Here is a 55,445-nt window from a genome sequence, read left to right on the forward strand (position 1 = left end):
TGCAGATGTCGCAATCCACACCGAGCCAGAAGGCCCTCACCTCGTTCAAGCACCCAGCACGCGTGTCACCAACGTCCCGGGACAACACACCTAGGCGCTGGCGACGAACTGCGGGGCAGCCGCGTCCTTCTCCAGGGTGATCACCGACAGCTTCGGGCCGGCCGCCTCCGTGGCGACCGGCGCGTAGCCGTGCTTGCGGTAGAGCCGCAGGTTGGACTCGCTGCGGTGGCCGGTGAAGAGCTGGAACCGCTTGGCCGACAGCCGGCCCGCGAAGTGCTCCTCTATGGCGCTCAGCAGCCGGCTGCCCAGACCGTGGCCCTGCATCCTGGGGTGCACGATCAGCTTGCCGATCCGGCCGGTACCCGAGGCGTCCACGCTGCCCCGGACCGACGCGACCACCTCGTCGCCGAGCCGCGCCACCAGCGCGTAGCCGCCGCCGAGCTCGCTGCGCAGGCCGTCGAGCGTCTGGGTGAGCGGTTCGATGGAGTAGTCGCCGTAGAGCTCCGCCTCGCTCTGGTAGCAGAGGTACTGAAGCTTGAGGATCTGCTCGCAGTCACCCTCACGCGCCGCAGAGATGGTCACACTCATGCCCATGTGTGCATGCCTTCCGCTCACCCGTCCACCGGTTGTCTAACGCTCCATTCCCCGCGGGTCAGGAGCCGCAACCTCCGCCGCGAGCATTCTGCGCAGGCATCCCAGGCAACGGGAACGCATCGGCCCCAGACTCCCCTGTGAGATATCCAACTCCCCTGCGATTTCTCGGTAAGTGGGGTCGCTGGGCGAGAGAAGTGCGGTCAGCAGCCGGGGGCAGTTTCCCGGCGTCCTGGCCACGGCCGTACGCAGCGCACGGCTCAGCTCCTCGCTCAGAACCGTGCGTTCCGGGCCCGATTCCGGGTCGGCGGCCGGTTCGGCGGCGAACGGCAGCTCGCGCCGTGCCCGGCGGCGGGCTCGTCTGACTTCCGCCCGGACGGCCCAGCGCACCCAGGGCAGCGGGTCCGCCGGACGGCTTTCGAGGAGCCGCACCCAGACGTCCTGTTCGAGGTCGGCGGGGTCGACTCCGGCTCCCGGCGCCTCCGCGGCGGCCTCGGCGGCCACCAGCGGGCTCAGCTCTTTGACGAGGTCCATGCCGGGCGGGACGCGGCCACGGTCGGGGGCGGTTTCGACGGCGGCCGTACGTCACCCGTACGTGAAGGCCCGTACGCCCGTGCTAACCGCGGGGCGGGTGCCCCGCCCGGAAGTCCGCGGCGGCGAGCAGTGCGGTGTCCGCGTTGTCGGAGAACACGGCGTCGATCCCGGTGGCAAAGTACGTCCGGAACGCGCCGAACGCGTCCCCGTAGGCGTTGGGGTCGGTGCCGCGCCGGAAGTCGGCGGGCAGGAAGGTGTTCTCGTCGCGCATCGTGTACGGGTGCAGGATCAGCCCGTGCGCGTGGGCGTCCCGGACCAGGGTGGTCGACGTGGTCAGCCGGCCCGCCGCGTCCTTGGGGATGATCAGGTCCAGGGTCGGGCCGATGCCCTGCGCGAACGAGGCGATCCACCTCAGGCCCTCGGGCTCGACCAGGTCGTCCGTGGTGCGCGGGTCGCCGCTCACCACGAAGTCCCACGGCTTGGTGCCGGTGCCGGACAGCAGGACCACCGACGGGGTGTCCACCAGACGGCTCAGCCGCTGGATGCTGCTCGGCTCGAACGACTGGAGGAACTGGGGGGAGTCGGCGCGGTGGCGCCCGTACCGGCGCAGCAGCTTGGCGACCCGGTCCTCCAGGGGCAGCCCGATGCCGCGGAAGTAGGTGGGGTGCTTGGTCTCGGTGTGCAGCCAGATCCGGCGGCCGAGGCGGCGCTCCTCGCGCTCGGCCCACTGGAGGACCTCCTCGAAGGTGGGAACCGACCAGCGGCCGTCGTAGAGCGTGTTGCGCTGCCGCACCGCGGGCAGGCGCTCCTTGGCCCGCAGCGTCTTCAGCTCCGCGAGCGTGAAGTCCTCGGTGAACCAGCCGGTGACGGTGGCGCCGTCCACCTTCTTGGTGGTCCTGCGGCCCGCGAACTCACGGCGGTCGGCGACATCGGTCGTAGCGGTGATGTCGTTCTCGTGACGGCAGACCAGATGCCCGTCGCTGGTGGGGACGAGGTCCTGTTCGATCACATGGGCGCCGAGGTCCAGGGCGTGCTGGTAGGAGCCGAGGGTGTGCTCGGGACGGTATCCGGCGGTGCCGCGGTGCCCTATCACGTACGGGACCGGCAGATCCCTGTACGTGCCGTGGCGGCGCGCCCCGCCGTTCTCCCGGGGCCGCGCGCTCGCGGTCGCGGCGGGCAGCCCGGTGGCCGCCGTGCCCAGAACCGCCGCGCCGAGCACGGTGCGCCGCCCGGGGCTCATCCGCTCACCCTGTGTCATGAACGCTCCTTGTGAAGTGGTGTGTGCCGTGCCTGATCGCCTGTCCCGCACCTGTCAACGGGAGGGGACGAGCGTAGGCGTATCCCCCTTAAGCGGGGGAGCCTTTTCGGCCAATCGGGGCGGAACGTGGCGCGAACACGTGTCAACATCGCGTATCCACCGTGTGAACCCGATGTGCGATCGGACGGCGCCCGCGAGTATCGTCCTCACCTGCGCGGACCTCACTCCGCGCGGACCCGTCAGCCCACGACACCGGAGGAAAGCGTTGTCCCGACTCGCGCTCATCAAGGCAGTGCTCGGACCGATCATGCGCCTGATGTTCCGTCCGCAGGTGGAGGGCGTCGAGAACATCCCGGGGACGGGTCCGGTCATCCTCGCGGGCAACCATCTGACCTTCATCGACTCGATGATCATGCCGGTGTGCCTGGACCGTCCGGTGTACTTCATCGGCAAGGACGAGTACGTCACGGGCAAGGGTCTCAAGGGCCGTCTGATGGCCTGGTTCTTCAGCGGCGTCGGCATGATCCCGGTCAACCGCGACGGCGGCCACGGCGGTGTCGCGGCGCTGATGACGGGACGTCAGGTGCTGGACGAGGGCAAGGTCTTCAGCATCTACCCGGAGGGCACCCGCTCCCCCGACGGCCGCCTCTACCGGGGCCGCACCGGCATCGCCCGGCTGACGCTGATGACCGGCGCGCCGGTCGTGCCGTTCGCGATGATCGGCACGGACAAGATCCAGCCCGGTGGGGCGGGGCTGCCGCGCCCCGGCAAGGTGACCGTCCGCTTCGGTGAGCCGATGGAGTTCTCGCGGTACGAGGGGATGGACCGGGACCGCTATGTGCTGCGGGCCGTCACGGACTCGGTGATGGCGGAGGTCATGCGACTGTCCGGGCAGGAGTACGTGGACATGTACGCCACAAAGGCGAAGGCGGCGTAGCGGCCGAGCCCTTCAGGGGCGCGGGGAACTGCGCGACCAGCCACAGGCGGCCCGCAGCCGGGACTCATGCAGTCCGTCGGCTGCGGGCCGTCCTGGGCTGAGCGCGCGGTTCCCCGCGCCCCTGGGAAACACGGGGTCGAGCCCGCACCTCCGCACCTCCCGCGCCCCTGGGAACCACCGGACCAAGACAAACGGACACCGCGCCCGCACATGCTAGGGGTGCTCCAACCCCTCCTCCAGACGCTGCCCCCGCAGCAGAAACCACGCCGCGACCGCCGTCGCGAACAGCACCCCGCTCCCCACCGCCGCCGCCGTCTGGAAGCCGTCCGTGAAGGCGTCCCGGGCGGCGCTCAGCATGGGGGCCGCCTGCTCGGCGGGGAGCCGGGCCGCCGCGTCCACCGCGCCGCCGAGCGAGTCGTGCGCCGCGTCGGACACCCCCGCGGGCAGGTCCGCCGGAGCGGTGAAGCCGCGGTAGATCCCCGTCACCACGGAGCCGAGCAGCGCGATGCCCAGGGCCGCGCCCAGCTCGTACGCCGTCTCGGAGACCGCGGAGGCCGCCCCCGCCTGCTCCTTCGGCACGCTGGAGAGGATGACGTCGGCGGTGACCGTGAAGGCGAGACCCGCGCCGAGGCCGCCCACGAACAGGGCGATGCCGAGCGCCACCACCCCGGTGTCGGCCGTGACCGCCATACAGGCGGCCAGCGCCGCGCCCACCGCCGCCAGTCCTCCGGCAACCGCACTGCGCACCGAGGCCCGGCGCGCCACGTAACCCGCCGCGAGACCGGCGCCCACCGCGCCGACGGCCGCGGGCAGTTCGATCAGACCGGCCTCCAGCGGCGAGCGGACCTGGACCAGTTGGAGGAACTGGGAGAGGAAGAACACCAGCCCGGACAGGCCCAGGATGGTCAGCAGGTCGGCCAGGACCGCGCCGGAGAAGCCCCGGTGGTGGAAGAGCCGCATGTCCAGCAGCGGCGACTCGAGGGTGAGCTGACGGCGTACGAACCAGACCAGGGCCAGTACCCCCACCGCGGCGACCCCCGCGATCCTCGGGCTGAAGCCGTGGACGGCGGCCTCCTTCACCGCGTACACCACCGCGACCATGCCCACCAGTGACAGCAGCACGCTCCCGAGGTCCCAGGGGCCGGGGCTCGGATCGCGCGACTCGGGCAGCAGCTTGATGCCGACGAGCACCAGCACGGCCATCACCGGCAGGTTGATCAGGAAGACCGAGCCCCACCAGAAGTTCTCCAGCAGGAAGCCGCCGACCACGGGCCCGACGGCGGCGCCCGCCGAGGCCGCCGCGCCCCAGATGCCCACGGCGAGGCTGCGCTCGCGCGGGTCGTGGAAGATGTTCCGGATCAGCGCCAGCGTGGACGGCATCAGGGTCGCGCCCGCGACACCGAGCAGCGCCCGCGCCACGATCATCATCTCGGGGCTGGAGGCGTACGCGTTGAGGACCGAGACCGCGCCGAAGGCCACCGCGCCGCACAGCAGCAGCCGCTTGCGGCCGATCCGGTCGCCGAGGCTGCCCATGGAGACGAGCAGGCCCGCGATGACGAACGAGTAGACGTCGCCGATCCAGAGCAGCTGCGTCCCCGACGGCTTGAGGTCCTCGCTGAGGAACGGGGTGGCCAGGCCCAGCACCGTGGCGTCGACGGCGACGAGGAGCACCGCCAGCACCAGCACGGCCAGGGCGAGCCAGCGGCCCGGCTGCCGCGTCTCGTGCGCGGACTCGGGCCGGGAAGTGGTACTGGTCATTTCTCCACGCTCCGTCGCGCTCCGCCGAGCAGCAACTCGACGATCATGTGCTGGAAGTCGTTCGCGGCGACCCGTCCGACCTGGACGGCCCAGGCGCAGGTGCCGATCAGGCCGTAGAGGGCCTCGGTGAGCCAAGCCGGGGTCAGATCGATCCGGAAGTCGCCCTGTTCCTGGCCGCGCCGGAAGAGCGCGCAGACGCGCGCGTCGAGCCGGGCCCAGCCCTCGTTCATCTGGTCGCCCTCGAAGAGCTGGTTCTCGGTGACGAGGAAGGCGAGCAGTCCGGCGGCGGGCTCCACCTCGGCGATCAGCCGGCGCAGCGCCTCCGGGGCGGTCCCCTCGTCCAGCCGGGCCGCGTCCAGGGCGTCCTCGAACTGCTCGATACCGAAGTTCTCCAGCGCCCGGACCAGCGCGTCCCGCCCGGCGAAGTGCCGGTGCAGGGTGGCGCGCCCGATGCCGGCGGCACGGGCCACCTCGTCCATCGTCGCGGTCGCCTTGCGGGAGAGCAGGGCGGCTGCCGTGCGCAGCACCTGGTCACGGTCCACAGTCATGAGACAACCATAGCCCGAATGAGACATAGATGTCTCATTCGGGGATTCGGCGGCCCGGCGGCTCGAATTCCCGTCGACTCACGGCTTCTGGATCACTAGCGTGGCGGGCGCCCCGCCCGCCCACCGGAAGGACCCGTAGTGACCGACGACCGCATACCGCCGCCCCTGCTCGCCGGGGAGCGCGAGACGTTGCGGGCCTTCCTCGACTACCACCGCGCCACGCTGGCCATGAAGTGCGAGGGCCTGTCCGACGAGGAGCTGCGCACCACGTCCATGCCGCCGTCGACGCTCTCGCTGCTCGGTCTGGTACGCCATATGGCCGAGGTGGAGCGCACCTGGTTCCGCAGGGTCGTGGGCGCCGAGGACATCACGCTGGTCTACTCGGACGTGAACGACTACCAGGTGGCCTACGACGCGAGCGGCGCCACCCGCGCGGACGCCTTCGCCCGCTGGCAGGCCGAGGTCGAGCACTCCCGCCGCATCGAGCGCGAGGCCGAGTCGCTGGACGTGGTCGCGCACAACCCCCGTTGGGACACGGATGTCTCGCTGCGGCTGGTGATGGTCCACGTACTGCTGGAGTACGCCCGCCACAACGGCCACGCCGACTTCCTGCGCGAGGGGATCGACGGGACGGTCGGGGCCTGACGCGAAGGGCCCGGACGGTCCGTGCGGACCGTCCGGGCCCCTGGCCCGCCGATGGCTCAGCGACCGGCGCGCCGGCGCCTGCGCAGCAGGACGACCGGGGCCGCACCCAGCAGGCCCAGCGCGGCGGGCGCCGCCGAGGCGACGGTGCCGATGCCCTGCTGGCCGAAGGTGCTCGGGACCGGCAGGGTGTTCCAGCGGTCGAGCGGCCAGGCGACGACGAGCGCGCGCCCCACCACCTTGTCGACCGGCACCGAGCCGCCGCCCGACTGGTCCCGGTGGTAGCGGGAGTCCGCCGAGTTCTGCCGGTGGTCGCCCATCACCCAGATCCGGCCCTTGGGCACGGTGATCTTGAACTGGCTCTCCGGGTCGGTGCTGCACGGGGTGTTCCCGGCGAAGACGTACGGCTCGTCCAGGGCCTTGCCGTTGACCTTGAGGGGGCCGGTGCCCTTGCACTCCACGGTGTCGCCACCGACCGCGACGACCCGCTTGATCAGGTCCTTCTCCTCCGCCGACGGCATCAGCCCGACGAAGCTCAGCACCTTCTGCACGGCGTTGGGCTGCGGGGTGGGCTCGCCTTCGAGCCAGTTGCCGGGGTCGTGGAAGACGACGACCTCGCCGCGCTCCGGCTCGGAGCCGAACCACGGGGTCAGCTTGTCCACCAGGACGCGGTCACCGCGCTGGAGCGTGTTCTGCATCGAGTCCGAGGGGATCGAGAAGGCCTGCACCAGGAACGTCTTGATCAGCAGGGCGAGGATCAGCGCGATACCGACCAGCAGCGGCAGCTCTTTCCAGAAGGAGCGCTGCCTGGGCTTCGGCCCGGTGGCCTCCCCGTCGGTCCCGGGCGTTCCGTCGGCCGTCCCGTCGGGTGCCGCATCGGGCGCCGGACCGGAATCTGCCGTCCCCCCGGGTCCCTGGGGCCGGTCGAGCCCCTCGGTTCCCGCCGGTCCCGGCTGGGGCCGCTCGGCGTCCCCGTGTCCTTCTTGCGCGCCGACCGCCACGTCCCCCACGTCCAACTCCCTCACCGCCGAAGGGACCATCGTCGCACGAAAAGGGCGCCGCTGATCGACATCGGCGGCGCACTCCATCCGTACGGGGCATGCGCGGCGCGCACACCCCGTACCGGTATGTCATTTCCGGGCGTCGGCCCAGGCGTGCTGGACGGCCAGGTCGGCCTTGACCTCGGCGAGTTGGACGGCGACGGCCGAGGGGGCGGTGCCGCCGCGGCCGTCCCGGGAGGCGAGGGCGCCGGGGACGTTCAGGACGGTCCGCACCTCGGGCGTCAGATGCTCGGAGATCTCGGCGAACTGCTCGTCGGTGAGCTCGTCGAGCTCGATGCCGTGCGCCTCGCAGACCTTGACGCACTCCCCCGCGACCTCGTGCGCCACCCGGAACGGCACGCCCTGCCTGACCAGCCACTCCGCGATGTCGGTGGCGAGCGAGAAGCCCGCGGGCGCCAGCTCCTCCATACGCTCCCGGTTGACCGTGAGCGTCGCCATCATCCCGGTGAACGCGGGCAGCAGCACCTCCAGTTGGTCACAGGAGTCGAAGACCGGCTCCTTGTCCTCCTGGAGGTCCCGGTTGTACGCGAGCGGCAGCGCCTTCAGGGTCGCCAGCAGACCGGTCAGATTGCCGATCAGGCGGCCGGACTTGCCGCGCGCCAGCTCCGCGATGTCCGGGTTCTTCTTCTGCGGCATGATCGAGGAGCCGGTGGAGAAGGCGTCGTGCAGGGTGACGAAGGAGAACTCCTTCGTGTTCCAGATGATGACCTCCTCGGCGATCCGGGAGAGGTTGACGCCGATCATCGCGGTGATGAAGGCGAACTCCGCCACGAAGTCGCGGGAGGCCGTGCCGTCGATGGAGTTGGCCACGCTGCCGCGCTCGAAGCCGAGGTCGGCGGCGACCGCCTCCGGGTCGAGGCCGAGGCTGCTGCCCGCGAGCGCGCCCGAGCCGTACGGGGAGACCGCCGTGCGCTCGTCCCACTGCCGCAGCCGCTCGGCGTCCCGGGACAGGGACTGGACGTGGGCCAGGACGTGGTGGGCGAAGAGCACCGGCTGGGCGTGCTGGAGGTGGGTGCGGCCGGGCATCGCCACGTCCGGGTGCGCCTCGGCGAGACCCACCAGCGCGTCCTGGAGCTCCGCGACCAGGCCGCCGATGATCCGGGCGTGGTCGCGCAGATACATCCGGAAGAGCGTGGCCACCTGGTCGTTGCGGGAGCGGCCGGCCCGCAGCTTGCCGCCGAGGTCGGGGCCGAGCCGCTCCAGCAGGCCCCGCTCCAGGGCGGTGTGAACGTCCTCGTCGGCGATGGTGCCGGTGAAGGAGCCGTCGGCGACGTCGGCCTCCAGCCGGTCCAGACCGGCGGTCATCCGCTGGAGCTCGTCGGCCGTGAGCAGGCCCGCCTTGTGCAGCACGCGCGCGTGGGCGCGGGAGCCGGCGATGTCGTACGGCGCGAGGCGCCAGTCGAAGTGGACCGACGCGGACAGCTTCGCCAGCGCCTCGGCGGGTCCGTCGGCGAACCGGCCGCCCCAGAGCCGGACGTCACCGTTGTTGCTGCTCACAGCTGCTGCTCCTCACAAGGGTGGATATGCCGCCGCCTCCCCGCCGCGAAGTCGGGGAGGCGGCCTGTACAACGCGTCGCCGTTACGCCAGATCGCGCTTGGCGGCGATCTTCGAGGAGAGGCCGAAGATCTCGATGAAGCCCTGCGCCTTGGACTGGTCGAAGGTGTCGCCGGAGTCGTAGGTGGCGAGGTTGAAGTCGTAGAGCGACTCCTCGGACTTCCGGCCGGTGACGACGGCGCGACCGCCGTGCAGGGTCATCCGGATGTCGCCGGTGACGTGCTGGTTGGCCTCGTTGATGAAGCCGTCCAGGGCGCGCTTGAGCGGGGAGAACCACAGGCCGTCGTAGACCATCTCGCCCCAGCGCTGCTCGACCTGCCGCTTGTAGCGGGCCAGCTCGCGCTCGACGGTGACGTTCTCCAGCTCCTGGTGGGCGGTGATCAGCGCGATCGCGCCGGGCGCCTCGTACACCTCACGGGACTTGATGCCCACGAGCCGGTCCTCGACCATGTCGATCCGGCCGATGCCCTGGGCTCCGGCCCGCTCGTTGAGCTGCTGGATCGCCTGGAGGACGGTGACGGGCCTGCCGTCGATGGCTACGGGGACGCCCTCCTTGAAGGAGATGACGACCTCGTCGGCCTCGCGGAGCTCGGCCGGGTTCGAGGTGTACTCGTAGATGTCCTCGATCGGCGCGTTCCAGATGTCCTCCAGGAAGCCGGTCTCGACGGCCCGTCCGAAGACGTTCTGGTCGATCGAGTACGGCGACTTCTTGGTGGTGGCGATGGGGAGGTTCTTGGCCTCGCAGAAGGCGATCGCCTTGTCCCGGGTCATCGCGTAGTCGCGGACGGGGGCGATGCACTTCAGGTCCGGGCCCAGGGCGGCGATGCCGGCCTCGAACCGCACCTGGTCGTTGCCCTTGCCGGTGCAGCCGTGGGCGACGGTGGTGGCGCCGTGCTTCCTGGCGGCGGCCACCAGGTGCTTGACGATGGTCGGCCGGGAGAGCGCCGAGACCAGCGGGTAGCGGTCCATGTAGAGGGCGTTGGCCTTGATCGCCGGGAGGCAGTACTCGTCGGCGAATTCGTCCCGGGCGTCCGCGACCTCGGCCTCGACGGCACCGCAGGCGAGCGCGCGCTTGCGGATGACGTCCAGGTCCTCGCCGCCCTGGCCGACGTCCACGGCAACGGCGATGACCTCGGCGCCCGTCTCCTCGGCGATCCAGCCGATGGCGACGGAGGTGTCCAGACCGCCCGAGTAGGCGAGTACGACGCGCTCGGTCACGGGTTTCTCCTTACGGTGCATTCGGTGATGGGTATAACTATGCAGTGGTCCGTATGTTTTGTCAACGAGGGGGTGGGGAGGGACCGACGGGGGGCAGAAGGAGAACGCGCGCCACGCGACCGGGGTAACGGTTCGGTCCCCCGGCAGGACGTCAACGGGCGGGCCGCGTACGGTCACGGGCATGATGCGTACCGCTCTCGCACTCGGTGCGGCCCTGCTCGCGCTGGCGGCCCCGGCCGCGACGGCCGACTCCCGCCCCTTCCACCCGCCCCAGCTGCCCAACCGGATGGCCGACACCGGCGGCGGCACCCAGCTGATCACCGCCGAGGCCCCCGCGCCGGGCTCCACCACGGGCCGGGTGACCTGGTGGGACAGGCGCGGGCCGCTGTGGGTGGCGGTGGGCCGGGCGGACGCGAGGTTCGGCGCCCATGGCCTGGTCGAGGGAACGGCCCGCCGGCAGAACACCGGGACGACCCCGACCGGCCTGTACGACCTGCCGTACGCGTTCGGCACCACGGCCGCGCCCCGGGGGACGAAGTTCGACTACCGTCGCGCCACCACGAAGTCCTGGTGGTGCGAGGACACCGCCTCACAGGCGTACAACCGCTGGGTGGAGGGGCTGCCCGCCGACTGCCGGGCGAGCGAGTCCGAGCAGATCACCGCGTTCCCCACGCAGTACGCCCGCGCCCTGGTGGTCGGGTTCAACTACGACCGGCCGGTACGCGGGCGGGGTGCGGGGATCTTCCTGCACGTCAACGGGAAGGGGGCGACCGCCGGTTGCGTCTCGGTCCCGGCGGACGCGATGGCCGCCATCCTGGCCTGGGCGGACCCGGCCAGGCACCCCCACATCGCGATCGGCACGGCGTCCGGGCCGACCGCGATCACACGCTACTGACCGCTCCTCAGGCCGAGCGGTCGTTCTGTGCCAGCCGCAGCAGATGGTCCGCCAGGGCCTGGCCGCCGGCCGGGTCCCGGCTGATCAGCATCAGGGTGTCGTCGCCCGCGATCGTGCCGAGGATGTCGTGCAGCTCGGCCTGGTCGATGGCCGAGGCGAGGAACTGGGCGGCGCCCGGCGGCGTACGCAGGACCACCAGGTTGGCGGAGGCCTCCGCGGAGATCAGCAGCTCCGCGGAGAGCCGCCGCATCCGCTCCTCCTTGGCCGACTCGCCGAGCGGGGCCTTGGGTGTGCGGAAGCCGCCCTCGCTGGGCACCGCGTAGATCAGCTCGCCGCCGGTGTTGCGGATCTTCACCGCGCCCAGCTCGTCCAGGTCGCGCGAGAGCGTCGCCTGGGTGACGCTCAGCCCGTCGTCCGCGAGCAGCTTGGCGAGCTGGCTCTGGGACCGCACCGGCTGCCGGTTGAGGATGTCCACGATCCGGCGGTGCCGGGCGGTGCGGGTCTGCGGTACGGCGGGGCCGCCGAGCTCTTGGTCCTGCGCCTCGTCGGTCATCGTCGTCTCATTCTCCGGATCGTCCGTCCCCGTTGACACTCGCGTCGAGGACACCGGGCAGCGACTGGAGGAACGCGTCCACCTCCGCGTCACCGATGATCAGCGGCGGCATGAGCCGTACGACATCGGGGGCGGGCGCGTTGACCAGGAAGCCGGCATCCTGGGCCGCCCGCTGCACCTTGGCGGCGACGGCCTCGGTGAGCACGATACCCAGCAGCAGGCCCGCGCCACGGACATGGGAGACCAGCGGGTGTGCCAGCGCCTCGATTCCGCCCCGCAGCCGCTCGCCCAGCCGCTTCACCCGGTCGAGCGCTCCGTCGGCGGCGAGCGTGTCCAGAACGGCGAGTCCGGCCGCGCACGCCACCGGGTTCCCGCCGAAGGTGGTGCCGTGCTGACCGGGCGTCAGCAGCTCGGCGGCCGGGCCGAAGGCGACGGTGGCACCGATGGGCAGACCGCCGCCGAGCCCCTTGGCGAGGGTGACGAGGTCGGGCAGGACGCCCTCGTGCTGCTGGTGCTCGAACCAGGTGCCGGTGCGGCCGATGCCGGTCTGCACCTCGTCCAGGACCAGCAGTGTGCCGGTGGCCGCGGTGATCTCACGGGCCGCCCGCAGATAGCCCCTGGGCGGGACGACCACACCGTTCTCGCCCTGGATGGGCTCGATCACGACGAGCGCGGTCTCCTCGGTGACCGCGGCCCGCAGCGCCTCGGCGTCCCCGTACGGCACATGGGTGACATCGCCGGGCAGCGGACGGAAGGGCGCCTGCTTGCCGGGCTGACCGGTGAGGGCGAGCGCCCCCATCGTCCGGCCGTGGAAACCGCCCTCGGTGGCGACCATGTGGCCGCGGCCGGTCAGCCGCCCGATCTTGAAGGCGGCCTCGTTGGCCTCCGCGCCCGAGTTGCAGAAGAAGACCCGGCCCGGCCGTCCGAACAGCTCGATCAGCCGCTCGGCGAGCGCCACCGGCGGCTCGGCGACGAACAGGTTGGAGACATGGCCGAGTTCGGCGATCTGACGGGAGACCGCCTCGACGACGGCCGGGTGGCCGTGACCGAGGGCGTTGACCGCGATACCGCCGACGAAGTCGGTGTACTCGGTGCCGTCCGCGTCCCACACCTTGGCGCCCGCGCCGCGCACCAGCGCCAGCTTCGGAGTGCCGTAGTTGTCCGTCATGACCCGCTGCCAGCGCTGGGCCAGCTCCTGACCGGTCACTGTGCTTCCCCCTGCTGGTCGTCGGGCACGACCATGGTGCCGATGCCCTCGTCCGTGAAGATCTCAAGAAGGATGGAGTGCGGGACGCGACCGTCGATCACGCGCGCGGTGTTGACGCCGTTGCGCACGGCGAACAGACAGCCCTCCATCTTGGGGACCATGCCGCTGGAGAGGTCGGGCAGCAGTTTCTCCAGCTGGCGGGCGGTGAGTCGGCTGATGACCTCGTCGCTGTGCGGCCAGTCCTCGTACAGGCCCTCGACGTCGGTCAGGACCATCAGGGTCTCGGCGCCCAGCGCAGCCGCAAGAGCCGCAGCCGCCGTATCAGCATTGACGTTGTAGACATGTCCGTCGTCCTGGGAGCGGGCGATCGAGGAGATGACCGGGATCCGGCCGTCCTCCAGCAGCGCCTCGATGGCGCCGGTGTCGATCGCGGTGATCTCACCGACCCGTCCGATGTCGACGAGCTCGCCGTCGATCTCGGGCCGGTGCTGGGTGGCGGTGATGGTGTGGGCGTCCTCGCCGGTCATCCCGACGGCGAGCGGACCGTGCTGGTTGAGCAGCCCGACGAGCTCGCGCTGGACCTGCCCGGCGAGCACCATCCGTACGACGTCCATCGCCTCCGGCGTGGTGACGCGCAGGCCCGCCTTGAACTCGCTGACCAGGCCGTGCCGGTCGAGCTGGGCGCTGATCTGGGGGCCGCCGCCGTGCACCACGACGGGCTTGAGCCCGGCGTGCCGCAGGAAGACGACGTCCTGGGCGAAGGCGGCCTTGAGCGCCTCGTCGACCATGGCGTTGCCGCCGAACTTGATGACGACGGTCCGGCCGTGGTGGCGGGTCAGCCACGGCAGCGCCTCGATGAGGATGCGTGCCTTGGGGAGCGCGGTGTGCTTTCGCGTACTCATGGGCGCAGCCCATTCCTTGGAAGGGTGGTGGCGGGAGACGGGCGGGCGCTCATGAGCTGTACGCGCTGTTCTCGTGGACGTAGTCGGCGGTGAGGTCGTTGGCCCAGATGACGACGGGCCCGGCGGAGCCGGCGGCGAGGTCGGCGGTGATGCGGACCTCCCGGTAGCGCATGTCGACGAGGTCGCGGTCCTCGCCCACCGAGCCGTTCTTGCAGACCCAGACGCCGTTGATGGCGACGTTGAGGCGGTCCGGCTCGAAGGCGGCCTTCGTGGTGCCGATGGCGGAGAGCACCCGGCCCCAGTTGGGGTCCTCGCCGTGGATGGCGCACTTGAGGAGGTTGTTGCGGGCGATGGAGCGGCCGACCTCGACGGCGTCGTCCTCGCTGGCCGCGTTCACGACCTCGATGCGGATGTCCTTGCTGGCGCCCTCGGCGTCCCCGATGAGCTGGCGGGCGAGGTCGTCGCAGACGGTCGTGACGGCCTCGGCGAACTCCGCGTACTCCGGGGCGGTTCCGGAGGCGCCGGAGGCCAGCAGCAGCACGGTGTCGTTGGTGGACATGCAGCCGTCGGAGTCGACCCGGTCGAAGGTGGTACGGGTGGCGTCGCGCAGCGCGCGGTCCAGGACCGGGGCCTCCAGGTCGGCGTCGGTGGTGAGGACGACGAGCATGGTGGCCAGGCCAGGGGCGAGCATGCCGGCGCCCTTGGCCATGCCGCCCACCGTCCAGCCGTCCTTGGTCACGACGGACGTCTTGTGGACGGTGTCGGTGGTCTTGATGGCGATGGCGGCCTTCTCGCCGCCGTGCGCGGAGAGTTCGGCCGCGGCCTTCTCGATGCCCGGCAGGAGCCTGTCCATGGGCAGGGTCACACCGATGAGCCCGGTGGAGGCGACGGCGACCTCGCCCGCGCTGTGCCCGTCGAGGACCTCGGCGACCTTCTCGGCGGTCGCGTGGGTGTCCTGGAAGCCCTTCGGGCCCGTACAGGCGTTGGCGCCACCGGAGTTGAGGACCACGGCGGTGACCGCGCCGCCCTTGAGGACCTGCTCGGACCACAGGACGGGGGCGGCCTTGACGCGGTTGGAGGTGAAGACGCCCGCGGCGGCTCGGCGCGGCCCCTGGTTGACCACGAGGGCCAGGTCGGGGTTGCCGTTCTCCTTGATCCCGGCGGCGATGCCCGCCGCCGTGAACCCCTTGGCTGCCGTCACGCTCACGGCGCAACTCCTGTCATCGTCAGGCCCGTGGTCTCATCCAGCCCCAGGGCGATGTTCATGCTCTGCACCGCGGCGCCCGCGGTGCCCTTGGTCAGGTTGTCGATGGCGGTGACCACCACGATCCGGTGGGCGCCCCCGTCGTACGCCACCTGGATCTGCGCGGCGTTGGAGCCGTACACGGACGCGGTGGCGGGCCACTGCCCCTCGGGGAGCAGATGGACGAACGGCTCGTCGGCGAAGGCCTTCTGGTACGCCGTCCGTACCGCCTCCCCGGTGACCCCCGGCTTCGCCTTCGCGGAGCAGGTGGCGAGGATGCCGCGCGGCATGGGGGCGAGGGTCGGTGTGAAGGAGACGGTGACGCGCTCACCGGCCGCGGCGCTGAGGTTCTGGACCATCTCGGGGGTGTGGCGGTGTCCGCCGCCCACGCCGTACGGCGACATCGACCCCATGACCTCGCTGCCGAGCAGGTGCGGCTTGGCCGCCTTGCCCGCGCCGGAGGTGCCGGAGGCCGCGACGATCACGGCCTCGGGCTCGGCGAGGCCGCTCCCGTACGCGGGGAAGAGCGCCAGCGACACCGCGGTCGGATAGCAACCCGGGACCGCGATACGCCGGGCCCCCTCCAACGCGGCGCGGCCACCGGGGAGTTCGGGCAGCCCGTACGGCCAGGTCCCGGCGTGCGGCGAGCCGTAGAACGTCTCCCAGTCGGCGGCGTCCTTCAGCCGGAAGTCCGCGCCCATGTCCACGACCAGCACGTCCGCGCCGAGCTGTGCGGCGACGGCGGCGGACTGACCGTGTGGCAGGGCGAGGAAGACCACGTCGTGATCGCGCGCCAGCACGTCGACAGTGGTGGGCTCCAGGACGCGCCCGGCCAGCGGAAGCAGATGCGGCTGGAGCGCGCCGAGCCGCTGCCCGGCGTTGCTGTTCCCGGTCAGGGCGCCGATCTCGACGTCCGGGTGCGCGAGGAGCAGCCGCAGCAGTTCCCCGCCCGCGTACCCGCTCGCCCCGGCCACTGCCGCTCGTACCGCCATCGAAGCCTCCTCGTCGATGGCATGACTATACGCAGTCATGCAGTTTTATGCAAAGGTCGATGTGCCTGCCTCCGCGCGGCCGGCGCTCTTCCGGACACGGCGTCCCACGGGTAAGGGTGATCCCGGCCGCACGAGACGAGGAGGGCTCCCGTGGGTGAGAACAAACGGCGCATGCTGGCCGGTGAGTGGTATCTGCCCGACGACCCCGAGCTGGCCGCCGACACCGAGCGCCGGATCGCGCGGTGCGCCGCCTACGACGCGGCGGGCGGCTCCCCGCCCGCCGAACGGCACAGGCTGCTCGCGGAGTTGCTGGGCGAGGTCGGCGAGGACGTACGCGTACGGCCGCCGTTCTCCTGCGACTTCGGCTACAACATCACCATCGGCGCCGGTACGTTCGTGAACTTCGGCGCCGTCTTCCTGGACACCGGCCGGATCACCGTGGGCCGGGACGTCCAGATCGGGCCGAACGTCCAGCTCCTCACCCCCACGCACGAGCTGGACGCCGAGCGGCGCCGGCAGGGGTGGGAGAAGGCCGAGCCGGTGACGATCGGGGACAACGTGTGGCTCGGCGGCGGGGTGATCGTCTGCCCGGGCGTGAGCATCGGGGCGGACACGGTGGTGGGCGCGGGGTCGGTGGTCACCCGGGACCTGCCCGGCGGGGTGCTCGCGGTGGGCAACCCCGCCAGGGTGGCGCGGCGGCTCGGCTGAGGGGGCCAGGCTCCGGGGCGGGGCGGCGCACCCGGGCCCGCCCCCGCGGCTACCCCGCCAGGCTCAGCAGGCTCAGGTGCCAGCGGTGGGCCCCGCCGGTCAGGGTCACCGTGGACAGCGGGCGCACGTCGACGTTCCAGTACGCCGACGGGGGCGCGTTCAGGGTGTACACCAGCGCCGCCCGGACGACCGCGGGTTCGGCCACCGCGACCATCGCGCCGTCCTCCGCGGGCCGGGTGTCCAGCCAGCCCCCTATCCGGGCGATGAACCCGAGCAGCGGCTCGCCGCCGTGCGGGGCCGCGCGGGGGTCCGCGAGCCAGGCGTCGACGGCCTCGGGCTCGCGGGCCGCGACCTCGGCCAGGGTGGAGCCGCGCCAGCGGCCCATGTCGCAGTCGCGCAGCGCGGGCTGCACCATCGGCGCGTACCCCAGGGCCTCGCCGGTGGCCCGGCTGCGCGCGGTCGGCGAGCAGTAGCGCAGCTCGGCCACGCCCAGCGGCACCAGGGAGGGCGCGGCGAGCGCGACCTCGCGCCGGGCCGCCGGGTCGAGCGGGCGGTCGTCGGCGAAGCGTTCGACCGGCAGCGCCGAGCAGCGCGCCGCCGCGACCAGCGTGAGCCGGACAGTCATGGCCGTGATCGTGCGACCGGACGCGCGGTCGGTCAAGGGGTCGCGGCGCCGACCTCGTCGTAGGCGGTACGCAGCCGCCGTACCCCCTCCTCGATCTCGGCCCGGCCCGCCACGCCCGCGAAGCACAGCCGGAGGTGGGCCGCGGGGGGCTCGGCGCTGAAGTACGGGCGGCCGGGGGCGACCGCGACCCCGGCGCGCAGGGCCGCGGCGGCGAGCGCGGCCTCGGGGGTGCCGTCCGGCAGGCGCAGCCACAGGTGGTAGCCGCCGGAGGGCAGATGGGGCACGGCCGGCCCGGGCAGATGGCGGGCCAGCGCGGTCGCCATGGCCTGGCGGCGCTCTCCCAGCTCCTGGGAGACGGCCCGCAGATGGCGGGGCCAGGCAGGGGAGCCGACCAGCTCAAGGGCCGTTTCCTGGAGCGGGCGCGGGACGAAGAAGCTGTCCACGACCTGGATCGCGCGCAGCCGCTCCAGGACCGGGCCCCGGGCCGCGAGCGCGCCCACGCGCAGACTGGGAGAGGCCACCTTGGTGAGCGAGCGGACGTGCACGACGACGCCGTCGGGGTCGTCGGCGGCTAGCGGCGCGGGCAGCGGGCCCGCGTCCGCGTGGACGAGCAGCCGGGCGAAGTCGTCCTCGATCACGAACGCCCCGGACTCCCGTGCCACCCGCAGCACTTCGGCCCGCCGGGCCGGGGCGAGCACCGCGCCCGTGGGGTTCTGGAAGAGCGGCTGGCTCACCAGGACCCGCGCCCCGGTGGCCCGGAAGGCGGCGGCGAGCAGGTCGGGCCGCACCCCGTCGGTGTCGACCGGGACCGGTACCGGCCGCAGCCCCGAGGCACGGGCCACCGCGAGCATGCCGGGATAGGTCGGCGACTCCACCAGGACCGGCGCCCCCGGTGCCGCGAGCGCCCGCAGCGCCGTGGTGAGCGCGGACTGCCCCCCGGCGCAGATCAGCACCTCGGCGGCGGTGACCGTGCCGCCGATCTCGCGGGCGAACCACTCGCGCAGTTCGGTCAGCCCGTCGGTGGGCGGCCGGCCCCAGGCGCCGGGGCGGCGGCCGGCCCGGGCGAGGGCGGCGGCCATCGCGCGCTCCGGCTGGAGGGCGGGGGCGAGGTAGCCGCCGTTGAACTCGATCACCCCGGGCGGCGGCGCGGCGAGGGTGGCCAGGACCCCGGAGGCGTCGACCGCGCGCGGTACCGCGTCGGTGGCGCCGTCGGCGCTGAGCGAGACCTCCTGCCAGGAGGTGTCGCCGGCGCGGGTCGCGGACGTACGGGGCTCGGCGCGGAAGACCCCGGCGCCGGGCCGGGTGACGACCAGGCCCTCGGCGGCGAGCCTGGCCAGGGCCCGCGAGACGGTCACCGGCGAGACCCGGTACCGCTCGACGAGGGCCCGGCTCGACGGCAGCTTTCCACCTACGGAGTAGCGGTCGAGCTCATCTTTGAGGATGGTCGCCAGGTCGGCCACACTGCTACGCTCTTGCATGACAGCACAGGATAGCGCTACTGCCTCCACGACGATAGCGGTCGACAGCCGCCCGGCCCGCATCCCCGTGGCGGCCCCGGCGGCGGCCACCGACCCCCGGCAGGGCGCGCTCCTGGCCGGACTCGGTGTCGTCGCCTTCTCCCTGACCTTCCCGGCCACCGCCTGGGGCCTGGAGAGCTTCGGACCCTGGTCGCTCGTCGCCGTCCGCAGTCTGCTCGCCGGAGTGATCGCCGGGGTCTTCCTGCTGGTGGGCCGGGTTCCGCTGCCCGAGCGCCGGCACTGGGCGGGCCTCGCGGTGGTCGCGGCCGGGACCGTGGTCGGCTTCCCGCTGCTGACCACCATGGCCCTGCGGACCTCCACCACCTCGCACGCGGCGGTCGTGGTGGGCCTGTTGCCGCTGACCACGGCCGCGCTCTCGGCGCTGCGGACCGGGCGCCGGCCCTCCCCCGCCTTCTGGGCCGCGGCGCTGGCCGGAGCCGGGGTGGTGGTCGCCTTCACCGTGCAGCAGAGCGGCGGCGCCCTCTCCACGGGCGACCTCTACCTCTTCGCCGCCCTGCTGGTCTGCGCCGCCGGGTACACCGAGGGCGGACGCCTCGCCCGGGTGATACCGGGCTGGCAGGTGATCGGCTGGGCGCTGATCCTCACCCTGCCGCTGGCCGCCGTCGGCTCGGCCGCGGCCCTCGCCGCCGAACCGGTCCACCTGGGCGCGCACGGCGTCCTGGGGGTGCTGTGGGTGGCGGCCGGCTCGCAGTTCTTCGGGCTGTACGTCTGGTACCGGGGCATGGCCGCCATCGGGGTGCCCCGGGCCAGTCAGCTCCAGCTGGCGCAGCCGCTGCTCACACTGGTCTGGGCGGTCCTGCTGCTCGGCGAACACCTCTCCCCCGCCGCCCCGCTGGCCGCGGCGGGTGTGCTGGTGTGCATCGCCGTCACCCAGCGCGCGGCGGCCTGAAACCATCCGCGCGGGGCGGTCACGGCCGCACCCGGCCGGGATAGTGGTCCGCGACCACACGGGCCATCGCGCCGATCCGGTCCTCGGCGACGTCCTTGGCGGAGAAGAAGCAGTGGCCCCGCACGGAGGCGTAGCGCCGGGCGAACGTGAGGTGGCGGGACAGCTCGGCCGGGTCCTGCCAGGCGGGGGGCTGCGCGGGGTTGCCCGCCTTGTACAGGGCCTCACCGACGATCAGCTGGGTGCCGCTGCCCCGGGCGACCGCGTCCCACCAGGGCACCAGCTCGGCGTAGTCGGCGGCCTGGAAGCCGATGTTCCAGTACACCTGCGGGCAGATGTAGTCGATCCAGTGCTCGCGCACCCACTTGCGGGTGTCGGCGTGCAGGTCGTCGTAGGTCTGCACGCCGGCCCTGGTGGGCGAGCCGAGCGGGTCGGTCGCCGCGTTGCGCCAGACCGCGAAGGGGCTGATCCCGAACTTCACCCGGCCCCGGATCCGCTTGATCCGGTCCGCGGTCTCCCGGACGAGGCGGTCGATGTTGTCGCGGCGCCAGGCCGCCCGGTCGGGGAAGTCCGCGCCGTACCGGTCGTAGGCGTCGTCGTCGGCGAAGGTCTGACCGGCGACCGGGTACGGATAGAAGTAGTCGTCCCAGTGCACCGCGTCCACGTCGTAGCGCGCGACCGCGTCCAGCATCGCGTCCTGCACGAAGTGGCGGACCTCCGGGATCCCGGGGTTGTAGTAGAGCTTTCCGCCGTACGCCACGACCCACTCGGGGTGCACGCGCGCGGGATGGGTCGGCACCAGTCTGGACGGGTCGGTGTGGTTGGCCACCCGGTACGGGTTGAACCAGGCGTGCAGCTCCAGGCCGCGCCGGTGGGCCTCGCGGACGGCCGTGCCCAGCGGGTCCCAGCCGGGGTCCTGGCCCTGGACCCCGCTGAGGTACTGGCTCCACGGCTCGTACGGCGAGGGCCACAGGGCGTCGGCGGTGGGGCGGACCTGGAGCGCCACCACGTTCAGCCGCAGGGCGGCGGCCCGGTCGAGGTGGGCGATGAGCTCGGCCTCCTGCCGGTCCGGGGGCAGACCCGGTTGCGAGGGCCAGTCGAGGTTGGACACCGTCGCCAGCCACACCCCCCGGAACTCCAGGGGCCGCGGGGCGTGCCAGGGGCGGCCGGCAGAGGGGGCCGCGAGGGCTCCGGGCACGTCCTGCGCGGCGGCCACATCCGCTGTGACCAGGCCGTTCACCGCGCCAGTCGAGCCGGCGGCGAGCGTCGCCGCCAGCAGTCCCCGCCGAGTGATCCGTCCCACTTGGTGCCCCCCTCGTCGCCGAGAATGTCCGGTGTTGCGCACAGCATGCCCGCCCCACCCCCTGATCCCACGCAGGCGCGGAGTAACGTCGTGGGGCCGGGTCGGGCGCCGGACTCATACGGGGGACCCGCCGGGACTTTTCTGTCAGAAGCGAAAGGCACGATGTGACGGACCCTACGGCAGATATTGCACGCGTCGGAGTGGTGGGCTGCGGCCAGATGGGAGCCGGCATCGCGGAGGTCTGCGCCCGTAGCGGCCTGGACGTGAAGGTCGCCGAGACCACCGGCGAAGCCCTGGAGATCGGCCGTACCCGGCTGCACAACTCCCTCTCGAAGGCCGCCGAGCGCGGCAAGATCACCGAGGAGGAGCGCGACGCGACGCTCGCCCGGCTGAGCTTCACCACCGACCTCGGCGAGTTCGCCGACCGCGATCTGGTCATCGAGGCCGTGGTCGAGAACGAGCAGGTCAAGACCGAGATCTTCCAGGTCCTCGACCAGGTGGTCACCCGCCCGGACGCGATCTTGGCCTCCAACACCTCCTCCATCCCGCTGGTGAAGCTCGCGGTCGCCACCTCGCGGCCCGACCAGGTCATCGGCATCCACTTCTTCAACCCGGCGCCGGTGCAGAAGCTCGTCGAGCTGATCCCGGCGCTCACCACCTCGGAGGGCACCCTCAGCCGGGCCCAGGCCATGGTGGAGAAGGTCCTCGGCAAGCACGCGATCCGCGCCCAGGACCGCTCGGGCTTCGTGGTCAACGCGCTGCTCATCCCGTATCTGCTCTCCGCGATCCGGATGTTCGAGTCGGGCATCGCCAGCCGCGAGGACATCGACAACGGCATGGAGCTGGGCTGCGCCCACCCGATGGGTCCGCTCAAGCTGTCCGATCTCATCGGTCTGGACACGGTCGCCTCGGTGGCCGACTCGATGTACGACGAGTTCAAGGAGCCGCTGTACGCGGCGCCGCCGCTGCTGCAGCGCATGGTCGACGCGGGGCGTCTGGGCCGCAAGACCGGCTCCGGTTTCTACACGTACGCCTGACCCCGCGAGACGCCTGACCACCGCGCGACGGCCGACGCCGGGCCCGGCCCCTTCGGACGAGGGCCGGGCCCGCCGCGTTCACACCGGGTGTGCGGCGCGAGCCCGCATATGCTCTTCGCACACTCTCCCGCCCCGCGAGCAGGGCGAGTTGACTCCTTGGCGAAAAGTCAATGGCATTCCGCCGTACTGACGAAGGAGCCTCGCCGTGCCGAGCGACCCCGGCCTCCCGATGGCCGTCGACGAACTGTTCGAGTTACGCCGTTCCCTGGAAGTGGGCCTGGCCCGCATCGACGGGCAGCTGACACTGCTCACCCACCGCGACGACCAGAGCGAACGCGAACTGGCCGAACTGGGCGTGCGGGTGGCGACCCTGGAACACACGAGGTGGCCGCTGCCCGCGCTCACGGCGCTCACCGCCCTCGGCGCGCTGACCGTCGCCGTCTGGCAGGCGCTGGGGCGGTGAACACCGGCGGACGGCGGCGGTCAGCCGTCGCCGAGCCGCAGATGGTGCAGGAGCAGGAGTCCGGCCGCCATGTTGGCGGCCGGCACCTCCCCGCGGGCGATCATGTCGGGTACCAGTTTGAGCGGTACCCACTCGCGCCGCGACGACTCGAAGTCGTCCTCGGGGTGGCCGATGTACTCGGCCGACTCCGACCAGTAGAGGTGGTGGCGGGCGTCGATGAGCCCGTTGGCGGGCTCGACGGTGAGGAGATGGCGCAGCGGGCCCGGCCGCCACCCGGTCTCCTCCTCCATCTCGCGGGCCGCCGCGGCCTCGATGTCCTCGCCGTCCTCGACGACCCCCGCGGCCAGCTCCCAGCCCCAGCTGTCGGTGATGAAGCGGTGCCGCCAGAGCAGCAGCACCTCGTTGGCCCCGTTGACCGCGGTCGCCACGGCGACCGGGCGGAGCCGGATCAGGAAGTGGTCGAGGTGTCGGCCGTCCGGGAGCGCGACATCGGCGAGATTGACGCGGAACCAGCGGTTCTCATAGACAGTTTGCTCACTCAGGTTCGTCCACTGCACGTTTTTGCCACCTTCCGACAAGAGGATGGCAATATCGCAGCAGGCACGCGCTCACAGGGGAACGCGCAGTGCCCCGTCGATCAGCTCGGCGGCTTCGTCGGCGCCGGCGCAACCGCTCTCGACCAGGTGCTCGCGTACGACGCGCAACCGGTCGCGAAGGCGCTGCGACTCCATCCCCCGGGCCCGCTCGGCCATCTCGACCGCCGTCGCGACGGCCCGGTCCGCGTCGCCCTGGCGCAGCTCGATCTGGGCGAGCATCGCCAGGCGGTGCACCCGGCCCCGGTCGTGCGAGGGGGCGTGCGCCGCCAGTCCCGCCTGCTCGCGCGCGGCCGACAGATCGCCGAGCCGCAGCAGGGCCTCCGCCACCTGGACGTTGACCAGGCCCGGCTGGACATAGCCGGTCTCGGCGGGTTCCTTCTTCGGCCGGATGCGCTCGGCCGCCCGCTCCGCGCCACGGATCGCGCCGAGCGCGCTCGGCCCGTCACCGAGGTGCGCGTACGCCTTGGCCTGCATCGCGTGCAGATCCGCGGCCAGCGCCGGGGTGAGCTGATGGCCCGCCGCCCGCAGCGCCGCCTCCGCGAAGGCCACCGCCTGGCGGTAGTCGCGCATGAAGAGCGACTGGTTGACCAGCAGCGCGATCACATACGCGCCGAGCCCCCGGTCCCCGCTCGCCTTCGCCAGCCGCAGCGCCTGGTGGAAGTAACGCTGCGCCAGGCCCTGGGCGTTGGAGTCGTACGCGCAGATCCCGGCGACCGCGACCAGACCGCCGGTCGCCCGGTGCAGCTTCCGGCCGGTCGCGTCGGTGTAGCAGCCGCGCAGCAGCGGGGCGGTCTCGGAGTTGAGGAAGCCCACGATGCGCGAACGGGTGGCGATGCCCCCGGCCTTGCGGTACATCAGCTCGTAGTGCTCGCGGGCGGCCCGCAGCATCTCGATGTCGCTCTCGCCCACCGCGGTCTGCCCGTGCCGGGACACATCGGTGTCCTCCGGCGGGTTCTCCCACTCCCACACCGGCATCACGGCCGGGGTGCCGGTGACCGCGGGCGCGCCCAGGATGTGCGGGCGCTGCTGCTCGTCGGAGCGCCACAGGGCGGTGGCGCGCTCCACGAACCCCGCCAGCGGTGAGCCCACCGGCGCGGCCGGCTCGCCCGGCACGCCCAGCCCGATGTCGTCGAGGGTGACCGGCCGGTGCAGCCGGGCCGAGAGCACCTCGCAGATCAGGTCGGGCACCTGTCCGCGCGGGCGCTGGCCCTTCAGCCACCGGGCCACCGCGGTGTGTTCGTACCTCAGCGCCAGCCCCCGGGCACGGCCCGCCTGGTTCACATGGGCCGCGAGCCCGGCGTTCGAGATGCCTGCCTCGTCGACCAGCGCGTCGAGCAGGGTATTGGGCTGCATCAGGCCCTCCGTTGGCTCGGTGGACCCAGCGTAGAGGAGGCGCGTTCACACGGGGTGTGATGGGAGTGCTCGCATTCGTGCGCCGCGCACTCTGCCGCCGCCGGACGGCTCCGGATTGACTGAACTGCCTCTCCACAGAGGCGTGCCGGGCCGCCGGCTCCCCCTCGTACAGTGCGGCGGCCCGCTCCCGGCGCCGCCGGTCCTGCCGAACTGCCCGTCACTCCGCGGCAGGGCCGACGGCGCACGCCCGCCCGGTTCAGCGCCGGGCCCGCGCGGTGGGGAGGGCGGCGGGCTGCGCGGGCACGCGCACCCGGTCGTTGCGCAGCACCATCAGCGCCACGTCGTCGGCGAGCCGGCCGCCGGTGTGGCGCAGCAGCTCCCGCTGTACGCGGTGGATCACCGCGGCGGGGGACAGCGGGGTGTCCAGGGCCGCCCGGGCGAGTACTTCCTGCAGCCGGAAGAACCGCCCGGCGCGGTCCCGGGCGTCCTCGGCGCCGTCCGTGTGCAGACAGAGCGCCTCCCCCGGCAGCAGCCGGGTGCAGCGGTGCAGCGGCAGGTCGGCGGGGAGGGGGAAGGAGCCGAGCGGCGGCAGCGGGTCGCCGGGCAGCAGGGCCTCGGCGCCGCCGCACAGCCGGTAGGGCCAGGGATGGCCGCAGTTGAGGGCGACCACCAGGCCGTCGGCGCGGATCTCCAGGAGCAGTACGGTCACGAACTCCTCGGCGAGCGGGCTCTCGGGCGCACCCGTGCGGCACGAGGGGTGCTCGGTGCGGGCCCGCTCGCGCAGATGCCGCTGCAGTGCCCGCTCCAGGCGCCGCAGCACGCCCGCCAGCTCCGGTTCGTCGTGGGCGGCCTCGCGGAAGCTGCCGAGCACGGCCGCGACCGCGCCGAGCGAGCCCAGGCCGTGGCCGCGCACATCCCCCATGACGACCCGCACCCCGTACCGCGTGGCCATCACCTCGTACAGATCGCCGCCGACCACCGCGCCCCGGCCCGCGCAGAGCTGCCCGGCGGCCACCATGAGCCCGTCCACACGGGGCGGCGGCGGGCGCAGCAGCACCCGCTGGGCGGCGTCCGCGACCTCCTGGACGAGCCGCAGCTCCCGCGCCGCGGCCAGCCGGACGCCGTGCACCAGGCAGACCACCGCTGTCAGGAAGGCGACGCAGGTGGCGATCCGCAGGCCCAGGGAGTCGTCGGTGCCCAGGGGGCAGGTCAGCTGCCAGACGACGACCAGGACCAGCCAGAGGACGGGCAGCGACAGCGCGAGACCCCGCCCCGTACCGAGGGCGCGCGCGCAGGCCGCCGTCCAACTCCCGGTACGGACCATGCCGTCGGCCCCCCTAGGCCTCTGCGCCGCTCGCCCCTGCCCCGGCCTTCACGGCCGGATTGATTCTGTCCACCTGCCGTCCCCTTCCGCGTACCTGGCTCCCCGTTCTCACCCGAACGAGTGAGCAGGAACGCGTGGGAAGGGAGGGGCCGCGCGAGGGCGGGGCGCGGGAAGGCGGCGCACATGCGGAAAGGGCGCGTCCGGTGATCCGGACGCGCCCTTTGCGTACTGCCGTGCGGGTGTTACGCCCCGCGGAGCACCGCGCCCGTGCGCTCGGCGGCCAGGGCCACCGCCGCGTCGCGGGCGGCCGAGGCCTCCTCGACGGTCAGCGTGCGGTCGGGGGCGCGGAAGCGCAGCGCGTACGCCAGCGACTTCTTGCCCTCGCCGATCTGCTCACCGGTGTAGGTGTCGAACAGCCGGATGGACTCCAGGAGTTCACCGGCGCCGCCGCGCAGGAAGTACTCGACGACCGCCGAGGGGACCTCGGTGTCGACGACCAGCGCCACGTCCTGGGTGGCCACCGGGAAGGTGGAGATCCGCGGCGCCCGCAGGGTGCCCTCCCCCGCCTTCGCCAGCAGGTCCAGGTCGAGCTCCATGGCGCAGGCGCGCTCGGGCAGGCTCAGCGCCTTGACCACGCGCGGGTGCAGCTCGCCCGCGTGGCCGATCGCGACGATCTCCCCGTCGATGACGACGGCGAGCTCGGCGCAGCGGCCCGGGTGCCACGGCCCGTACTGGCCCTGCTGGACGATGAGCTCCGCGCCGGCCTCGCGGGCCAGGGTCCGGGCGGCCTCGACCGCGTCGGCCCAGTCCGCCGGACGGCCCTTGCCCCACCAGCCGGCCTGCTCGCGCGCACCGGCGAGGACCACGGCCGCGTGCCGGGGCTGCGCGGGCAGCACGGCGTCGAGCGCGGCGATCTCCTCGTCGGTGGGGCGGCGGTCGACGGGCAGCCGGCCGGCGACGCCGGGCCGCTCGGTGGGCTTGAACACCAGACCGGTCTCGAAGAGCGCCAGGTCGTGGCTGCCGCGGCCGGCGTTGCGGCGCAGCGCGGTGAGCAGCCCCGGCAGCAGCGTGGTGCGCAGCGCCGGCTCCTCGTCGTTGAGCGGGTTGACCAGCTTCACGACGCGGCGGCCCGGGTCGTCCGCCGCCAGGCCGAGCTGGTCGAAGACCTGCTCGGAGACGAACGGGTAGTTCGGCGCCTCCACGTAACCGGCGCCGGCGAGGGCGCGGCCCACCCGGCGGTGCAGCCGCTGGCGCTCGGTCAGACCGCGGCCGGCGGGCGGCTTCGGCAGGGTCGAGGGCAGGTTCTCGTACCCCTCCAGCCGGATGACCTCCTCGGCGAGGTCGTTCGGCTCGGTGAGGTCGGGGCGCCACGAGGGCACGGTGACGACGAGCTCGTCCTGTCCGTAGACGTCGCAGCCGATCTCCTGGAGGCGGCGCACGACGGTCTCGCGGCCGTACTCCACACCCGCCACCCGGTCCGGGTGGTCGGCGGGGACGGAGATGGTGCGCGGCGCGGAGGGCGCGAGGACCTCGGTGACGCCGGCCTCGGCGGTACCGCCCGCGAGCAGCACCAGCAGGTCGACGGTCCGCTGGGCGGCGGCCGAGGCGGCCTGCGGGTCGACGCCGCGCTCGAAGCGCTTGGACGCCTCGGAGGACAGCTTGTGGCGGCGCGCGGTACGGGCGATGGCGACCGGGTCGAAGTGCGCGGCCTCGATGACCACCTCGGTGGTGCCCCTGACCTGCCCGGTCTCGGGGTCGGTGACCGAGTCGGCGATCTCGGTGTTGGCGCCGCCCATCACACCGGCCAGGCCGATCGGCCCCCGGTTGTCGGTGATGACCAGGTCGGCGGCGTCCAGCGTGCGCTTGGCGCCGTCGAGGGTGGTGAGGACCTCGCCGGGCTCGGCGCGGCGGACCCCGATCGGCCCGTCGACCAGGGTGCGGTCGTAGGCGTGCAGCGGCTGGCCCAGCTCGATCATCACGTAGTTGGTGACGTCGACGGCGAGCGAGATGGGGCGCATCCCGGCCTTCTGGAGCCGGCGCTGGAGCCAGATCGGCGAGCGGGCCTCGGGGTCGAGGCCGACGACGGTGCGCGCGGTGAAGCGGTCGCAGCCGATCGGGTCGGCGATCTTCACCGGGTAGCCGTACGAGTTGGGCACGGGCACGTCGAGCAGCGCCGGGTCGCGCAGCGGCAGGCCGTAGGCGATGGCGGTCTCGCGGGCCACACCGCGCAGGGACAGGCAGTCGCCGCGGTTGGCGGTGACGGCGATGTCCAGGACCTCGTCGACGAGCTCCAGGAGCTCGATGGCGTCGGTGCCGGCCTCGTGCTCCGGCGGCAGGACGATGATGCCGCCGCTGCCGTCGTCGCCCATGCCCAGCTCGTCGCCGGAGCAGATCATGCCGTGCGAGGTCCTGCCGTACGTCTGGCGCGCGGCGATGGCGAAGTCGCCGGGCAGCACGGCGCCGGGCAGGACCACGACGACCTTGTCGCCGACCTGGAAGTTGCGCGCGCCGCAGACGATCTCCTGCGGCTCGCCGGTGCCGTTGGCCGTGCCGACGTCGACCGTGCAGAAGCGGATGGGCTTCTTGAAGCCCTCCAGCTCCTCGATGGTCAGCACCTGGCCGACGACCAGGGGGCCCTTGAGGCCGGCGCCGAGCTGCTCGACCGTCTCGACCTCCAGGCCGGCGGAGACGAGCTTGGCCTGCACGTCACGGCCGGTCTCCGTCGCCGGCAGGTCGACGTACTCCCGCAGCCAGGAAAGCGGGACCCGCATCAGATCTCCATCCCGAACGGCCGGGTGAACCGGACGTCACCCTCGACCATGTCTCGCATGTCTTCGACGTTGTGGCGGAACATCAGCAGCCGTTCGATGCCGAAGCCGAAGGCGAATCCGCTGTACTTCCCGGGGTCGACGCCGCAGGCGGTGAGGACCTTGGGGTTGACCATGCCGCAGCCGCCGAGCTCGATCCAGCCCTCGCTGGAGCAGGTGCGGCAGGGGCGGTCGGGGTCGCCGACGGACTCGCCGCGGCAGACGTAGCAGACCATGTCCATCTCGGCGGACGGCTCGGTGAACGGGAAGAAGTTCGGCCGCAGCCGGGTCTTCATGTCCTGGCCGAAGAGCGACTGGACCATGTGGTCCAGGGTGCCCTTGAGGTCCGCCATGGTCAGGCCCTCGTCGACGGCGAGCAGCTCGACCTGGTTGAAGACGGGGGTGTGCGTGGCGTCCAGCTCGTCCGTGCGGAAGACCCGGCCGGGGCAGATCACGTAGACCGGCGGCTCCCGGTCGATGAGCGAGCGGATCTGCACCGGGGAGGTGTGCGTGCGCAGCACGACGCCGGAGTCGGCGGAGCCTCCCCCAGGGCCCTCGACGAAGAAGGTGTCCTGCTCACCGCGGGCCGGGTGGTCCGGGCCGATGTTGAGCGCGTCGAAGTTGAACCACTCGGCCTCGACCTGCGGACCCTCGGCGACCTCGTAGCCCATGGCCACGAAGATGTCCTCGATGCGCTCGGAGAGCGTGGTCAGCGGGTGGCGGGCGCCGGCCGGTACACGGTCGTACGGCAGCGAGACGTCCACCGCCTCCTCGACCAGGACGCGCGCGTCGCGCTCGGCCTCCAGCTCGGCCTGGCGGGCGGCCAGCGCCTTGTTCACGGCGCCGCGGGCCATGCCCACGAGCTTGCCGGCCGCGGCCTTGGCCTGCGGCGGCAGGGCGCCGATCTCACGGTTGGCGAGCGACAGGGGCGAGGTGCCACCGGCGTGCGCGGTCTTCGCGTGTGCGAGCGCTTCGAGGTCACCGGCCGCGGCGAAGGCGGCGAGCGCCTCGTCCCGCATGCGCTCGATCTCTTCCGGTTTCAGTGCCTCGACCTCAACAGGGTCGTACGACTTATTGGGTGCCGACATCTCTTCCCGTACTTCCGATTGGCTTGGCTGGGGGTCCCGCCACCGCGACAGCGACTCGCCCGCGCGGTACCGCCTCGCGGTTCGTCCGCGCGGAGACCGTCGCGCGATGGCCGAGACACGAACGCGCCAAAGACCGAGTCTAACGGGGTGGGAATGTACGTACGCGCCCGTGGGCCGCCCGGCGGCCCCTACTGGAGGTAGGCCGGGGCGCCGACGGGCAGGATAAATCGGAACTCGGCGCCGCCGCCGGAGCCGCGGCCCACCGCGATGGTGCCGCCGTGCGCCTCCACGATGCCCTTGACGATGTAGAGGCCGAGGCCGGTGCCACCGCGTTTGCTGCCCCGCCAGAAACGGGTGAAGACACGGCCCATCGACTCCTCGGGGATGCCGGGGCCTTCGTCGCTCACGGTGACGGCCGTTCCCTTCTCGTCGTGCTCGTCGATACGGACGGGCGCGGGTGCCACCTCGATGGTGACGGTTCCCTCGCCGTGGCGCACCGCGTTTTCCAGCAGGTTGCCCAGGACCTGGTCGATCTTGTCCGGATCCGCCCACAGATCGGGCAGCGGGCGCTGGATGCGCACCAGGAAGCGGTCGGGGACCTGGCCGGAGGCCACATGGGCCTGGATGTGCCGGCCGACGGCCGCCGCTATGTCCACCGGCTGGCGGCGCACCTCCAGACGGCCGGAGTCGATCCGGGAGATGTCGAGGAGTTCGGCGATCAGCCGGGTGACGCGGTTGGCGTCGGCGTCGACGGTCTCCAGCATCAGCCGCTTCTGGGCGTCGGTGAACCGCTCCCACTTGGCGAGCAGCGTCGCGGTGAACCCCTTGACCGAGGTCAGCGGGGAGCGCAGCTCATGGGCGACGGTGGCGATCAGCTCGGCGTGCGAGCGCTCGGTGCGTCTGCGCGCCTCGGTCGAGCGCAGGCTCACCACCACCCGGCGCACCGGGCCGGTGGGGTGCTCACGGACGTACCGCGCGGAGACCAGCACCTCGCGCCCGCCGGGCAGCAGCAGGTTGCGTTCGGGCTGGCCGACGCGGATAGCGAGGCCGCCGTACGGGTCGGTCAGCTGCCACCAGCGGCGGCCCTTGAGGTCCTCCAGCGGCAGGGCGCGCTCCAGCTCCAGGCCGAGCGCGTCGCGCGGGGAGACCGCGGTGATCCGGGCGGCGGCCGTGTTGAAGCAGATGACCCGGCCCTTCTCGTCGGCGACGACGAGTCCGTCCGGCAGGTCCTCGGGGTCCATCCCCAGGTCGTCCTGGGCAGCAGGGCGCACCAGGGCGTTCTCGCCGATGGTCCTCACGCCGACAGCCATACCCCGTATCCCACCTCTCCGAAGCACACAGTGGGCCCCCGAGCCCGTCACCCTACTAGCTGGAGGTGATGGTGCGGACCCCCTCAGCGAGGCGTGCGGGTGCGCTGGGCCCGCGCCGAGGCGTACAGGCACACCGCGGCGGCGGTCGCCAGGTTGAGGCTCTCGGCCCGGCCGTGGATCGGGACGCGCACCACGGCGTCCGCGAGCGCGCGGGTCTCCTCGGGCAGGCCCCAGGCCTCGTTGCCGAAGATCCAGGCGGTGGGGCCGCCCATGGTGCCCGCGTCGAGCTCGTCGTCGAGGTCGTCCTCACCGGCCCCGTCGGCGGCGAGGATGCGCACCCCGGCGTCCCGCAGCCCCCGTACGGCCTGCTCGACCGGGACGCCGACGGCGACCGGCAGATGGAAGAGCGAACCGACCGAGGCGCGTACCGACTTGGGGTTGTACAGGTCCACGGAGGCGTCGGTGAGGACGACCGCGTCGGCGCCGGCGGCGTCCGCGCAGCGCAGTACGGTGCCGGCGTTGCCGGGGTCGCGGACGTGCGCGAGGACGGCGACGAGCTTGGGGCGCGCGGCGAGGATGTCCTCGAAGGGCGAGTCCAGGAAGCGGCAGACGCCGACGAGGCCCTGCGGGGTGACGGTCTGGGAGACCTCGGCGAGCACCTCGTCGTCCGCGTAGTGGACCCGGGCCCCGGCGTCGCGGGCGGCGGCCACGATGTCCGCGTACCGCTCGGCGGCCTCGACGGTGGTGAACAGCTCGGTCAGCGTCGCCTCACCGCCGCTGCGGTGCTCCACGGCCTCCCGCACGGCCTGCGGCCCCTCGGCGATGAACCGCCGCTCCTTCCCCCGGAAGTTGCGCCGCGCGAGCCGCTTGGCGGCGGCGACACGGGGGGAGCGCGGGGAGATCAGCTCGGGCGTGGGCATGTACTCGCGGTCTCTCTGGGAGGGGGCGGGGGGCCTGGGCCCGGTGTTCGTCTGCGGGTGGGTGGGGGCGGGTCGCGCAGTTCCCCGCGCCCCTTGCGTGCCGCTGCGCGGCAGTCCCCTGGGCGTCCGAAGGGGCGCTTTCAGGGGCGCGGGGCTGTGACATGTGCGGCTCCGCCGCGTGGGCGCGACCGGCCACAGACGGCCCGCGGACGAACAGGGGCCCGGGTACCAACGCACCCGGACCCGCAGGCCGATGGCCTGCGGGTCCGGGTCCGGCTCAACAGGCCGTCAGGCGCTTACGCGGCCTTCGGGGCGTTGACGTCGCTCGGAAGCGCCTTCTGGGCGACCTCGACGAGCGCGGCGAACGCGTTGGCGTCGTTGACCGCGAGCTCGGCCAGGATCTTGCGGTCCACCTCGATGTTGGCGGCCTTCAGACCCTGGATGAGGCGGTTGTACGTCATGCCGTTCTGGCGGGCAGCGGCGTTGATGCGCTGGATCCACAGCTGACGGAAGTCGCCCTTGCGCTTCTTGCGGTCGTTGTAGTTGTAGACCAGCGAGTGGGTGACCTGCTCCTTGGCCTTGCGGTACAGGCGCGAACGCTGACCGCGGTAGCCGGAGGCCGCCTCGAGGATCGCCCGGCGCTTCTTGTGGGCGTTGACTGCCCGCTTGACGCGTGCCACTTGTTAACTCCTTGTAGCGGGGCCGTGGTCGGTGATCACACGGCCCGAATTCGAATAGGTCCCGGTCTCGACGTTCCGCCCCCGGTCACCGGGGGCGGAGAAACGTCACTTGCCGAGAAGCTTCTTGATCTTCTTGGCGTCGCCCGGGGCCATCTCGGCGTTGCCGGTGAGGCGACGCGTCAGCTTGGACGACTTGTGCTCGAGCAGGTGGCGCTTGCCGGCACGCTCACGGAGCACCTTGCCGGAGCCGGTGATCTTGAAGCGCTTGCTGGCACCGCTGTGCGACTTGTTCTTCGGCATAGCGCCGTTATCTCCTCGTCAGTGGCGCCCCCAGCCGGTCCGGAGACCGGCGCGCGGGAGCGTCATATGTATCGGTAGTCCTGGGCGGGCTGCCCGGGATCAGGCCTCGGCGGGTTCCTCGGCCGGCGCCTCGGCGACGGGCTCCTCCGCGGAGCCCTCCGCGTCGGCCGCGTGGCCCTGGCGCTCCGCCTTGCGGGCGGCCTGCGCCTCGCGGGCTTCGGCCATCGCCTCGGTCTTCTTCTTGTGCGGACCGAGCACCATGATCATGTTCCGGCCGTCCTGCTTCGGACTCGACTCGACGAAGCCGAGGTCCTGGACGTCCTCCGCGAGACGCTGCAGCAGTCGGTAGCCGAGCTCCGGCCGGGACTGCTCGCGACCACGGAACATGATCGTGATCTTGACCTTGTCGCCCTGCTTGAGGAACCGGACGACGTGACCCTTCTTGGTGTCATAGTCGTGCGGGTCGATCTTCGGCCGGAGCTTCATCTCCTTGATGACCGTGTGCGCCTGGTTCTTGCGCGCCTCACGGGCCTTCATGGCCGACTCGTACTTGAACTTCCCGTAGTCCATGAGCTTGCACACGGGCGGACGGGCGGTCGCCGCGACCTCGACCAGGTCCAGGTCGTACTCCTGTGCGAGCTCCAGGGCCTTGGCAAGCGGAACAATCCCGACCTGCTCGCCGCTGGGACCGACCAGACGCACTTCGGGAACGCGAATCCGGTCGTTGATGCGGGGCTCGGCGCTGATGGATCCTCCTCGGTAGCACCACACGCCCGTCTGGCAGACAAGCGCGTACTTTCACTTCGGACCAACCATCACGGCACATGAAAAATGCCCCGGACGGGACACAGGCGGGGCTCCATGGACTACCGGAGCACCGCCGCGGTCAACCGCGGGGCGCACATCGGACGGCTCCATCGTCCGTACGGAACGATGGCTACCGTCTGACCGGATGACCCGCCGCCCCGGAGGGTGGTCGGGTGGGAGATCGGAGCCTCCACTTGTGGGCCGGACACATGGGAGTGCCTGGCCGGTCGTTACACCAGGTTAGCAGCACACCGGCATGGGGGCCAATCGTGCGCACACCCTCGCAGCGCCTATCGTGTGGGGCATGAGTGAGACCTCCCCCCAGCCCCCCGAGACCACCGACTTCGACACCATGACCCGCGACATCGCCGAGGTCCCGGCCGTCGAGGTGATCGTCACGGTCGCCGTGAACCTGATGAGCGCCGCCGCGGTGAAGCTCGGTCTGACGGAGGAGGGCGACGAGCACAAGGACCTGGACGAGGCCCGCAAGCTCGTGCACGCGCTGGCCGGTCTGCTGGACGCCAGCACCACCGAGATCAGCTCCTTCCACGCCGCCCCGCTGCGCGACGGCCTGAAGTCGCTGCAGCTCGCCTTCCGTGAGGCGTCGCTCGTCCCGGACGAGCCGGGCCAGGGCCCGGGCGAGAAGTACACGGGCCCGGTCTACGGCTAGTCCCCGGCCCTCGCGTACGTAGGAAGGGAGCGCCCCGGAGGACCGGGGCGCTCCCTTCGTACGTACGCAGCCGCGCTCAGCGCGTGAACAGGGGCTCGTTGGGCCGCGGGGCGGCGGCCGGGAGCAGGGCGAGGTCGAGGCCGCGCACCAGACGGGCGCGCAGCACCTCGTCGGCGGCGAGCAGCTCGGCGACCCGGCGCGCGGCCTCCGCGGGCGCCGCGCCCTCGGCCAGGACCAGGGCGAGCGTGCCGTCGGCGGTGCCGGGGCCGAGGTGGGCGCGGAGCACGGCGGGCTCCGCGGCGACGGCCGTGCGCACGGCCTCGACGACCGCCGGGTCGTCGAGCGGGTCCGCGCTGGTGCGGCCCTCGGCCAGGGCGAGCAGCGCCCCGCCCGTCAGCTCGTAGGCGACAGGGCCCGCCAGGTCGAGGACGACCGTGTCGGCGCGCTCGTGGGCGGCGGCCTGGAGCGCCTGGTGCAGGGGGACGGCGACGGGCCGGGCCTCGGGGTCCCACAGCGCCAGCGAGGCGAGCGAGGTGAAGGCGGGCAGCGCCTTGCGGTCGCCGGCGGTGAGCGTGGGCACCGCCATGTCGCTGGTCTTCTCGCGCCGCAGTCCGTTCTCGTCCGTCTCCACCTCACCGAGCACGGCGACGACGGGGACGAGCAGCCGGGCGTCCTTGAGCGCGGCCAGCACACGCGAGCGGGCCGCGCCGCTGCCCCTGTCCCGGTCCCAGGCGGCGAGGGCCGCCGTGAGTTCGGGATCGGCGGTGCCGTCGTCGTCGGAGAAACCGGGGTCCGGGATGTTCTTGAGCGCCACGGCACGAGCCTAACCGGGGGCCGCCCCGCCCTCCGCAGCAGGGGATTTCCCCAGGGCTCAGGTCCGGCCGGCCGTGCGGCTGCCGCGCCACAGGGTGAGGGACGCGGCGAGCAGCAGGGCCCCGGCGGCAGCCGCGAGGGCAGCGAGCCAGTCGGCGCGGTGACCGCTCTCCTTCTCCTTGTCGGGGCCGCTGCCGAAGTAGGCGCGGGCGCGCCCGGTCGCCGTGTTCGCGCGCGCCTCGGGCCTGAGACGGGCCCCCTCGGCGAGGGCGGCGGCCGGGTCGACGCTGCCGTAGCCACGGGCGTCGTCGCGGCCACCCCGGGGCGCGTTGCGGGCGGTGTCCGCGAGCAGGGTCTTGATCTGGGCCGGGGAGAGACCGGGGTGGGCGGAGCGGATCAGGGCGACGGCGCCGGAGACGAACGCGGAGGCGGCGCTGGTGCCCCAGCCCTCGTAGTACTTGCGGTCCGGGTCCGCTATCACCACGTCCACGCCGGGCGCGGAGACGGTGGCGTACCAGCGGCGGGTGGAGAAGGCCGCGTGCGTGCCGTAGCGGTCGACGGCGGCGACGGCGATGACGCCCGGGTAGGCGGCGGGGTAGGAGACGTGGTCGCCCTGTTCGCCGCCGTTGCCCGCGGAGGCGACGACGACGGAGCCCCGGGAGAGGGCGTACTGGATGGCGGCGTCCTCGGACGGCTCGGGGTGCGCGGAGGCGCTGTCGTCGCCGAGGGAGAGGTTGATGACGTCGGCGCCGTGGTCGGCGGCCCAGCGGATGCCCTCGGCGAGCGCGCCGCCGCGTGACTCGCGCGCCTTCTTGCGCGCCGGGTCGGTGGATTCCAGGATCACCCGGACCGGCAGGATCCTGGCCTCGGGTGCGATACCGAGGACGCCGTCCCCGTGGTCCGGCCCGTGTCCGTGGCCGGCGATGATCCCGGCCATGGCGGTGCCGTGCCGGGCCCAGTCCCGGCTGCCCCGGCCGGCCCCGAAGCCGACGAGGTCCTTGCCGGTGAGCACCTGTCCGGCGAGGTCGGGGTGGGTGGCGTCGACACCGGTGTCCAGCACGGCGACCGTGATGCCCTTGCCCTTGGTGGTGCGCCACGCCTGCTGGGTGTGCATGGCGGCCAGCTCCCACTGGCGGTCCCGGATGACGTCCGCCCGCGCGGGGGCGGGGGGCAGCAGGAGCGCGAGGCAGGCACCGGCGGCGAGGGCGGCGGCGCGGTACCGGCGGGCGGTGGCCCGGGGCGTGGTCATGACGGCTTCTTCGTTCCGGTGGCGGCGGTCTTGCGCAGGGCGCGTTCCACCCGGTCCGCGATGCCCTTGGCGTCGTAGGTGAGTCCCGCCTCGACGGGCGCGTCCGTCGTCCCCTCTTCGAGGGCGCGGTCGGCGGGCTGGGGGTCGGTGACGGTACGGGCGTCCGCGAAGCCGGTGACGGAGTAGACGACGACGGGGGCGTCGGTGAGGACGCGTACGGTCCAGCTCGCCCGCTGACGGTCCCCGAAACGGGCGGCGGGGGTGCCCTTGACGGGGTACGGGCGCGGCATCAGGTCGTCGCGGTCGCCCAGGGACTCGTCGGCGAACCGGGTGCGCAGCGCCGCCATCGCGTCGGGGCCGGCCTCGGTGAAGACGAGCCCGACGGTGGTGACGGCGCTGGAGGTGGCGTCGGTGTACGTGGCCCGCAGCAGGCGTACGCAGCCGACCGGCCGGAGCGCCTTGAGCAGCAGCGGGTCGAGGGCTCCGGCGCAGACGGAGTCGGGGGCGACCCCGACACGGGTCCAGACGCGGTCGGCGCCGCCGGGGCCGGCGCCGTTGCCGGTGAGCGTCGGCGGGAAGAGGGTGTCCACGGGGGTGCTGTGCCACATCTCGCGGGCGGCGGTGTAGCCGCCGCGGGGGTCCGCTCCCCCGGCTTCCCCGCTCAGCCAGCTCCCGGCGGCGGCGCCGCCGAGCAGCCCGATCCCCAGGACCAGGCAGACGGCCGCCGCGACGACCCGGCCGCGGCGCCGCCCGCCCACCGGGGCGTCGGCCGCGGGTATGGACGGCGCGGGGTGCGGAGGGGACGCCGGGAGCGGCGGCAGAGGGGCCCGGGGCGCGGGCACGGCGGGCCGGGGCGGGGCGACGGGTGCGACCGGGGGCGCCGCGGAGCCGGAGGCGGCGGGCGGGGCCGTGGGCCGGGGCGCGGCGGGGTGCGCCGGGGCGGGCGGCGCGACCGGGTGGGGTGCGGCGGGCGTGGCGGCCGGTCCGGCGGTCGGGGGCGGTGTCGGCGGGGCCGGGGGGCGGGTCGGGGCGGGGTGCGGCGGGAGGGGCGGGCGCGCGGGCTGCGGGGAGGTGCGCGCCGTCGGACGCGCGGCGTCGGCCGTCGTGGGCCGCGCGGGTATCCGGGGCCGGGGTGCCAGGCCCGTGTCCAGCAGGTCGATGGCCGAGCGCGGGGGCACGCCGGTGCGGGCGGCAGCGTCCTCGGCAGAGGAGCTGGCAGGGGAGCCGTCACGGGGTGCTTCGTGGGGCGCGGGGGACGCGGGCGCGGCCCGGCGGTCGGGGTGGGCGGACGTCGCCGGTCCGTGCGGACCGGCCGCCGGGGCCTCCCGGCCCGGGTCCCCTTCCGCGGGGCGGCGCGCCGCGGCCGGGGGGCGTTGTGCGTCCGTGGTCAATGGCCCCCCTCGTACCCGTCGTGCCCGCGCTGCGGATCGGCTTGGCCGGCAGGGCCGTTCGTCGCCGCGTGGGCGCTACTTTACGGGCTGGACCGGGAGAGCAGGGATGCGGTCCGGGCTCGGGGGATCTGCACCGACTCGTCCCCCTACCCCCGGGTAGGCCGTTCTGGCAGGCTCTGCCCATGACTCCCCGCGCCGCTGACCGGGCCCGGTACGACCGGGCCACCGCCCATCTCGACGCCCCCCTCGCGCTCGTGGACCTGGAGGCGTTCGACGCCAACGCCGACGATCTGGTCCGGCGCGCGCAGGGCAAACCGATCCGGGTCGCCAGCAAGTCCGTACGGTGCCGGGCGCTGCTCGAACGGGTACTGGCCCGGGACGGCTTCACCGGGATCATGTCGTTCACGCTGGCGGAGTCGATCTGGCTGGCCCGGGCCGGGTTCGAGGACGTCCTGCTCGCGTATCCGTCGGCCGACCGGGCCCGGTTCGCGGAGCTGGCCGCCGATCCCAAGCTCGCCGCGGCCATCACCGTGATGGTCGACGATCCGGCCCAGCTCGACCTCATCGACCGGGCGCGGGACCGGGACGAGACACCCGTACGGATCTGTCTGGAGCTGGACACCTCGCTCCAGCTGTTCGGCGGGCGCGTGCGCGTCGGCGCCCGCCGCTCCCCGCTGCGCGAGCCCGCGCAACTGGCCGAGCTCGCCCGTGCCGTCGCCCGCCGCCCCGGCTTCCGGCTGGTCGGGCTGATGGCGTACGAGGGCCATGTCGCCGGGGTCGGGGACGCCGTGGCGGGGCGGCCGGTGCGCTCGCGCGCGATCCGGCTGATGCAGACGGCCGCGCGCCGGGAGCTGGCGGCGCGCCGGGCCGAGGTGGTGCGGGCGGTGCGGGCCGTGGCGCCGGACCTGGAGTTCGTCAACGGCGGCGGGACGGGCAGTGTGCAGCACACCGCCGCCGAGGACGCCGTCACCGAGATCGCGGCGGGGTCGGGGCTGTACGTGCCCCGGCTCTTCGACAACTACACCTCGTTCACGGGGCGTCCGGCCGCCCTGTTCGCCCAGCCCGTGGTGCGCCGGCCGGGGGTGGGCGTGGTCACCGTGCTGGGCGGCGGCTACCCCGCCTCCGGGGCGGCGGGCGTGGACCGGCTGCCCGTCCCGTACCTGCCCGAGGGGCTGCGCTACGACCCGCAGGAGGGCGCCGGGGAGGTGCAGACCCCGCTGCTCGGCTCGGCCGCCGACGATCTGCTGATCGGGGACAAGGTGTGGTTCCGGCACGCCAAGGCGGGTGAACTGTGCGAGCGGTTCGACGAGTTGGTGCTGGTGGAGGGCGACCGGGTCACGGCGACCGTCCCCACGTACCGGGGCGAGGGGCGCACGTTCCTGTGAGGCCCCCGGGGCGGTGGCTCAGGGCGCGGGTGGCGCCATGCTGCTGCCCACCCCGCCGTTCTCCCGGCCGCCCAGGACCTGGATGCCGGCCGTGATCCGGTCGAGCACGGCGAGCGGCGGGGCGCCCCTGCCCGCGTCGAAGGCGAACCGCACGATGATCATCGATTCGCTGCCGACGCTCGACGGGAAGGCCAGCGACTCGACGTATCCGCCGGGTCCGGCTCCCGTCCTGACGCTCCACCGCACCAGGTATCCCGTGCGCCCCGCGACGACCACGGAGGCGGAGCGCACCTCGCGGTGCGAGACGAGCCCGCCGTAGCGCTCCCGGTCGAGACCGTCCTTGCCGAAGGCGGCCTCGGCCGCGTCCGCGATGTCGTGCCTGGCGAGGGCGTCGGCGGTGTGGAGGTCGGTGCGGGTGGGCGTGCGGCTGTCGACGGTGGCGTGGTGGCAGAACGCGCCCGGGTCGCCCGGGCAGTCGAAGGTGTCCCTGGTCCGCATGGTGGGCAGACCGTCGATCTTGGAGTCGACCTTCTCCCAGCCCGGCAGGACCGGCAGGGTGATGCCGTTGAGCTGGTCGACCAGGACGTTCGGGTCGTCGCCGGGCGAGGGCGGCGGCGCGGCGCTCGGCGTCCGGGTGGACGCCGTCGTCGCGGCGCCCCCGCCGGGCGCCGCCGCTGCCGCCGGTCCCCCGTCGTCGCCGTCGAGGAGGATCACCCCGGCCACCAGCGCGGTGACGAGGACCGCGGCGGCCACGGCGACGACGGCCGCCGGACCCCGGCCGCGCGGCCGGTCCGGGGGCGCCACGGCCCCCAGGGGGACGGTCGGCGCCGGGGACGGCTCCGCCGGCCGGCCGGGCGCGCGGGTGTGCCCGGTCCAGGCGGTGCCGTCCCACCAGCGCTCCAGCAGCGGGGTGCCCGGATCCGGGTACCAGCCGGGCGGCGTCGTCATGCTCATCGGGCCACCCTAGAACGGCGCTTCGGCCGCCGTACACCGCCTCCCGTCCGGCCGTCCGCGCCACCGCACGCGTCCGCCTACAGCGGTGTCACGTACGCGCCCGAGATACCCCCGTCCACCAGGAAGTCGGTCGCGTTGACGAACGAGGAGTCGTCGCTCGCCAGGAACGCCACCGCCGCCGCGATCTCGTCGGCCTCGGCGAACCGGCCGAGCGGGATGTGGACCAGACGGCGGGCGGCCCGCTCCGGGTCCTTCGCGAACAGCTCCTGGAGCAGCGGGGTGTTGACCGGCCCCGGGCAGAGCGCGTTGACGCGGATGCCCTCGCGGGCGAACTGCACGCCCAGCTCGCGGGACATCGCCAGGACGCCTCCCTTGGAGGCGGTGTAGGAGATCTGCGAGGTCGCGGCCCCCATCCGGGCGACGAAGGACGCCGTGTTGATGATCGAGCCCCGGCGCTGCTCGCGCATGTACGGGATGGCTGCCTTGCAGCACAGGTACACCGAGGTGAGGTTGACCTCCTGGACGCGCTTCCAGGCCTCCAGGCCGGTCTCCAGGATGGAGTCGTCGTCGGGGGGCGAGATACCGGCGTTGTTGAAGGCGATGTCGACGCTGCCGTAGGTGTCGTACGCGGCCTTGAAGAGGGCGTCCACCTGCTCGGCGTCGGTGACGTCGACGCGCACGGCGAGTCCGCCGACCTCGTCCGCGGTCTTCTTCGCCGCCGCCTCGTCGATGTCGCCGCAGACCACGTGGGCGCCCTCGGAGGCGAGCCGGCGCGCGGTCGCCAGACCGATGCCGCTGCCGGCCCCGGTGATGACGGCGGTACGGCCGACCAGGCGGCGGCAGATGGTGTCGTCGGTCATGTGCTCAGGCCTCCGTGCTGATGAAGACGTTCTTGGTTTCGGTGAAGGCGGCCAGCGCGTCCGGGCCGAGTTCGCGGCCCAGGCCGGACTGCTTGTAGCCGCCGAAGGGGGTCCAGTAGCGCACGCTGGAGTGCGAGTTGACGGAGAGGTTGCCGGCCGCGACGGCGCCGGACACCCGCAGCGCGCGCCCCACGTCACGGGTCCAGATCGAGCCGGACAGTCCGTACTCGGTCGCGTTGGCCAGCGCCACGGCGTCGGCCTCGTCGTCGAAGGGCAGGACGACGGCGACCGGTCCGAAGACCTCCTCGACCGCCACGGGGGCGTCGGGCGCCGTGCCGGTGAGGACGGTGGGCGCGAACCAGAAACCGGGCCCCTCGGGGGCGGTCCCCCGGATGCCGGGCAGCTCGGCGGGGACGTAGGCGCGCACCCGCTCCAGCTGGGTCCGTGAGATCAGCGGGCCCATCTGGGTCTTCTCGTCGGCCGGGTCACCGACCACGACGGACTCGACGCCGGGGGCGAGGAGCTCCAGGAAGCGGTCGTAGACGGGCCGTTGGACCAGGATGCGGGTGCGGGCGCAGCAGTCCTGGCCGCTGTTGTCGAGGAAGGACATGGGGGCGGCGAGCGCGGCGGCCTCGACGTCGGCGTCGGCGAAGACGATGTTGGCGCTCTTGCCGCCGAGTTCGAGCGTGACCCGCTTCACGCGCTGGGCGCACTTGGCCATGATCTGCTTGCCGACACGGGTGGAGCCGGTGAACACGATCTTGGCCACGCCGGGGTGCTCGACGAGCGCGTCCCCGGCGACGGCGCCCGCGCCCGGCAGCACCTGGAAGAGGTGGTCGGGCAGCCCCGCCACGAGGGCGAGCTCGGCCAGCCGCAGGGCGGTGAGCGGGGTGGTCTCGGCGGGCTTGAGGATCACCGCGTTGCCGGCCGCGAGCGCGGGGGCGGTGCCCCAGGCGGCGATCGGCATCGGGAAGTTCCAGGGCGCGATGACGCCGACGACACCCAGCGGTTCGAGCAGGGTGAGGTCGATGCCGCCCGCGACCGGGATCTGCCGGCCGGTCAGACGCTCCACTCCCCCGGCCGCGTAGTCGAGCAGATCGCGGACGTTGCCGGCCTCCCAGCGGGCGTTGCCGACGGTGTGTCCGGCCTCGCGGACCTCCAGCTGGGCGAGTTCTTCGAGGTGGCCGTCGACGGCGGCGGCGAAGCGGCGCAGCAGCCGGGCGCGGTCGGCGGGGGCGAGCGCCGCCCACTTCTCCTGGGCCCGCGCGGCCCGCGCTACCGCCGCGTCCACGTCCCTCGCGGTGGCGGCGGGGACGGTCGCGAGGACCTCCTCGGTCGCGGGGTTGAGCACCTGGTGCTCGTACGGGCCGGTAGGGGCGTTCGGGTCGTACGCGTCGGACACTGCGGGCCTCACAGGCGTTCGAAGGAGCGGCGGAGCTCCCAGTCGGTCACCGCGGCGTCGAAGGCGTCCAGCTCGACGCGCGCCATGTTGCGGTAGTGGGCGACCACCTCGTCCCCGAAGGCGGCCTTGGCGATGGGGCTGTTCTCCCACAGCTCGGCGGCCTCGCGCAGGGTGGTCGGGACGTGTTCGTAGTCGCCGGTGTAGGCGTTGCCGGTGCAGGCGTCGGGCAGCTCCAGCTCGTGCTCGACGCCGTACAGGCCCGCCGCGACCAGTCCCGCGACCGCGAGGTGGGGGTTGACGTCGCCGCCGGGCAGCCGGTTCTCGAACCGCAGGGAGGGGCCGTGGCCGACCACCCGAAGCGCGCAGGTGCGGTTGTCGTGGCCCCAGGCGACGGCGGTGGGGGCGAAGGAGCCGGGCTGGAAGCGCTTGTAGGAGTTGATGTTCGGCGCGTACAGCAGGGCGAAGTCCCGCAGTGCGGCCAGCTGTCCCGCAAGGAAGTGGCGCATCAGCGGTGACATTCCGCCGGGGCCGTCGCCCCCCATGACGTTGCGGCCGTCCTCATCGGTGAGCGAGAGGTGGATGTGGCAGGAGTTGCCCTCGCGCTCGTTGTACTTCGCCATGAAGGTGAGCGAGACGCCCTCCTGGGAGGCGATCTCCTTGGCGCCGGTCTTGTAGACGGCGTGCTGGTCGCAGGTGACCAGGGCCTCGTCGTAACGGAAGACGATCTCGTGCTGGCCGGGGTTGCACTCGCCCTTGGCGGACTCGACCGTCAGGCCCGCCGCCGCCATCTCGTTGCGGATGCGGCGCAGCAGCGGCTCGATCCGGCCGGTGCCGAGCACCGAGTAGTCGATGTTGTACTGGTTGGCCGGGGTCAGGCCCCGGTAGTCGGCGTCCCACGCCTGCTCGTAGCTGTCGCGGAAGACGATGAACTCCAGCTCGGTGCCGACCTGGGCGTTCAGGCCGAGCGCGGCGAGCCGGTCGAGCTGGCGGCGCAGGATCTGGCGCGGCGCGGCGACGACGGGCGAGCCGTCGTTCCAGGCGAGGTCCGCGATGAGCAGCGCGGTCCCCTCGTTCCAGGGGACCCGGCGCAGGGTCGCGAGGTCGGGGTGCATGGCGAAGTCGCCGTACCCCCGCTCCCAGGACGACATCGCGTAGCCGTCGACGGTGTTCATCTCGGTGTCCACGGCGAGGAGGTAGTTGCAGCCCTCGGTGCCGTGGGCGGCCACCTCGTCGAGGAAGAACCGTGCGGCGAACCGCTTGCCCTGGAGCCGCCCTTGCATATCGGGGAAGGCCAGGACCACAGTGTCGATCTCGCCGCTCTCGACGAGGGCGCGCAGCGCCTCGATACCGAGCGGGGGTGTGCGGTCTGCCACGGGAAAAGCCTCCTTCGGTCAGCCGGGAGCCATAAGGTATTGCCGAGAACCATTGCTTGGGAAGGGGGTGCGGCCAGATGTCGCGACCGGATTTCGGGGACCGGCTCGCCGCGGTGCTGCGGCCGGTACGGGCCGGCAACGGCTTCGAGGAGGCGCTGGAGCAGATCCTCCAGGTCGTCCGCCTGGGCCTGGTGCCCGGCGGGGAGCGGCTGCCGTCGGAGCGGGAGCTGGCCGAACGTCTCGGCATCAGCCGGGTGACCCTGCGCGAGGTCCTGAAGGTGCTGACCGACCAGGGCCTGGTGGAGGCGCGGCGCGGTCGCTACGGCGGAACGTTCGTGCTGCCCAGGGCCGCGACGCCCGGCGAGGACGAGCTGCGGCGGCGGGTGGCCGGGGCCGATGTGGAGGACGCGCTGCGCTTCCGCGAGGTCCTGGAGGTGGGCGCGGCCGGGCTGTGCGCGACGCACGGCCTCACCGACGAGCAGGCGCAGCGCCTGCGTGAGGCGCTGGCCCGCACGCACGACGCGCCGCTCACCGACTACCGGCGCCAGGACACGCTGCTGCACCTGACCCTCGCCGAGCTCTGCGGCTCACCGAGTCTGACGGCCCAGTACGCGGCGGTCCGCGCGACCGTGAACGACCTGCTGGACTGCATTCCGCTGCTCGTACGGAACCTGGAGCACTCCCAGCGCCAGCACACCGCGCTGGTCGAGGCGGTGCTCGACGGGGACGCTGACGGGGCGCGGGAGATGATGCGGGAGCACTGCGCCGGCACCGCGGCGCTGTTGCGGGGGTTCCTCACGTGATGCCTTCGCCCGCGGGCCGTGGTGGGTCGCTCGCGCCCACGCGGCGGAGCCGCATGGTGTCACCACCCGCGCCCCTATAGGGCGTCCGGGACCGCGGCGCCCCTCCACACGGCCCCTCGGACGCGCACCCGTTTACCCCGACGTAACGCACGGGGCTTGCTTTCCGGCCGGGTTCCCCGCAAAGGTATGCCCCCAGTCCATTGACCCCGTCCCCCGTCGGGAGCCGCGTCATGACCATGGAGTCCACAAAATCCGCCACGCCCCGCCCCGCCGAACCGGCGGACGACTACCTGGAGCGCCGTACGCTGCGCCGAGGCAGCGCCGGCTGGCTGCTGCTGACCGGTCTCGGCGTCGCCTACGTCGTCTCCGGTGACTACTCCGGCTGGAACTTCGGCCTCGCCGAGGGCGGCTTCGGCGGCCTCGCGATCGCCATGGCCCTGATGGGCCTGATGTACGTCTGCATGGTCTTCTCGCTCGCCGAACTCTCCTCCGTGCTGCCCACGGCGGGCGGCGGCTACGGCTTCGCGCGCCGCGCGCTCGGCCCCTGGGGCGGCTTCCTGACCGGCACGGCCATCCTCATCGAATACGTCCTGGCACCGGCCGCCATCTCCCTCTTCATCGGCGACTACGTCGAGTCCCTGGGGCTGTTCGGACTCACCTCCGGCTGGCCCGTCTACCTCGCCTGCTTCGTCGTCTTCATCGGCATCCATCTGTGGGGCGTGGGCGAGGCGCTGCGGTTCAGCTTCGTGGTGACGGGCGTCGCGGTGGCGGCCCTGCTCGTCTTCGCGGTCGGCGCCTTCCTCGACTTCGACGCCTCCCGGCTCGACGACATCGCCGTCCACCACGACGCCGTCGGCGCGAACTCCTGGCTGCCGATGGGCGTGATGGGCATCTGGGCGGCGTTCCCGTTCGGCATGTGGTTCTTCCTCGGTGTGGAGGGCGTACCGCTGGCCGCCGAGGAGACCCGCGACCCGGCCCGGACGCTCCCGAAGGCGATCCGCTGGTCCATGGCCATCCTGGTGGTCCTGGCCCTGCTCACCTTCCTCGCCTCGGCGGGCGCGCGCGGCTCGGCCGCGATCCAGGACGCGGGCAACCCGCTGGTGGAGGCGCTCCAGCCGGACGGGAAGGCCACGGCGCTCAGCCGGGTCGTCAACTACGCGGGCCTCGCGGGCCTGGTGGCCTCGTTCTTCTCGCTGATCTACGCGGGCTCGCGCCAGCTGTTCGCGCTGTCCCGGGCGGGCTATCTGCCCCGCTTCCTCTCCCTGACCAGCCGCCGCAGGGCGCCCTACCTCGGGCTGCTGGTGCCCGGCGCGATCGCCTTCTCGCTGGCGGCGGCGACCGGGGACGGGGCGCGGATGCTGAACGCCGCGGTCTTCGGGGCCACCGTCTCGTACGCACTCATGTCGCTGTCCCACATCGTGCTGCGCCGCCGCGAACCGGAGCTGGAGCGGCCGTACCGTACGCCGGGAGGAGCACTGACCTCGTCGGTCGCGCTGGTCCTCGCGTGCGCGGCGCTGGTGGCCACGTTCCTCGTGGACGTGGTGGCGGCGCTGATCGCGCTCGGGGTGTACGCGGTCGCCATCGGGTACTTCGGCCTCTACAGCCGAAGGCACCTGGTGGCGCGGGCCCCCGAGGAGGAGTTCGCGGCGCTGGCGGCGGCGGAGGCGGAGCTGGAGCGCGGGTGAGTGTCGAGCGGCGGCAGGAGAGCGAGGACGCGGTGGGACGGCCACTGATCGGTGTCAGCACCTATCTGGAGGAGTCGGTGCGCTGGGGGGTGTGGCACTGGCCGGCCGCCCTGCTGCCCGCCGCCTATCCGCGCCTGGTCCGGGCCGCGGGCGGCCTCACGGCGATGCTGCCGCCGGACGACCCGGCGTCGGCGGCCGAGGTGGTGGCCCGGCTCGACGGCGTGGTCGTGGCGGGGGGCCCGGACGTGGAGCCGGTACGGTACGGGGCCGCCCGCGACGCCCGGACCGGGCCGCCCGCACCGGAGCGGGACGCCTGGGAGAGCGCCCTGATCGAGGCCGCCCTCGCCTCCGGGACCCCGCTGCTCGGCATCTGCCGGGGCATGCAGCTCCTGAACGTGGTGCTGGGCGGCACCCTGGTGCAGCACCTGGACGGGCACACCGGTGGCCGCGGCGTCGTCGGCCGCCACACCGTACGCCCCGAGCCGGGCACGCGGTACGCGGCCGTCGAGCCGGACGAGGCGTCCGTGCCGACCTACCACCACCAGGCCGTGGACCGGCTCGCGCGGACGCTGGTGGTGTCGGCGCGCGCGGAGGACGGCACCGTCGAGGCGGTCGAACTCCCGGGCGAGGCCTGGGTGCTGGGCGTCCAGTGGCACCCGGAGCTGGGCGAGGACACCAAGGTGATGGAGGCGCTGGTGGCGGCGGCGCGGGCCCGTACCGCGGCGATGGCCTACTGAGCGGGCCCCGGCCCCGACCGGGTCAGCGACAGCAGGTCGCGGGCCGGGCCTGTGGGGCGGTGGGCGGTGCGCCAGACCGCGCGCAGATCGCGGCGGAGCAGCAGCCCCTCCAGCGGGATCCGGACGAGGCGGCGGGCCGCCAGCTCCTCCCCCAGGGCGAGTTCGCTCAGGACCGAGGGCCCCGCCCCGCTCACCACCGCCGCCTTCACGGCCGTGGTGGAGGCGAGCTCCAGGAGCGGCCGGGCGACCCCGCCCAGGTCCGCGAGGGCCGCGTCCAGGACCTGCCGGGTGCCCGAGCCCTCCTCGCGCAGGATGAGCGGGGTCGCGGCCAGTTCGGCGGCTCCCAGCGGGGCGCGGCGGCGGGCCCACGGGTGGGCGGGGGCGGTGACCACCACCAGCCGGTCGTGGCCGATCACGGCCCCGTCGAGCCCGGCCGGCACGGCCAGGCCCTCCACGAACCCGAGGTCCGCCTCGTCCGACAGCAGCCGCTCGGCCACGAACGCCGAGTTCCCGGCGAGCAGCGAGACGGCCGTGCCGGGGCGTTCGCCGCGCAGCGCGATCAGCCAGCCGGGCAGCAGGTACTCGGCGATGGTCATGCTGGCGGCGACCCGCAGCCGCGAGTCGCGCCGCCCGCGCAGCGCCTGGGCGCCCGCGTCGAACGCCTCGGCCGCCTCCACCACCCGCCGGGCCCAGTCCGTCACCAGCGCGCCCTCGGCGGTCAGCCGGGAGCCGCGCGGCGAGCGGTCGACCAGGGCGACGCCGAGGTGGCGCTCCATCGAGCGGATGCGGCTGCTCGCGGCGGGCTGGGTGATCCCCAGATCGCGTGCGGCGCGCCCGAGGCTGCCGTGCCGGGCGACCGCGATCAGCAGCTCCATCGCGCCCAGATCGGGCACCCGCCGGGAGAGCGGGCCGGCGTCCTCCGCACTGCTCATACTCATAAACCCAGCTTATGTCCCCATAGGAAGAGCGGGTCTGGTGGCCCCCGCGTACCGCCGCGAAGGTGGACACATGGTCACCCTCGCCCAGCCCCGCCCCCCGGCGCTCACCGCGCGCCGCACCCCCCTGCGCCACCTCGGCCCGAACTGGTACGCCGTGGTCATGGGCACCGCGATCGTCGCGGGCGCGGGCGCCGGGCTGCCGTTCCGGGTGCCGGGGCTGACGCTGGTGTGGGCCCTGTCGCTGGCCATGCTCACCGTCCTCGCCGCGGCCCGCGCCGCCCACTGGCGCCACCACCGCGACCAGGCCCGCGCCCATCTCCTGGACCCGGCCGTCGCCCCCTTCCACGGATGTATGTCGATGGCGTTCCTGGCCGTCGGCATCGGCGCCCTCACCGTCGGCAAGGACCTGATCGGGGAGGGCGCCGCGGTGCCGCTGGCCTGGGCGCTGTACGCGATCGGCACCGCCACCGGTCTCGTCGTCGCCGTGGGCATCCCCTATCTGATGGTGGTGCGCCACCAGGTCGCCCCCGGCACGGCCTCCCCGGTCTGGCTGCTGCCCGTGGTGGCCCCCATGGTCTCCGCGACCCTGGGCGCCCTGCTCGTCCCGCACCTCCCGGCCGGCCAGCCCCGTGAGGCGATGCTGCTCGGCTCGTACGCCCTGTTCGGCATGAGCCTGCTGGCCGTGCTGGTCCTGCTCCCGGTGGTCTTCGCCCGGCTGGTCCACGAGGGCCCGCTGCCGCTGGTCCTGACCCCGGCGCTGTTCCTGGTCCTCGGGCCGCTGGGCCAGTCCACCACCGCCGTCAACAAGCTCGCGGACGTGGCCCCCGGCGCGGTCGGCGCCCCCTACGCGGGCGCGCTGGGCGCCTTCGCCGTGGTCTACGGCGTGCCCGTGACGGGCTTCGCCCTGATGTGGCTCGCCCTGGCGGCGGCCATGGTGGTGCGCGCGGCCCGCTCCGGGATGCCCTTCGCGATGACCTGGTGGGCGTTCACCTTCCCCGTCGGCACCTGCGTCACCGGCGCCCAGGGCCTGGCCCACCACACCGGTCTGACCGCGTTCAGCTGGCTCGCCTGCGGCCTGTACGCGCTGCTGGTCGCCGCGTGGCTGGTGGCGGGCGTCCACACGGTACGCGGCCTGCTCAGCGGACGGCTGCTCGCAGCGCCGCGCTGAGCGCGCCCGGGGCCGCCGCCAGGGAGGGGCCGTACCAGGTGAGCAGCCGGCCGTCGACCAGCGCGGCCGGGAGCCCGGGGAACGCCTCGGGGCCGTCGTCGGCGGCGAAGCGGTAGGGCTCGTCGGGGAGGACCACCAGATCCGCCCCGGCGGCCCGCAGCTCCTCCAGGGGGACGCGCGGATACCGCTCGGCGTGCTCCGCGTACACGTTGCGCACGCCGAGCCGCGCCAGCAGGTCGCCCGCGAAGGTGTCGCGGCCCAGCACCATCCAGGGGCGGCGCCACACCGGCACCACCGCGGCGACCGGCTCGGACGGGCGGGCCACCCGCTCCCAGGCCTCGCGCGCCTCGTCGAGCCAGCGGGGCCGGGGCAGCCCGCAGGCGTCCACCAGGACCCGGTGCAGCTCGGCGAACGCCCGGTCCAGGTCGCGGACCTCGGTGACCAGGACATCCAGCCCCGCCGCGCGCAGGGCGTCCAGGTCGGGTTGCCGGTTCTCCTCCTCGTTGGCGATCACCAGATCGGGGCGGAGTGCGGCGACGGCGTCCGTGTCGGGGTTCTTGGTGCCGCCGATCCGGGCCGCCGCGAGGCCGGGCGGGTGGGTGCACCAGTCGGTGGCGCCGACGACCAGCCCCGGGGCCGTGGCCTCGACCGCCTCGGTGAGCGAGGGCACCAGCGACACCACCCGGGGGCCGCCCGCGCGGCGGACCATCAGTGGCGGGTCTCCTCGATCGCCTCGATGTGGTCGGCGACGGCCACGAGCAGGATGCGGGTGCCGGGCACGGCCGCGCGCCAGCGGTGGCGGACCCCGCCGGACAGGCACAGGGTGTCGCCCCGCTCCAGCCGGTAGGCGCGCCCCTCCGCCTCGACCTCGACGGCGCCGTCGGCCACGTACATCAGCTCGTCGTTGCGGTGCTGGAACTCGCGCGCGGTGTCGTGCTCGCCGGTGAACTCCATGGCGTGCAGCTGGTGGTGGCCGCGCAGCAGCTGGCGGACCCCGCCGCCGTCCCCGTCCTCGGCGCGGGCGACCTCGACGGTACGCGCGGTGTCGGCGGCGTCGTACAGCTCGGGCACGGTGGTGCCCAGGGCGTCGGCCACGCGCGCCAGCGAACGGGCGCTGGGGCGGGCCCGCTCGTTCTCGATCTGGCTCAGGAAGGGCACCGAGAGGCCGCTGCGCTGCGCTACGGCCGCGAGTGTCATCCCGAGCTCGCGCCGCAGCCGCCGCACCGCGACTCCCACCCGAAGAGTTTCCTTGTCGTCCATCTCTCCGGCTCCCTCCCCGTCACCTGGCTCCACTCCGGCCGCCGCACTGCCTGCACCCTACGCAGCTTCGGCGCCCCGGGGCACCATCACGCGGAAGAAGAGTGTCCGCCCGGCGTGCTGGGCACCGGCGCGCGAGCGGGGCCCCGCCGGTGTCCGGCGGGGCCCCGCTCCTGGCACGGACGGCCGAAACCTTTCGCCCGTCCGCCACCGCGCGCGGCGGTCGCTACGAGCCGACCGGCGTCCACTTGTCCGCGAGGCCGGGGTTGTCGTCGAGCCAGGCGCGGACCGCCTGCTGCTCCTTGCCCTTGCCGGTGGACTGGATCTTCGCTTCGAGACCGGTGAGCTGCTTCTCGGTCATCTTGAAGCCCTTCAGCCAGGCACCGACCTTCGGGTTGTCGCCCGTGAAGCCCTTGCGGGCCAGGGTGTGCACCCCGTCGCCCTTGCCCCAGCTGCCCTTGGGGTCCTTGAGCTTCTTCAGGTCGTACGTGCTGTACGCCCAGTGCGGCGACCAGAGCGTCACCGCGATCGGCTCCTTCTTGGCGTACGCGCGCTTGAGCTCGGCGAGCATGGACGGCGTGGAGCCGTCGACGACCTTGTACTCGCCGTCCAGGCCGTACTCCTTGAGGACCTTGTCCTTGAGCAGGCCCATCATCCCGGCGCTCGGCTCGATGCCGATGATCCTGCCCTTGAACTGTCCGGACTTGCCCTTGAGGTCGTCCAGCGAGTCGATGCCCTTCATGTAGGAGGGCACGCTCAGCTCCAGGGAGGTCGGGCCGTACCAGCCGCCCAGGTCCTCCAGCTTGTCGTGGTACTTCTGCCAGTACGTGGCATGGGTGACCGGGAGCCAGGAGTCCGTCTCGAAGTCGATCTGGCCGCCGGCCATACCGGTGTAGAGCGCGCCCGCCTCGTACTGCTTGGTGTCGACCTTGTAACCGCGCCGCTCCAGGAGCTCCTTCCACAGGAAGGTGGAGGCGATGCCCTCGTCCCAGGGGATGTAGCCCAGGGAGACCTTCTTGCCCTTGCCGACGTTCTCGGCACCCGAGGCGGTGGCGGTGGTCGAGGAGCCGAACATGCCCATGCCGCCGGCCACCAGCGCGAGGACGACCACGCCGACGGCCGCGACGGCGGGCCGCGGGCGGTGGTTCCACACCTTGGCGCCGGAGGACTTGGCGCGGGCCAGCGCCCGGCGGCCGACCGGCGAGACCTGGCGGCCGAGCGCGCCGGTCATCCGGTCGAGGTACATGGCGAGGATGACGATGGAGATGCCCGCCTCGAAGCCGAGGCCGATGTCGACGTTGCCGATGGCGCGGTAGACCGCGCCGCCGAGGCCGCCGCCGCCGACCATGCCCGCGATGACGACCATGGACAGGCCCAGCATGATGACCTGGTTGACGCCCGCCATGATGGTCGGCAGCGCCAGCGGGAGCTGGACCCTGAGCAGGGTGTTGCGCGGGGTGGTGCCGAACGCCTCGGCCGCCTCGACGAGTTCGGGGTCGACCTGGCGGATGCCGAGCTCCGTCATCCGCACGCCCGGGGGCAGCGAGAAGACGATGGTGGCGATGATGCCGGGGACCACGCCTACACCGAAGAAGATGATGCCGGGGATCAGATAGACCATGGCGGGCATGGTCTGCATGAAGTCCAGGAGCGGGCGGCTGATCGCGCTCACGGCCTTGGACCGGGACGACCAGATGCCGAGCGGTACCGCGAGGACCAGCGTGACGACGGTCGCCACCAGGACCAGCGACAGCGTCGACATCGCCTCGTCCCACAGCTCGATCGAGTCGACCAGCGCGAACCCGCCGAAGGCGAGCACACCGGCGACCAGACCGCGCAGCCACCAGGCGACGACGGCGAGGATGCCCGCGAAGAGCAGCGGGTGGGGCGCGGACAGGACGGCGTCGATGCCGTCGTACATGCCGTTGACGACCTTGGTGATGGCGTCGAACAGCCAGGAGAGATGGCTCTGGAGGAACGTGACGGCGCTGTCCACCCACTCGCCGAGAGGAAGCCTAGGCATGGGCCACCTCCTGGGCCGAGCAGACGACCGGCCCGCGCTTGTCGTCCCCGAGGAAGGCGATCAGCCGCTCCCGCGGTACGACGCCGAGCAGTGAACCCTCGTCGTCCTTGACGGCCACGGGGTGCGGCACGCGCGCGGCGACCGCGCACAGGTCCGCGACGCTGGTGTCGGCGGTGACGGTCTCGCAGTCGCAGTTCCCGGCGTCCGGGCGGTGCGGCTCGGTCATCACGGACAGGGCGGTGAGCACCCGGGAGCGGTCGACGTCCTGGATGAAGGAGGCGACGTAGTCGTTGGCCGGGGTGAGGAGGATGTCCTCGGCGCTGCCGAGCTGGACGATCCGCCCGTCGCGCATGACGGCGATGGAGTCGCCGAGCCGCATGGCCTCGTTGAGGTCGTGGGTGATGAAGACGATGGTCTTCTTCAGGCGCTTCTGGAGGACGAGGAGCTGGTCCTGCATGTCGCGCCGGATCAGCGGGTCGAGCGCGCTGAAGGACTCGTCCATGAGGAGCAGGTCGGCGTCGGTGGCCAGCGCGCGGGCCAGGCCCACGCGCTGCTGCATACCGCCGGAGAGCTCGTCGGGCCAGGAGTCGCCCCAGCCCGCGAGGCCGGTCAGCTCCAGGGCCTCGGCGGCGCGCTTCTCCCGCTCGGCGCGCGGCACGCCCTGGACCTCCAGGCCGTACGCGGCGTTCTCCAGGACGCTGCGGTGCGGGAAGAGCGCGAAGTGCTGGAACACCATGCTGATCTTGGTGGAGCGGACGGCGCGGAGCTCGCGCGGGCTCAGGCCGGTCAGGTCCTGCCCGTCGTAGAGCACGCGGCCCGAGGTGGGCTCCAGGAGCCCGTTGAGCATCCGCAGCAGCGTGGACTTCCCGGACCCGGAGAGCCCCATGACGACGAAGATCTGGCCGGGCTCGACCGTGAACGACGCGTCGATGACCGCCGCGGTCGTCCCGTCGGCCCGCAGTTCGTCACGGTCGGCTCCGGCCTGGAGCCTGCGTACCGCGTCGTCGGGTCGTCGCCCGAACACCTTGTAGAGCTGCTCGGCTTGCAGCGTGGACACATCTACCTCACGGATAGGACGGAGAACGGCCCGCCTCCCCCGCCGGCGGGCCGTGGAGCGGCGCGGAATCGGTCCGTCGCCCTGTGCATGCGGTGCCGTATTCGTGGTAACCGATACGAGGGTCCGCTCCGGCGCGGCGCCTTCCCGCCCTTACCCGGAGCAAACGGAAAGGTGACCCACCTCACTGGGCTGCCCGGAGACTGTCAGTGCCGTGCGGCATCATCGGGGTGTGACGCGACGCCTGATGCTCCTCGACACCGCCTCCCTGTACTTCCGGGCCTATTTCGGGGTCCCCGACTCGGTCCGGGCCCCGGACGGCACCCCGGTCAACGCCGTGCGCGGCCTGCTCGACTTCATCACCCGCCTGGTCCAGGACCACCACCCGGACGACCTGGTGGCGTGCATGGACGCGGACTGGCGCCCGCAGTGGCGGGTGGAGCTGATCCCGTCGTACAAGGCGCACCGGGTGGCGGTGGAGACGGCCGGGGGGGTCCCGGACGAGGAGGAGGTCCCGGACACGCTGGCCCCGCAGGTCCCGGTGATCGAGGCGGTGCTCGACGCGCTGGGGATCGCCCGGGTCGGCGTCGCCGGGTTCGAGGCGGACGACGTGATCGGCACCCTGGCCGCGGCGGCGCCCGGCCCGGTGGACATCGTCACGGGCGACCGCGACCTGTTCCAGCTGGTCGACGACAAGCGCGGGGTGCGGGTCCTCTACCCGCGCAAGGGCGTGGGCGACTGCGATGTGGTGGACGAGGACCTGATCCGTACGAAGTACGGGGTGCGGGCCGATCAGTACGCGGACTTCGCGGCCCTGCGCGGCGACACCAGCGACGGTCTGCCGGGCGTCAAGGGCATCGGCGAGAAGACCGCCGCACAGCTGATCACCGAGTACGGCGACCTGGCGGGCGTGCGCGCGGCGGCCGTGGACCGCACCTCCCGTCTCACCCCCGCCAAGCGCCGGGGGATTGTCGAGGCCGCCGCCTATCTGGACGTGGCCCCGAAGGTGGTCCGGGTGGCGCTGGACGTGCCGCTGCCCGTGTTCGAGCCGGCGCTCCCGGCCGAGGCCCTGCATCCGGAGACGGTGGACGAGCTGGCGCACCGGTGGGGACTGGGGGGCTCGCTGACCCGGCTGCTCACGACGCTGGGGCGCTGAGCGGCGGGGAGGCCGGGAAATTGAGGGTGAGCCCCGGGGAGCCGGGATGCTAACTTAGGCAAACCTAAGAAGAGCAGACGGTTCAGCGTGCCGGCCAGACGGGCCGGCACACATCAGGGGAGAACGCTGTGGCGGAACGACCGGCCCGCAAGGGGCCCCGGGCCCACGAGACACGTGTGGTCCGCACCGAGTGGATCAGCGAGCACATGGTCCGGCTGGTCCTGGAAGGCGCCGCGGGGAGCGGCTTCGCCCTCGACGGGTACACCGACCACTATGTGAAGCTCCTCTTCCCGGCGCCCGGGGTGACCTACCCCGAGCCCTTCGACCTGGAGCGGGTGCGCGCCGAGTTCCCGCGCGACCAGTGGCCGAGCAACCGGACGTACACGGTCCGGGCGTGGGACGCCGAGCGGGACGAGCTGACCATCGACTTCGTGGTCCACGGCGACGAGGGCCTGGCCGGCCCCTGGGCCGCCCGCGCCCAGGTCGGGGACGTCCTCCGCTTCTCCGGTCCCGGCGGCGGGTACGCCCCGGACCCGGCCGCCGACTGGCACCTCCTGGCGGGCGACGAGAGCGCCCTCCCGGCGATCGCCGCGGCGCTGGAGGCGCTGCCCCCGGGCGCGCTCGTCCACGCCTTCGTGGAGGTCCCCGGCCCCGGGGAGGAGCAGAAGATCCTCGCCCCCGAGGGGGTGGAGGTGACGTGGCTGCACCGCGGCGACGCCCCGGTGGGCGAGCCCCTGATCGCCGCCGTCCGGGAACTGGCCTTCCCCGAGGGCGACGTCCACGCCTTCGTCCACGGCGAGGCGGGCTTCGTGAAGGAGCTCCGCCGCCATCTGCGCCTGGAGCGCGGCATCCCCCGCGACCGCCTCTCCATCTCGGGCTACTGGCGCC

At 73.1% G+C, this 55,445-nt stretch carries 53 protein-coding genes (1 of these 53 running past the window's edge); 15 read left to right on the plus strand and 38 right to left on the minus strand.

Annotated elements, in window-relative coordinates:
* Positions 1–90: 90 nt before the first annotated feature.
* The 3 genes from ACZ5ID_RS22160 to ACZ5ID_RS22170 all read right to left on the minus strand — a co-directional run bounded on the left by ACZ5ID_RS22160 (position 91) and on the right by ACZ5ID_RS22170 (position 2,383).
* Positions 91–594 carry a GNAT family N-acetyltransferase gene (locus ACZ5ID_RS22160; RefSeq protein WP_468900592.1) on the minus strand — a complete coding sequence of 168 codons (504 nt, stop codon included), beginning with the start codon at positions 592–594 and terminating at the stop codon, positions 91–93.
* Between the two features lie 36 nt (positions 595–630).
* The gene (locus ACZ5ID_RS22165) at positions 631–1,125 is read right to left on the minus strand and encodes an RNA polymerase sigma factor (protein WP_406552220.1); all 495 of its coding nucleotides are present in this window, start codon (positions 1,123–1,125) and stop codon (positions 631–633) included.
* A gap of 82 nt (positions 1,126–1,207) precedes the next feature.
* Positions 1,208–2,383 (minus strand): glycerophosphodiester phosphodiesterase, encoded by a 1,176-nt coding sequence (locus ACZ5ID_RS22170; protein WP_468900596.1) that lies wholly within the window; start codon positions 2,381–2,383, stop codon positions 1,208–1,210.
* Positions 2,384–2,648: 265 nt separating this feature from the next.
* Between ACZ5ID_RS22170 and ACZ5ID_RS22175 the strand changes: the two genes are divergently transcribed.
* Complete coding sequence (locus tag ACZ5ID_RS22175) at positions 2,649–3,320, plus strand: lysophospholipid acyltransferase family protein (protein WP_406552222.1); 672 nt, start codon at positions 2,649–2,651, stop codon at positions 3,318–3,320.
* Between the two features lie 213 nt (positions 3,321–3,533).
* Here ACZ5ID_RS22175 and ACZ5ID_RS22180 read toward each other — a convergent pair whose 3' ends face one another.
* Together ACZ5ID_RS22180 and ACZ5ID_RS22185 are read right to left on the minus strand one after the other, a co-directional pair.
* Positions 3,534–5,078 carry an MFS transporter gene (locus ACZ5ID_RS22180; RefSeq protein ID WP_468900600.1) on the minus strand — a complete coding sequence of 515 codons (1,545 nt, stop codon included), beginning with the start codon at positions 5,076–5,078 and terminating at the stop codon, positions 3,534–3,536.
* The gene (locus tag ACZ5ID_RS22185) at positions 5,075–5,626 is read right to left on the minus strand and encodes a TetR/AcrR family transcriptional regulator (RefSeq protein WP_468900603.1); all 552 of its coding nucleotides are present in this window, start codon (positions 5,624–5,626) and stop codon (positions 5,075–5,077) included. Before ACZ5ID_RS22185 ends, ACZ5ID_RS22180 begins: the two co-directional genes overlap by 4 nt.
* A gap of 138 nt (positions 5,627–5,764) precedes the next feature.
* Here ACZ5ID_RS22185 and ACZ5ID_RS22190 point away from each other — a divergent pair, with 138 nt between their 5' ends.
* Positions 5,765–6,271, plus strand: a complete 507-nt coding sequence (locus ACZ5ID_RS22190) for a DinB family protein (protein WP_468900606.1) — start codon at positions 5,765–5,767, stop codon at positions 6,269–6,271.
* A gap of 56 nt (positions 6,272–6,327) precedes the next feature.
* Here the strand turns inward: ACZ5ID_RS22190 and lepB are convergent, their stop codons facing one another.
* From lepB to ACZ5ID_RS22205, 3 genes are all read right to left on the minus strand, one after another.
* Complete coding sequence (gene lepB / locus ACZ5ID_RS22195; protein ID WP_468901081.1) at positions 6,328–7,278, minus strand: signal peptidase I; 951 nt, start codon at positions 7,276–7,278, stop codon at positions 6,328–6,330.
* Positions 7,279–7,398: 120 nt separating this feature from the next.
* Entirely contained in the window at positions 7,399–8,826 is a 1,428-nt protein-coding gene (argH, locus tag ACZ5ID_RS22200; protein WP_468900609.1) for an argininosuccinate lyase, read from the minus strand.
* An 82-nt stretch (positions 8,827–8,908) separates the two neighbouring features.
* Positions 8,909–10,102 carry an argininosuccinate synthase gene (locus ACZ5ID_RS22205; RefSeq protein WP_468900612.1) on the minus strand — a complete coding sequence of 398 codons (1,194 nt, stop codon included), beginning with the start codon at positions 10,100–10,102 and terminating at the stop codon, positions 8,909–8,911.
* Between the two features lie 184 nt (positions 10,103–10,286).
* On the opposite strand from ACZ5ID_RS22205, the gene ACZ5ID_RS22210 reads away from it, so the two are divergent.
* Positions 10,287–10,997, plus strand: coding sequence for a L,D-transpeptidase family protein (locus ACZ5ID_RS22210; RefSeq protein ID WP_468901083.1), 711 nt, complete (start codon positions 10,287–10,289; stop codon positions 10,995–10,997).
* A gap of 7 nt (positions 10,998–11,004) precedes the next feature.
* Here the strand turns inward: ACZ5ID_RS22210 and ACZ5ID_RS22215 are convergent, their stop codons facing one another.
* The 5 genes from ACZ5ID_RS22215 to argC are packed head-to-tail and all read right to left on the minus strand — an operon-like array spanning position 11,005 to position 15,894.
* A complete protein-coding gene (locus tag ACZ5ID_RS22215) occupies positions 11,005–11,550 on the minus strand; it encodes an arginine repressor (protein ID WP_406552229.1) in 546 nt (181 codons plus the stop codon).
* A gap of 7 nt (positions 11,551–11,557) precedes the next feature.
* Positions 11,558–12,757: an acetylornithine transaminase gene (locus ACZ5ID_RS22220; RefSeq protein WP_468900616.1), complete on the minus strand. Its 1,200-nt coding sequence runs from the start codon at positions 12,755–12,757 to the stop codon at positions 11,558–11,560.
* Positions 12,754–13,659: an acetylglutamate kinase gene (argB, locus tag ACZ5ID_RS22225; RefSeq protein WP_406552231.1), complete on the minus strand. Its 906-nt coding sequence runs from the start codon at positions 13,657–13,659 to the stop codon at positions 12,754–12,756. Before argB ends, ACZ5ID_RS22220 begins: the two co-directional genes overlap by 4 nt.
* A gap of 49 nt (positions 13,660–13,708) precedes the next feature.
* Positions 13,709–14,866: a bifunctional glutamate N-acetyltransferase/amino-acid acetyltransferase ArgJ gene (gene argJ / locus ACZ5ID_RS22230; RefSeq protein ID WP_468900619.1), complete on the minus strand. Its 1,158-nt coding sequence runs from the start codon at positions 14,864–14,866 to the stop codon at positions 13,709–13,711.
* Positions 14,863–15,894 (minus strand): N-acetyl-gamma-glutamyl-phosphate reductase, encoded by a 1,032-nt coding sequence (argC, locus tag ACZ5ID_RS22235; protein WP_468901086.1) that lies wholly within the window; start codon positions 15,892–15,894, stop codon positions 14,863–14,865. The genes argJ and argC overlap by 4 nt, the downstream gene beginning before the upstream one ends.
* A gap of 150 nt (positions 15,895–16,044) precedes the next feature.
* On the opposite strand from argC, the gene ACZ5ID_RS22240 reads away from it, so the two are divergent.
* The gene (locus ACZ5ID_RS22240) at positions 16,045–16,602 is read left to right on the plus strand and encodes a sugar O-acetyltransferase (RefSeq protein WP_468900622.1); all 558 of its coding nucleotides are present in this window, start codon (positions 16,045–16,047) and stop codon (positions 16,600–16,602) included.
* A gap of 49 nt (positions 16,603–16,651) precedes the next feature.
* Here the strand turns inward: ACZ5ID_RS22240 and ACZ5ID_RS22245 are convergent, their stop codons facing one another.
* Together ACZ5ID_RS22245 and ACZ5ID_RS22250 are read right to left on the minus strand one after the other, a co-directional pair.
* The gene (locus ACZ5ID_RS22245; protein ID WP_468900625.1) at positions 16,652–17,227 is read right to left on the minus strand and encodes a histidine phosphatase family protein; all 576 of its coding nucleotides are present in this window, start codon (positions 17,225–17,227) and stop codon (positions 16,652–16,654) included.
* A 32-nt stretch (positions 17,228–17,259) separates the two neighbouring features.
* Positions 17,260–18,705 carry an aminotransferase-like domain-containing protein gene (locus ACZ5ID_RS22250; protein WP_468900627.1) on the minus strand — a complete coding sequence of 482 codons (1,446 nt, stop codon included), beginning with the start codon at positions 18,703–18,705 and terminating at the stop codon, positions 17,260–17,262.
* Here ACZ5ID_RS22250 and ACZ5ID_RS22255 point away from each other — a divergent pair.
* Complete coding sequence (locus tag ACZ5ID_RS22255; protein ID WP_468900630.1) at positions 18,704–19,654, plus strand: DMT family transporter; 951 nt, start codon at positions 18,704–18,706, stop codon at positions 19,652–19,654. The two genes, ACZ5ID_RS22250 and ACZ5ID_RS22255, sit on opposite strands and share 2 nt — an antisense overlap.
* Before the next feature lie 19 nt (positions 19,655–19,673).
* Here ACZ5ID_RS22255 and ACZ5ID_RS22260 read toward each other — a convergent pair whose 3' ends face one another.
* A complete protein-coding gene (locus ACZ5ID_RS22260) occupies positions 19,674–20,954 on the minus strand; it encodes a glycoside hydrolase family 10-like protein (RefSeq protein WP_468900632.1) in 1,281 nt (426 codons plus the stop codon).
* Positions 20,955–21,118: 164 nt separating this feature from the next.
* Here ACZ5ID_RS22260 and ACZ5ID_RS22265 point away from each other — a divergent pair, with 164 nt between their 5' ends.
* A complete protein-coding gene (locus tag ACZ5ID_RS22265) occupies positions 21,119–21,991 on the plus strand; it encodes a 3-hydroxybutyryl-CoA dehydrogenase (protein WP_365110854.1) in 873 nt (290 codons plus the stop codon).
* 205 nt (positions 21,992–22,196) lie between these two features.
* Positions 22,197–22,454, plus strand: coding sequence for a hypothetical protein (locus ACZ5ID_RS22270; RefSeq protein ID WP_406553210.1), 258 nt, complete (start codon positions 22,197–22,199; stop codon positions 22,452–22,454).
* A 20-nt stretch (positions 22,455–22,474) separates the two neighbouring features.
* Here ACZ5ID_RS22270 and ACZ5ID_RS22275 read toward each other — a convergent pair whose 3' ends face one another.
* From ACZ5ID_RS22275 to infC, 10 genes are all read right to left on the minus strand, one after another.
* Entirely contained in the window at positions 22,475–23,011 is a 537-nt protein-coding gene (locus tag ACZ5ID_RS22275) for an NUDIX domain-containing protein (RefSeq protein ID WP_406553209.1), read from the minus strand.
* A gap of 51 nt (positions 23,012–23,062) precedes the next feature.
* Complete coding sequence (locus ACZ5ID_RS22280) at positions 23,063–24,403, minus strand: transcriptional regulator (RefSeq protein ID WP_468900637.1); 1,341 nt, start codon at positions 24,401–24,403, stop codon at positions 23,063–23,065.
* Between the two features lie 256 nt (positions 24,404–24,659).
* Positions 24,660–25,727 (minus strand): PP2C family protein-serine/threonine phosphatase, encoded by a 1,068-nt coding sequence (locus ACZ5ID_RS22285; RefSeq protein WP_468900638.1) that lies wholly within the window; start codon positions 25,725–25,727, stop codon positions 24,660–24,662.
* Between the two features lie 242 nt (positions 25,728–25,969).
* Positions 25,970–28,498 (minus strand): phenylalanine--tRNA ligase subunit beta, encoded by a 2,529-nt coding sequence (gene pheT, locus ACZ5ID_RS22290; RefSeq protein ID WP_468900641.1) that lies wholly within the window; start codon positions 28,496–28,498, stop codon positions 25,970–25,972.
* Positions 28,498–29,622 (minus strand): phenylalanine--tRNA ligase subunit alpha, encoded by a 1,125-nt coding sequence (gene pheS / locus ACZ5ID_RS22295; protein WP_468900644.1) that lies wholly within the window; start codon positions 29,620–29,622, stop codon positions 28,498–28,500. Before pheS ends, pheT begins: the two co-directional genes overlap by 1 nt.
* Positions 29,623–29,810: 188 nt before the next feature.
* On the minus strand, positions 29,811–30,863 hold the full coding sequence (locus tag ACZ5ID_RS22300) for a sensor histidine kinase (RefSeq protein WP_468901088.1): 1,053 nt from the start codon (positions 30,861–30,863) through the stop codon (positions 29,811–29,813).
* Between the two features lie 152 nt (positions 30,864–31,015).
* On the minus strand, positions 31,016–31,852 hold the full coding sequence (locus ACZ5ID_RS22305) for a TrmH family RNA methyltransferase (RefSeq protein ID WP_358835219.1): 837 nt from the start codon (positions 31,850–31,852) through the stop codon (positions 31,016–31,018).
* Positions 31,853–32,148: 296 nt separating this feature from the next.
* Positions 32,149–32,532, minus strand: coding sequence for a 50S ribosomal protein L20 (rplT, locus tag ACZ5ID_RS22310; protein ID WP_003970214.1), 384 nt, complete (start codon positions 32,530–32,532; stop codon positions 32,149–32,151).
* A gap of 105 nt (positions 32,533–32,637) precedes the next feature.
* Positions 32,638–32,832: a 50S ribosomal protein L35 gene (gene rpmI / locus ACZ5ID_RS22315; protein ID WP_030754426.1), complete on the minus strand. Its 195-nt coding sequence runs from the start codon at positions 32,830–32,832 to the stop codon at positions 32,638–32,640.
* 99 nt (positions 32,833–32,931) lie between these two features.
* Positions 32,932–33,603, minus strand: coding sequence for a translation initiation factor IF-3 (gene infC / locus ACZ5ID_RS22320; protein ID WP_468900648.1), 672 nt, complete (start codon positions 33,601–33,603; stop codon positions 32,932–32,934).
* A 340-nt stretch (positions 33,604–33,943) separates the two neighbouring features.
* On the opposite strand from infC, the gene ACZ5ID_RS22325 reads away from it, so the two are divergent.
* Complete coding sequence (locus tag ACZ5ID_RS22325) at positions 33,944–34,309, plus strand: DUF1844 domain-containing protein (RefSeq protein WP_468900650.1); 366 nt, start codon at positions 33,944–33,946, stop codon at positions 34,307–34,309.
* A gap of 76 nt (positions 34,310–34,385) precedes the next feature.
* Here ACZ5ID_RS22325 and ACZ5ID_RS22330 read toward each other — a convergent pair whose 3' ends face one another.
* Genes ACZ5ID_RS22330 through ACZ5ID_RS22340 form a run of 3 tightly spaced genes read right to left on the minus strand, consistent with a single transcriptional unit; the run spans position 34,386 to position 37,762 of the window.
* Positions 34,386–35,123, minus strand: coding sequence for an SseB family protein (locus ACZ5ID_RS22330; protein WP_468900653.1), 738 nt, complete (start codon positions 35,121–35,123; stop codon positions 34,386–34,388).
* A 57-nt stretch (positions 35,124–35,180) separates the two neighbouring features.
* Positions 35,181–36,371: a type VII secretion-associated serine protease mycosin gene (mycP, locus tag ACZ5ID_RS22335; protein ID WP_468900656.1), complete on the minus strand. Its 1,191-nt coding sequence runs from the start codon at positions 36,369–36,371 to the stop codon at positions 35,181–35,183.
* A complete protein-coding gene (locus tag ACZ5ID_RS22340) occupies positions 36,368–37,762 on the minus strand; it encodes a hypothetical protein (protein WP_468900659.1) in 1,395 nt (464 codons plus the stop codon). Before ACZ5ID_RS22340 ends, mycP begins: the two co-directional genes overlap by 4 nt.
* A 182-nt stretch (positions 37,763–37,944) precedes the next feature.
* Here ACZ5ID_RS22340 and ACZ5ID_RS22345 point away from each other — a divergent pair, with 182 nt between their 5' ends.
* Positions 37,945–39,147, plus strand: coding sequence for an amino acid deaminase/aldolase (locus tag ACZ5ID_RS22345; protein WP_468900662.1), 1,203 nt, complete (start codon positions 37,945–37,947; stop codon positions 39,145–39,147).
* 18 nt (positions 39,148–39,165) lie between these two features.
* Here the strand turns inward: ACZ5ID_RS22345 and ACZ5ID_RS22350 are convergent, their stop codons facing one another.
* From ACZ5ID_RS22350 to ACZ5ID_RS22365, 4 genes are all read right to left on the minus strand, one after another.
* The gene (locus ACZ5ID_RS22350; RefSeq protein ID WP_468900665.1) at positions 39,166–40,101 is read right to left on the minus strand and encodes a DUF2510 domain-containing protein; all 936 of its coding nucleotides are present in this window, start codon (positions 40,099–40,101) and stop codon (positions 39,166–39,168) included.
* Positions 40,102–40,178: 77 nt separating this feature from the next.
* Positions 40,179–40,961 (minus strand): 3-oxoacyl-ACP reductase, encoded by a 783-nt coding sequence (locus tag ACZ5ID_RS22355; protein WP_406554327.1) that lies wholly within the window; start codon positions 40,959–40,961, stop codon positions 40,179–40,181.
* A gap of 4 nt (positions 40,962–40,965) precedes the next feature.
* A complete protein-coding gene (locus ACZ5ID_RS22360; protein WP_468900668.1) occupies positions 40,966–42,363 on the minus strand; it encodes an aldehyde dehydrogenase family protein in 1,398 nt (465 codons plus the stop codon).
* 8 nt (positions 42,364–42,371) lie between these two features.
* Complete coding sequence (locus ACZ5ID_RS22365) at positions 42,372–43,736, minus strand: glutamine synthetase family protein (RefSeq protein ID WP_468900670.1); 1,365 nt, start codon at positions 43,734–43,736, stop codon at positions 42,372–42,374.
* Between the two features lie 77 nt (positions 43,737–43,813).
* Here ACZ5ID_RS22365 and ACZ5ID_RS22370 point away from each other — a divergent pair, with 77 nt between their 5' ends.
* The 3 genes from ACZ5ID_RS22370 to ACZ5ID_RS22380 all read left to right on the plus strand — a co-directional run bounded on the left by ACZ5ID_RS22370 (position 43,814) and on the right by ACZ5ID_RS22380 (position 46,961).
* The gene (locus ACZ5ID_RS22370; RefSeq protein ID WP_468900673.1) at positions 43,814–44,539 is read left to right on the plus strand and encodes a FadR/GntR family transcriptional regulator; all 726 of its coding nucleotides are present in this window, start codon (positions 43,814–43,816) and stop codon (positions 44,537–44,539) included.
* Positions 44,540–44,769: 230 nt separating this feature from the next.
* Positions 44,770–46,224 carry an ethanolamine permease gene (gene eat, locus ACZ5ID_RS22375; RefSeq protein WP_468900676.1) on the plus strand — a complete coding sequence of 485 codons (1,455 nt, stop codon included), beginning with the start codon at positions 44,770–44,772 and terminating at the stop codon, positions 46,222–46,224.
* Between the two features lie 32 nt (positions 46,225–46,256).
* Positions 46,257–46,961: a gamma-glutamyl-gamma-aminobutyrate hydrolase family protein gene (locus tag ACZ5ID_RS22380; RefSeq protein WP_468901090.1), complete on the plus strand. Its 705-nt coding sequence runs from the start codon at positions 46,257–46,259 to the stop codon at positions 46,959–46,961.
* On the opposite strand, the gene ACZ5ID_RS22385 is transcribed toward ACZ5ID_RS22380, so the two are convergent.
* Positions 46,955–47,899 carry a LysR family transcriptional regulator gene (locus tag ACZ5ID_RS22385; protein WP_468900679.1) on the minus strand — a complete coding sequence of 315 codons (945 nt, stop codon included), beginning with the start codon at positions 47,897–47,899 and terminating at the stop codon, positions 46,955–46,957. The genes ACZ5ID_RS22380 and ACZ5ID_RS22385 overlap by 7 nt on opposite strands.
* A gap of 70 nt (positions 47,900–47,969) precedes the next feature.
* On the opposite strand from ACZ5ID_RS22385, the gene ACZ5ID_RS22390 reads away from it, so the two are divergent.
* The gene (locus ACZ5ID_RS22390) at positions 47,970–49,067 is read left to right on the plus strand and encodes a TDT family transporter (RefSeq protein WP_468900682.1); all 1,098 of its coding nucleotides are present in this window, start codon (positions 47,970–47,972) and stop codon (positions 49,065–49,067) included.
* Here ACZ5ID_RS22390 and ACZ5ID_RS22395 read toward each other — a convergent pair.
* The 4 genes from ACZ5ID_RS22395 to ACZ5ID_RS22410 all read right to left on the minus strand — a co-directional run bounded on the left by ACZ5ID_RS22395 (position 49,036) and on the right by ACZ5ID_RS22410 (position 53,404).
* Entirely contained in the window at positions 49,036–49,776 is a 741-nt protein-coding gene (locus ACZ5ID_RS22395) for a helical backbone metal receptor (RefSeq protein ID WP_468900684.1), read from the minus strand. The genes ACZ5ID_RS22390 and ACZ5ID_RS22395 overlap by 32 nt on opposite strands.
* Positions 49,776–50,327: a helix-turn-helix domain-containing protein gene (locus ACZ5ID_RS22400; protein ID WP_468900686.1), complete on the minus strand. Its 552-nt coding sequence runs from the start codon at positions 50,325–50,327 to the stop codon at positions 49,776–49,778. Before ACZ5ID_RS22400 ends, ACZ5ID_RS22395 begins: the two co-directional genes overlap by 1 nt.
* Before the next feature lie 223 nt (positions 50,328–50,550).
* Positions 50,551–52,347, minus strand: coding sequence for an ABC transporter permease/substrate binding protein (locus ACZ5ID_RS22405; protein ID WP_468900689.1), 1,797 nt, complete (start codon positions 52,345–52,347; stop codon positions 50,551–50,553).
* On the minus strand, positions 52,340–53,404 hold the full coding sequence (locus ACZ5ID_RS22410) for a quaternary amine ABC transporter ATP-binding protein (RefSeq protein WP_468900691.1): 1,065 nt from the start codon (positions 53,402–53,404) through the stop codon (positions 52,340–52,342). Before ACZ5ID_RS22410 ends, ACZ5ID_RS22405 begins: the two co-directional genes overlap by 8 nt.
* Before the next feature lie 244 nt (positions 53,405–53,648).
* On the opposite strand from ACZ5ID_RS22410, the gene ACZ5ID_RS22415 reads away from it, so the two are divergent.
* Together ACZ5ID_RS22415 and ACZ5ID_RS22420 are read left to right on the plus strand one after the other, a co-directional pair.
* The gene (locus tag ACZ5ID_RS22415) at positions 53,649–54,557 is read left to right on the plus strand and encodes a 5'-3' exonuclease (RefSeq protein ID WP_468901092.1); all 909 of its coding nucleotides are present in this window, start codon (positions 53,649–53,651) and stop codon (positions 54,555–54,557) included.
* A 128-nt stretch (positions 54,558–54,685) separates the two neighbouring features.
* On the plus strand, positions 54,686–55,445 hold the 5' portion of the coding sequence (locus ACZ5ID_RS22420; RefSeq protein ID WP_468900693.1) for a siderophore-interacting protein. It continues 80 nt past the right edge of the window; the window shows 760 of its 840 coding nt (coding positions 1–760); the start codon lies at positions 54,686–54,688; its stop codon lies beyond the right edge, outside the window.

This window comes from Streptomyces sp. NPDC031670 (assembly GCF_055580545.1).

Excerpts from the sequence above, each read along its gene's own strand:
- ACZ5ID_RS22350 (WP_468900665.1), bottom strand. The coding sequence starts at position 40,101 with ATGAGCATGACGACGCCGCCCGGCTGGTACCCGGATCCGGGCACCCCG.
- ACZ5ID_RS22405 (WP_468900689.1), bottom strand. The coding sequence starts at position 52,347 with ATGCCTAGGCTTCCTCTCGGCGAGTGGGTGGACAGCGCCGTCACGTTC.
- ACZ5ID_RS22395 (WP_468900684.1), bottom strand. The coding sequence starts at position 49,776 with ATGGTCCGCCGCGCGGGCGGCCCCCGGGTGGTGTCGCTGGTGCCCTCG.
- rpmI (WP_030754426.1), bottom strand. The coding sequence starts at position 32,832 with ATGCCGAAGAACAAGTCGCACAGCGGTGCCAGCAAGCGCTTCAAGATC.
- ACZ5ID_RS22285 (WP_468900638.1), bottom strand. The coding sequence starts at position 25,727 with ATGGTCCGTACCGGGAGTTGGACGGCGGCCTGCGCGCGCGCCCTCGGT.
- ACZ5ID_RS22255 (WP_468900630.1), top strand. The coding sequence starts at position 18,704 with ATGACAGCACAGGATAGCGCTACTGCCTCCACGACGATAGCGGTCGAC.
- ACZ5ID_RS22180 (WP_468900600.1), bottom strand. The coding sequence starts at position 5,078 with ATGACCAGTACCACTTCCCGGCCCGAGTCCGCGCACGAGACGCGGCAG.
- ACZ5ID_RS22250 (WP_468900627.1), bottom strand. The coding sequence starts at position 18,705 with ATGCAAGAGCGTAGCAGTGTGGCCGACCTGGCGACCATCCTCAAAGAT.
- ACZ5ID_RS22415 (WP_468901092.1), top strand. The coding sequence starts at position 53,649 with ATGCTCCTCGACACCGCCTCCCTGTACTTCCGGGCCTATTTCGGGGTC.
- ACZ5ID_RS22210 (WP_468901083.1), top strand. The coding sequence starts at position 10,287 with ATGCGTACCGCTCTCGCACTCGGTGCGGCCCTGCTCGCGCTGGCGGCC.
- ACZ5ID_RS22280 (WP_468900637.1), bottom strand. The coding sequence starts at position 24,403 with ATGCAGCCCAATACCCTGCTCGACGCGCTGGTCGACGAGGCAGGCATC.
- mycP (WP_468900656.1), bottom strand. The coding sequence starts at position 36,371 with ATGACCACGCCCCGGGCCACCGCCCGCCGGTACCGCGCCGCCGCCCTC.
- argC (WP_468901086.1), bottom strand. The coding sequence starts at position 15,894 with ATGGCGGTACGAGCGGCAGTGGCCGGGGCGAGCGGGTACGCGGGCGGG.
- ACZ5ID_RS22185 (WP_468900603.1), bottom strand. The coding sequence starts at position 5,626 with ATGACTGTGGACCGTGACCAGGTGCTGCGCACGGCAGCCGCCCTGCTC.
- ACZ5ID_RS22385 (WP_468900679.1), bottom strand. The coding sequence starts at position 47,899 with ATGAGTATGAGCAGTGCGGAGGACGCCGGCCCGCTCTCCCGGCGGGTG.
- ACZ5ID_RS22215 (WP_406552229.1), bottom strand. The coding sequence starts at position 11,550 with ATGACCGACGAGGCGCAGGACCAAGAGCTCGGCGGCCCCGCCGTACCG.
- ACZ5ID_RS22245 (WP_468900625.1), bottom strand. The coding sequence starts at position 17,227 with ATGACTGTCCGGCTCACGCTGGTCGCGGCGGCGCGCTGCTCGGCGCTG.
- ACZ5ID_RS22170 (WP_468900596.1), bottom strand. The coding sequence starts at position 2,383 with ATGACACAGGGTGAGCGGATGAGCCCCGGGCGGCGCACCGTGCTCGGC.
- eat (WP_468900676.1), top strand. The coding sequence starts at position 44,770 with ATGACCATGGAGTCCACAAAATCCGCCACGCCCCGCCCCGCCGAACCG.
- ACZ5ID_RS22325 (WP_468900650.1), top strand. The coding sequence starts at position 33,944 with ATGAGTGAGACCTCCCCCCAGCCCCCCGAGACCACCGACTTCGACACC.
- ACZ5ID_RS22355 (WP_406554327.1), bottom strand. The coding sequence starts at position 40,961 with ATGACCGACGACACCATCTGCCGCCGCCTGGTCGGCCGTACCGCCGTC.
- argB (WP_406552231.1), bottom strand. The coding sequence starts at position 13,659 with ATGAGTACGCGAAAGCACACCGCGCTCCCCAAGGCACGCATCCTCATC.
- ACZ5ID_RS22400 (WP_468900686.1), bottom strand. The coding sequence starts at position 50,327 with ATGGACGACAAGGAAACTCTTCGGGTGGGAGTCGCGGTGCGGCGGCTG.
- ACZ5ID_RS22300 (WP_468901088.1), bottom strand. The coding sequence starts at position 30,863 with ATGGACCCCGAGGACCTGCCGGACGGACTCGTCGTCGCCGACGAGAAG.
- ACZ5ID_RS22370 (WP_468900673.1), top strand. The coding sequence starts at position 43,814 with ATGTCGCGACCGGATTTCGGGGACCGGCTCGCCGCGGTGCTGCGGCCG.
- pheT (WP_468900641.1), bottom strand. The coding sequence starts at position 28,498 with ATGCGGGTCCCGCTTTCCTGGCTGCGGGAGTACGTCGACCTGCCGGCG.
- ACZ5ID_RS22305 (WP_358835219.1), bottom strand. The coding sequence starts at position 31,852 with ATGCCCACGCCCGAGCTGATCTCCCCGCGCTCCCCCCGTGTCGCCGCC.
- ACZ5ID_RS22160 (WP_468900592.1), bottom strand. The coding sequence starts at position 594 with ATGGGCATGAGTGTGACCATCTCTGCGGCGCGTGAGGGTGACTGCGAG.
- ACZ5ID_RS22390 (WP_468900682.1), top strand. The coding sequence starts at position 47,970 with ATGGTCACCCTCGCCCAGCCCCGCCCCCCGGCGCTCACCGCGCGCCGC.
- ACZ5ID_RS22165 (WP_406552220.1), bottom strand. The coding sequence starts at position 1,125 with ATGGACCTCGTCAAAGAGCTGAGCCCGCTGGTGGCCGCCGAGGCCGCC.
- ACZ5ID_RS22345 (WP_468900662.1), top strand. The coding sequence starts at position 37,945 with ATGACTCCCCGCGCCGCTGACCGGGCCCGGTACGACCGGGCCACCGCC.
- pheS (WP_468900644.1), bottom strand. The coding sequence starts at position 29,622 with ATGTCGGCACCCAATAAGTCGTACGACCCTGTTGAGGTCGAGGCACTG.